Origin of the sequence: Enterobacter cloacae complex sp. SHL018 (assembly GCF_049237905.1) — a bacterium.
GTDB lineage: Bacteria > Pseudomonadota > Gammaproteobacteria > Enterobacterales > Enterobacteriaceae > Enterobacter > Enterobacter hormaechei_C.
Window position 1 is genome coordinate 1 of the sequence record NZ_JBMKJE010000009.1, and the last position, 57,671, is coordinate 57,671.

Genomic DNA, 57,671 nt, shown 5'->3' on the forward strand with positions numbered 1-57,671 from the left:
TCAGAGTCAAGCGTTTGTTTTGCTTTTCTCTGCTGACCCGGCGGCTTGCGTGCCGTTGTTCCGTGTCAGTGGAGGCGCATTATAGGGAGTTCTTCTGAAGTGACAAGCACTAAATACAAAAAAAATTTCGTTCGCTCACTTTTCAAACTCAACGCTTATTTATCCCGCGCATCGTCCGTTAAACGCGCAATTTCACGGGCAAAACTGGCGACCTGGGCCCAGTCGGTATAAACCACTTCTTTACGCGTATCCGTTTCCCCGCCCGTCATTTTCATGATCAGGCGGATCATAAAGCGGTCATACCAGCGGTAACGCGGGTAACGCAGCGCGCCAGCAAAGACAGAACAGATATCGGGCTGCCATGGCGAACTTAGCAAAAACTTGCGCGTATAGCTGTTGGTCTGCGGCGTACGCTTCTCCGCTTTACGGGCAACCAGGTTGACCGAGTAAAACGCGCCAGGCAGTTGAGCGAGCTCCGCCGTATGCTTTTTCACAAAGCGATCCAGCGCCGGATGGAAATGGCCGTAACGAATTGAAGCGCCAATGACCACGCGGTCGTAATCCTGCCAGGCAATCTGCTCTGTGCGATTCAGGTTCACCACATCAGAATAAATGCCCAGCTCTTTGAGTTCGGAAGCCAGATATGAAGCAATCTCACGCGTTTGTCCGTCACGCGTTGAGAAAAGAATTAACGTTTTCACCAATGTCTCCTTACTCACGCCAGAATGTTGGGGTAAACAGCACCAGCAGCGTAAAGACCTCAAGACGCCCAAACAGCATATTGGCGATTAAGATCCACTTCGCCACCGGGTTCATACTGGCGAAGTTATCCGCCACGACGCCCAGCCCCGGCCCCAGGTTGTTTAACGTTGCCACCACAGAGGCGAAGGCAGAGAAATCATCCACGCCCGTGGCGATAATCGCCAGCATACTGACAATAAAGACCAGCGCATAAGCGGAGAAGAATCCCCACACCGCTTCGAGGATGCGCTCCGGCAGCGCGCGGTTCCCCAGCTTAATACTGTAAACCGCATTCGGGTGGACCAGACGTTTCAGCTCACGGTTCCCCTGCTTGAACAGCAGCAGAATGCGGATCACCTTCAGACCGCCGCCCGTTGACCCGGCGCAACCGCCGATAAACGCAGAGCACAACAGCAGCACCGGCAGGAACAGTGGCCAACGCGCAATACTGTCCGTGGTGAAACCAGCGGTTGTCGCCATCGATACCACCTGGAAGAAGGCCTGGTTCAGGGTCGTGACCGCCGAGTTATAAACATCGTGGAACCACAGTACCAGGGTACAGATAACCACCAGGGTCAGCTGGACGCCAATAAACATCCGGAATTCCGGGTCGCGCCAGTACACCTTCAGGCTCCTTCCGCTAAGCAACGAGAAGTGTAGACCGTAGTTACAGCCTGAGATCAGCAAAAAGATGGCAATGATGGTATTGATTGTCGGGCTGTCGAAGTAGCCGACGCTGGCATCGTGGGTGGAGAACCCGCCGATAGCAATAGTCGCAAAGCTATGCCCAATGGCATCAAACGCAGGCATCCCGGCAAACCACAGCGCCAGCGCGCAGGCCACCGTCAGCAGGACATAGATAAGCCACAGGGTTTTCGCCGTCTCCGCAATACGCGGGCGCATCTTGTTATCTTTCAGCGGGCCGGGCATCTCCGCCCGGTAAAGCTGCATCCCCCCGACGCCCAGAATGGGCAGGATAGCTACCGCCAGGACGATGATCCCCATACCGCCGAACCACTGGAGCATCTGCCGGTAAAAGAGAATCGCATGCGGGAGCGAATCCAGCCCCACAAGCGTGGTGGCGCCGGTGGTCGTTAATCCGGAGAACGATTCAAAAAACGCATCCGTGACGGTGAGATTCGGTTGTTCGGAGAAGATAAACGGCAGCGCACCCACGCTTCCCAGTACCGTCCAGAACAGGACCACAATCAGAAACCCCTCCCGGGATTTCAGTTCACCTTTCTCACGGCGGTTTGGCCACCACAGCAGGGAGCCAATCGTCAGCGCGACAAAAAAGGTTTGCGTAAATGCACGCCCCGCGCCGTCCCGGTAGATGAGCGCCACCAGTCCGGGAATGATCATTGTCCCGGAGAAAAGTATGACCAGCAATCCAACGATTCGGGTAATGGCACGAAAATGCATCTCTGCCGCTTCCTTAGGTATTCAAAATTGTGAGGTGGGGATTATTCTTCAATCGGCAGTAATTGCAATGAACCGCGACTAAAATCAGCAAGTTTTGCTGAAAAAGCAGCCAGTTCCGCCTGAGGAAGCGCCACGCGTAATTGCACCATTGCCTGATAATCACTGTGTGCGATGACACCGTTAAACTGTTTAAGCAGTGCTTCGATACCCGATAGCTGGGCGTAATCGCATAACAAAGTATATTCCGTAAGTGGCGTTTTGCGGGTTGTTATCAGCAGATTAAGCGCCTGCTGGACACCACCTCCGTAGGCTTTAACCAGCCCTCCGGTGCCTAACAAAATGCCCCCGTAGTAGCGGACAACAACGGCGGTGATTTCACCCACGCCGCTGCCCATTAACTGGGATAGCATCGGTTTTCCGGCCGTACCCGCCGGTTCACCGTCGTCAGAAAACCCGAGCTGCTGTGAGTCGTCTGGCGGCCCTGCGACCCACGCCACACAGTGATGGCGGGCATCGGGGTGCTGCGCGCGGACGGACTCGACGAACGCCTTCGCCGCCTCCACGCCGTCGGTATGCGCCAGCAGCGTGATAAAGCGGCTTTTCTTGATTTCCTCAACAAAGGTGACCGGCTCGGCCGGTATCAGCCAGCTTTCCATCAGGCCAGCTTCAGATCTCGCGTCATGTTCTCAATGCTGTTCTCGTGAATAACCACGTTATCCTCGATACGAATGCCGCCATACGGCTTCAGCGCTTCAATTTTCTCCCAGTTGAAGTGCTTGCTGAATTGCCCTTCGCGCCACGGTGCCAGCAGGGATTCAATAAAGTAGATGCCCGGCTCGATGGTCAATACCATACGCGGCGCCAGAACGCGGGTGCAGCGCAGATAAGGATATTTAGACGGTGCCGCCAGGTGCGTACCGGTATCATCCTGCATAAAGCCCGCGACGTCATGAACCTGCAAACCCAGCGGGTGACCGATACCATGCGGCATAAATGGCCCGGTCAGATCGTTCTCAACCATCGCCTCTTCGCTCATGTCTTTGACAATCTGATGCTTACGCAGCAGTTTAGCGATGCGCTGATGGAACTGGATGTGATAATCCACGTAGCTGGTTCCGGCCTTCATGGTGCCAATCAGCGCCAGCTGTTCGTCGTTCACGTCTTTGATCAATTGCGCAAAATCGGTGTCCGCATTCGCCGCCCAGGTACGGGTCAGGTCTGCCGCATAACCATTGTACTCAGCCCCCGCGTCCAGCAGGAAGCTGCGCATCTCAGCCGGAACCTGATGATCCAGTTTGGTGTAGTGCAGGACCGAGGCATGTTCATTCAGCGCCACGATGTTGCTGTACGGCACGTCGGTATCGCGGTGGCCGGTCGCCGTCAGGTAGGCCTGATTAATATCGAACTCGCTCATACCGGACTGGAACGCTTCGTGCGCCGCACGGTGGCCATTCACCGCCGTTTTTTGCGCTTCACGCATGCAGTAAAGTTCGTAGTCGGTCTTGTAGGCGCGATAGTAGTGCAGATAATCCAGCACGCCTTTCGGGTTGAGTTTATCTGCCGGAATATCCAGACCCAGCGCACGCTCAGGAACCGGACCAATGTAGCCGATGTTGCCGCGCGCCGCTGGCAGCTGGCTGCCAATGCCGTCTGCTTTTGGCAGCGCAATCACGTCAATTTCTTCGGTCCAGAATGAGGTCGGCAGCGGCTCCACGTTGTGCCAGTAATCGACCGGCAGGTAGAACCACAGTTTCGGCTTGTTCACGCCATCCACCAGCAGCCAGCAATTTGGAACCTGCGTGACAGGCACCCAGGCTTTAAACTGCGGGTTAACCTTGAAGGGATAAGCATGGTCATCAAGAAAAGTATTCATCAGCTCGCCGGAGTGGATCAGCAGGGCATCCAGCTTGAAGCGGGCCAGTACATCGCGGGTACGTTCCTGTAGGGTAACGATATGATTTTTATAAAGCGAAGCCAGTGAGTCCATCATTCTTCCTTTCGTTTTATTGACCTCAAGTCATCGCATCTTAGCACACCTCACTGCGGCTGCGTGATTTCCACCGACCGTGATCAGCGCAGCAATTTCTTAATGACTAATTTGCATTTTATTAACATAAATTCCACACTCCGTTTCATCTGGTATGACCAGATCCAATTGCTGGATTCAGGAGACCGACATGCTCTACAAAGGCGACACCCTGTACGTAGACTGGCTGGAAGATGGCATTGCCGAACTGGTGTTCGATGCCCCCGGCTCAGTGAACAAGCTTGATACCGCGACGGTGGCCAGTCTTGGCCAGGCGCTGGATGTACTTGAAAAGCAATCAGATTTGAAAGGGCTGCTGCTGCGCTCCAACAAAGCGGCCTTTATCGTTGGCGCGGATATCACCGAATTCCTGTCGCTGTTCCTGGTGCCCGAAGAACAGCTGAGCCAGTGGCTGCACTTTGCCAACAGCGTTTTTAATCGTCTGGAAGATCTGCCTGTCCCGACCCTTTCCGCCGTTAACGGCTACGCGCTGGGCGGTGGCTGCGAGTGCGTGCTGGCGACCGACTACCGTCTGGCGACGCCGGACCTGCGCATCGGCCTGCCGGAAACCAAGCTGGGCATCATGCCGGGCTTTGGCGGTTCCGTGCGTATGCCGCGCATGCTGGGTGCCGACAGCGCGCTGGAGATCATTGCCGCGGGTAAAGATGTCGGCGCAGAACAGGCGCAGAAAATCGGCCTGGTGGACGGCGTGGTTAAGCCTGAAAAACTGATTGAGGGTGCTATCGCCATCCTCCGTCAGGCGATTAACGGCGATCTCGACTGGAAAGCCAAACGTCAGCCAAAGCTGGAGCCATTAAAGCTCAGCAAAATTGAAGCCACCATGAGCTTCACCATCGCCAAAGGCATGGTGATGCAGACGGCGGGTAAACACTACCCGGCGCCGATCACGGCGGTGAAAACCATTGAAGCGGCAGCCCGTCTGGGCCGTGATGACGCTCTGAAGCTTGAAAACCAGAGCTTTGTCCCGCTGGCGCACACCAACGAAGCCCGCGCGCTGGTTGGTATCTTCCTTAACGATCAGTTCGTGAAAGGCAAAGCCAAACAACTCACCAAAAACGTTGAAACGCCAAAACACGCGGCGGTACTCGGCGCGGGCATTATGGGGGGCGGCATCGCCTACCAGTCTGCCTGGAAAGGCGTGCCGGTGGTGATGAAGGACATCAACGAGAAATCCCTGACGCTGGGCATGACCGAAGCGGCCAAGCTGCTGAATAAACAGCTTGAGCGCGGCAAAATTGATGGTCTGAAGCTTGCAGGCGTGATCTCCACCATCCAGCCAGTGCTGGAATACAGCGGTTTCGACCGTGTGGACGTGGTGGTTGAAGCGGTCGTCGAGAACCCGAAAGTGAAAAAAGCGGTGCTGGCCGAAACCGAAGACAAGGTGCGTCCGGAAACCGTGCTGGCCTCTAACACCTCCACCATTCCTATCAGCGAACTGGCGAGCGTGCTGAAGCGTCCGGAAAACTTCTGCGGGATGCACTTCTTTAACCCGGTGCACCGCATGCCGCTGGTCGAAGTGATCCGAGGGGAAAAAACCTCCGACGAAACCATCGCCAAAGTGGTGGCGTGGGCGAGCAAGATGGGCAAAACGCCGATCGTGGTTAACGACTGCCCGGGCTTCTTCGTTAACCGCGTGCTGTTCCCGTACTTCGCCGGTTTCAGCCAGCTGCTGCGCGACGGCGCAGACTTCCGCAAAATCGACAAAGTGATGGAAAAACAGTTCGGCTGGCCGATGGGCCCGGCGTATCTGCTGGACGTTGTCGGCATCGACACTGCCCATCACGCGCAGGCGGTGATGGCGGCGGGCTTCCCGCAGCGCATGCAGAAAGATTATCGCGACGCCATTGATGCCCTGTTCGACGCCAACCGCTTCGGGCAGAAAAACGGTCTGGGCTTCTGGCGCTATAAAGAAGACAGCAAAGGCAAACCGAAGAAAGAAGAAGATCCGGCGGTGGATGGCCTGCTGGCCGACGTCAGTCAGCCAAAACGCGACTTCACCGACGATGAGATCATCGCACGGATGATGATCCCAATGGTCAACGAAGTGGTGCGCTGCCTCGAAGAAGGCATTATCGCCAGCCCGGCAGAAGCGGATATGGCGCTGGTGTACGGCCTCGGCTTCCCTCCGTTCCACGGAGGCGCGTTCCGCTGGCTGGATACGCTCGGCAGCGCCCGCTATCTCGATATGGCTCAGCAGTACCAGCACCTCGGCCCGCTTTATGAGGTGCCGGAAGGGCTGCGTAACAAAGCGCGCCATAACGAACCCTACTACCCAGCAGTTGAGCCAGCCCGTCCGGTTGGCGAACTGAAAACGGCTTAAGGAGTCACAATGGAAAAGGTTGTCATTGTTGATGCGATTCGCACCCCGATGGGCCGTTCAAAAGGCGGTGCGTTCCGTAACGTGCGCGCGGAAGATCTCTCCGCGCACCTGATGCGTAGCCTGCTGGCGCGTAACCCGGCGCTGGACCCAGCAGCGCTGGACGATATTTACTGGGGCTGCGTGCAGCAGACGCTGGAGCAGGGCTTTAACATCGCCCGTAACGCGTCCCTGCTGGCGGAGATCCCGCATTCGGTTCCGGCCGTCACCGTCAACCGTCTTTGCGGTTCGTCGATGCAGGCGCTGCACGACGCGGCACGGATGATCATGACCGGCGATGCGCAGGCCTGTCTGGTGGGCGGCGTGGAGCACATGGGCCACGTGCCGATGAGCCACGGGGTCGATTTCCATCCAGGCATGAGCCGCAACGTGGCGAAAGCCGCCGGTATGATGGGCCTGACCGCCGAGATGCTCTCCCGTCTGCACGGCATCAGCCGTGAGATGCAGGATGCGTTTGCCGCGCGCTCGCATGCCCGCGCCTGGGCCGCCACGCAGTCTGGTGCCTTTAAGAATGAGATCATCCCAACCGGCGGTCACGACGCAGACGGCGTACTGAAGCAGTTCAGCTACGACGAAGTTATCCGCCCGGAAACCACGGTCGAAGCGCTTTCTACCCTGCGTCCGGCGTTTGATCCGGTCACCGGTACGGTAACGGCGGGCACCTCGTCTGCCCTGTCCGACGGTGCCGCCGCGATGCTGGTGATGAGCGAGAGCAGCGCCCGCGAATTAGGCCTGACGCCACGCGCCCGCGTGCGTTCGATGGCAGTCGTGGGCTGCGATCCTTCCATCATGGGTTACGGTCCGGTTCCGGCGTCAAAACTGGCGCTGAAAAAAGCGGGGCTGAGCGCAAGTGATATCGACCTCTTTGAGATGAACGAAGCGTTCGCCGCGCAGATCCTGCCGTGCATTAAAGATCTGGGGCTGATGGATCAGATCGACGAGAAGATTAACCTCAACGGCGGCGCGATCGCCCTCGGTCACCCGCTGGGCTGCTCCGGGGCGCGTATCAGTACCACGCTGATTAACCTGATGGAACGCAAAGATGCCCAGTTCGGACTGGCAACGATGTGTATTGGGTTGGGTCAGGGTATCGCGACGGTGTTTGAGAGGGTGTAAATAAGGAAAAGTATCTCAAAGTAACGTAGGCCCGATAAGCATCGCGCCATCGGGCTTTTGCCGGGAGGCGCTACGCTTTCCCGGCCTACGAAGAGAAAAAGTTTAGTTGCCGTTCTTCCCGCCTGTCAGGGGCGGGTTTTTTACGTTATTGCAGCAGCGAAATATCCGCCACGCGCAGGAACAGCTCACGCAGTTTCTCAAGCATCGAGAGACGGTTAATCCGCAGCTCTTTATCTTCCACGTTCACCATCACCTTCTCGAAGAAGGCGTCGATGACGTCACGCAGCTCCGCCAGCTCCACCAGCGCTTCCTGGTAGCGACCTTCCGCGAAGTACGGCTCCAGCTTGTCGCGCAGCACCACAACCTGCATCGCCAGAGAAATCTCTTCCGGCTCTTTCAGGGTTGCAGCGTTGACGCGCTCGTTCAGCGTCTCGTCGGATTTCGCGAGGATGTTGGATACGCGCTTGTTGGCCGCGGCCAGCGCAGACGCCGCTTCCAGCGTACGGAAGTGGGATACCGCTTTCATACGCGCATCGAAATCTGCCGGACGGGTCGGACGACGCGCCAGCACCGCCTGAATGGTATCAACGGAGTAACCTTCGTCCTGATACCACGCGCGGAAACGACCGAGCATAAAGTCGATAACATCATCCACAACCTTCGCGTTGGTCAGCTTATCGCCGTACAGACGTACCGCTTCTTCGGTCAGCGTTTGCAGATCGAGGTTGAGGTTCTTCTCTACGATGATTCGCAGCACGCCCAGCGCAGCACGACGCAGCGCAAACGGGTCTTTATCGCCTTTCGGATGCTGACCGATACCGAAGATACCCGCCAGGGTGTCCATCTTATCGGCAATCGCCACAGCGCAGGCAACCGGGTTAGACGGCAGATCGTCACCGGCAAAGCGCGGCTGATACTGCTCGTTCAGGGCTACCGCCACGTCTTCCGCTTCGCCATCGTGACGCGCATAGTGCATACCCATCACGCCCTGGGTGTCGGTAAATTCGAACACCATGTTGGTCATCAGGTCGCACTTGGAGAGCAGGCCCGCACGGGTAGCGTGGTTAACGTCGGCGCCAATTTCACGGGCAATCCAGCCGGACAGCTCCGCGATACGGTCGGTCTTGTCGCGCAGCGTACCCAGCTGCTGCTGGAACAGTACGGTTTGCAGACGCGGCAGGTTATCTTCCAGACGTTTTTTACGGTCGGTATTGAAGAAGAACTCGGCATCCGCCAGACGCGGACGCACCACTTTCTCGTTACCGGAGATAATCTGGCTCGGATCTTTCGATTCAATGTTCGCCACGAAGATGAAGTTTGGCAGCAGCTTGCCGTCGTTGGCGTAAACCGGGAAGTATTTCTGGTCACCCTTCATGGTGTACACCAGCGCTTCTGCCGGCACGGCCAGGAATTTCTCTTCGAATTTCGCGGTCAGCACAACCGGCCATTCGACCAGCGAGGTCACCTCTTCGAGCAGGCTGTCGCTCAGGTCAGCGTTTCCGCCAATTTTGCGCGCCGCGTCTTCTGCGTCCGCTTTGATTTTGGCTTTACGCTGTTCGTAGTCAGCAATGACCTTGCCGCGCTCCAGCAGGATCTGCGGGTACTGGTCAGCATTGTCGATAGTGAACTCCGGCTCGCCCATAAAGCGATGGCCGCGGATCACGCGATCGGACGCCACGCCCAGAATGGTCGCCGGGATAACGGTATCGCCCAGCAGCAGGGTCACGGTGTGAACCGGACGCACAAAGTGTACGTCGGACGCGCCCCAGCGCATCAGCTTAGGAATCGGCAATTTTGCCAGCGAGGTCGCGATCATGTCAGGCAGCAGCGCTTCGGCGCTTTCGCCTTTCACATGGGCACGGTACAGCAGCCATTCACCTTTGTCGGTGGTCAGACGCTCAGCCTGATCAACGGTGATGCCGCAGCCGCGCGCCCAGCCTTCTGCCGCTTTGCTCGGCTTGCCTTCCGCGTCGAACGCCTGAGCAATGGCCGGGCCACGTTTTTCAACTTCGCGATCCGGCTGGGACGCCGCCAGGTTTGCCACTTTCAGTGCCAGACGACGCGGCGCAGCAAACCACTCAATTTTACCGTGCGCCAGGCCAGCGTTATCCAGCTCAGCAGTGACGTTCGCAGCGAAAGATTCAGCCAGGCTGCGCAGGGCTTTTGGTGGCAGCTCTTCAGTGCCGATTTCCACCAGAAAAGTTTTCTCAGACATGGCCGCCTCTTATTTGTTTCGGTTGCACATCGGGAAGCCAAGGGCTTCACGGGACGCGTAGTAAGCTTCTGCAACGGCTTTGGTCAGGGTACGAATACGCAGAATGTAGCGCTGACGTTCAGTCACGGAGATCGCTTTGCGGGCATCCAGCAGGTTGAAGCTGTGGGCAGCCTTCAGAATACGCTCGTAGGCAGGCAGCGGCAGCGGAGTCTCCAGCGCCAGCAGCTGCTGGGCTTCTTTCTCGTACTGCTCGAAGCAGGTGAACAGGAAGTCCACGTCCGCGTATTCGAAGTTATAGGTGGATTGCTCCACTTCGTTCTGATGGAACACATCGCCGTAGGTGGTTTTACCCAGCGGGCCGTCGCTCCAGACCAGGTCGTAAACGCTGTCTACGCCCTGAATGTACATGGCCAGACGTTCCAGACCATAGGTGATTTCGCCGGTAATCGGTTTACATTCCAGACCGCCAACCTGCTGGAAGTAAGTGAACTGGGTCACTTCCATGCCGTTCAGCCACACTTCCCAACCCAGACCCCAGGCACCCAGCGTTGGGTTTTCCCAGTTATCTTCCACGAAACGAATGTCGTGAATGGTTGGATCCATACCCAGCTCTTTCAGTGACCCGAGGTACAGTTCCTGAATGTTGTCGGGTGATGGCTTAATCACCACCTGGAACTGATAGTAGTGCTGCAAACGGTTCGGGTTTTCGCCGTAACGGCCATCGGTCGGACGACGGGATGGCTGCACATAGGCGGTCGCCATTGGCTCTGGCCCTAACGCGCGCAGGCTGGTCATCGGGTGTGAGGTGCCTGCGCCAACTTCCATGTCCAAAGGTTGAACAATGGTGCAGCCCTGACGAGCCCAGTAATCCTGTAAGGTCAGGATCAGGCCCTGGAAGGTCTTGGTATCAAACTTTTGCATAGTATTTCGTGCTGGATACGTGTGGTTTTAAATGGAAGGGATCAGTATACCCGCTGGCTGCAAGATATACAGTACGAAACGGGGTTGTTTAGGGAAAATTGGGGAATAAGCCCTACAGCCAGAACCTGCGAAGGCTCTGGTTGCTGCTTATACGAGCAATTTAACGCATTGAGAGATGTAAAAACTGGCCGTCTGCATCAAAAGAGCAGACAAAGCCCTCTTTACGCGCCGTATAGCCTTTCAGTTCATAGCTGCCCTGAAAGCGCTCGAAGCCGTTTATATGAATTTTCTGTGCTTCGGAATTATAGCGGTGAGCCGCCTGATCCCTGCACAGCTGTTCCATATTCAGGGAACGCTCCGGGCTCATTTTCCCCTGCTGCGCTTTTTGGACAGGTATCTCCTCAGAAGCACTGCATCCTGTTAATAAGAGCAGCAGAAAGAGTGACACCCCACGCTTCATCATCATTTTTATTACCGCCCTGGTCAGTGGCTGTTATTTTTAGTAGCAACACGTTTATAGATTAAAGTCCGTCATTCTGCGAATCTCGCCAGCTCCCTACAAGTTAGCCTGGCTAAACTCAGAATTTTCCAAGGGAAAAGTTTTACACAATCGCAGTCACACTTTTTTTATCAGGAATACAGAGGAACTGATGCAGTCAAAAATTAACTGGATTGATAACCTGCGGGGAATAGCCTGTCTGATGGTGGTGATGATCCACACAACGACCTGGTATGTCACGAACGCGCACAGTATCAGCCCCGTTAACTGGGATGTCGCCAATATTCTGAACTCGGCCTCCCGCGTGAGCGTCCCGCTGTTCTTTATGATTTCCGGTTTTCTCTTTTTTGGCGAGCGTAGCGCACAGCCGAGACATTTCATCCGTATTGTCTCCTGTCTGCTGTTTTACAGCGCCATTTCGCTGCTCTATATCGTCCTGTTCACTTCAATTAACGCTGAACGTTCCCTGCTCAACTTGTTGCAAAAACCAGTGTTCTATCATCTGTGGTTTTTCTTCGCGATAATGGTTATCTATCTGGTTTCGCCGTTAATTCAGGTAAAAAACGTCAGCGGTAAAATGCTGCTGGCCCTGATGGTAATAATCGGGATCGTGGCCAACCCGAATACCGTTTCACAGAAAATTGATGGCTTTGAATGGCTGCCCGTTAACCTTTATATCACCGGGGATACGTTTTATTACGTGTTGTACGGCATGCTGGGGCGCGCCATTGGCATGATGGAGACGCAAAAGCGAGGAATGAACTGGCTTTGCGCGGCCGCGTTTCTCGTCGGTGTGTTTATTATCTCTCGCGGGACGCTGCATGAGCTGCAATGGCGCGGCAACTTTGCCGATACCTGGTATCTCTACTGCGGGCCGATGGTCTTTATCTGCGCGATCTCTCTGCTGACGCTGGTTAAAAACACCCTGAATGCCCGCCCGCTTCCGGTGCTGGGGTTTATCTCTCGCCACTCGCTGGGCATTTACGGTTTTCACGCGCTGGTGATCCACGCCCTGCGCACCCGCGGCGTTGAGCTTAAAAGCTGGCCGGTGCTGGATATTGTCTGGATATTTACCGTTACGCTGGTTGTCAGCCTGCTGCTGTCAATGTTGCTGCAAAGAATCGATACGCGCAGGTTTGTAAGCTAACCCGGTTGAAGGCTGGTAGGCCGGGTAAGCGTTAGCGCCACCCGGCTCCTGTTTATGACATTAGCGGCAAAAGCTGCTGATAGATTTTGCGGAACACGTCTCGTCTTTCAGCATAGCGAGCATGATTTTTCGCATCAGGACGATGCTGCCGTTCAAGCGGCAGCTGGGGCAAAAGCTGGTGCAGTGGTTTATCCGGGTTCAGCGCAATTTGCGCCAGCCGTGCCGCACCGAGCGCCGGGCCGACATCGCCTCCCGTACGATAGTCCAGCTGCAACCCGCTGATATCGGAAAGCATTTGCCGCCAGTAGCTGCTTCGTGCACCGCCGCCAATTAACGTAATGCTGGATGGCGTCAGTCCACAGTCATGCACGACATCCATTCCGTCCGCCAGAGCATAGCCAACGCCTTCAAGCACCGCGCGCGCAAGCTCTGCCGGGCCGTGCTGATGGGTAAGACCGAAGAACACCCCTTTCGCTTCCGGGTTGTTATGCGGCGTCCGCTCGCCGGAAAGGTACGGTAAAAACCAGACCGCACCGGCATTATCATCTGCCTGCTGTGCCGCTGTGATAAGCGCCGGGACGTCCGCCATTCCGGTTAGCTTTGCCGCCCAGTCGAGGCAGGAAGCCGCGCTCAGCATCACCGACATCAAATGCCATTTACCCGGCAACGCGTGGCAGAAGCTGTGTACGGCGCTTCCCGGGTTGCTACGATACCCGTCACTGACGGCAAAATAGACGCCGGAAGTGCCGAGCGAGAGCATGGCCTGCCCTGCCTCGACCATCCCCACGCCGACCGCACCCGCCGCATTATCGCCGCCGCCGGCGACGACAGGTACGGCTGGCATGTTCCAGCGTTCAGCAACAGAAGGCTGCAAAGCCCCCGTGATTTCACTGCCTTCAAACAGCGCAGGCATATGGTCGCGCGTCAGCTGGCAGGCATCCAGCATCGCCTCGCTCCAGTCCCGTTTCGCCACGTCGAGCCACATCGTGCCCGCGGCGTCAGACATGTCGCTGGCAAAATCCCCCGTCATGCGAAAACGCAGGTAGTCTTTCGGCAACAGAACCTTCGCCACCTGACGAAAAATCTCAGGCTCATGACGCTGCACCCACAGGAGTTTTGGCGCGGTAAAACCGGGCATCATCAGGTTGCCCGTAATTTCGCGGGACGCAGGCACACGCTCCTCAAGGATCGCGCACTCTTCCGCACAGCGGCCATCGTTCCAGAGAATAGCCGGGCGCAGAACGCGATGCTGACTATCCAGCAACGTTGCGCCATGCATTTGCCCGGCAATGCCCAGTGCCTTCACGTCGCGCAGGCTATGCTGCTCGCCTAAGGCTTTCATCGCACGCTCTGTCGCCTGCCACCACTGCTCCGGATCTTGTTCCGACCAAAGCGGATACGGACGTGAAACCTGCAACCTTTCAGTGTGCGTGGCTAATACATCGCCCTGCTCGCTTAACAGGATGGCTTTCACCCCCGACGTGCCAAGATCGATCCCGATATACATGTGGTGGCTCCTTTGACGAAAATGCCCGGTGGCGCTGCGCTTACCGGGCCTGGATGCTGTTATTTATCGAACAGGTAGTGATTGACCAGGTTTTCCAGCAGCTCCTGATGGCCACTCTGATGCTGCGGCGCAAGCTGATGCTGTTCAGCGTACTTCGCGATCTCCGCAAGCGATAACTGACCTTTCAAAATTTGCTGGCCCAGCTCACTGTTCCAGCCGCTGTAGCGCTTCGCCACGCGCTTATCCAGCTCACCGTCTTCAATCATACGGGCCGCTACTTTCAGCGCCAGCGCCATGGTGTCCATCGCGCCAATATGCCCGTAGAACAGATCGTATTTGTCGGTGCTCTGGCGACGCACTTTGGCGTCGAAGTTCAGGCCGCCGGTGGTGAAACCGCCCGCTTTGATGATCTCGTACATCACCAGCGCATTCTCTTCCACGCTGTTCGGGAACTGGTCGGTATCCCAGCCCAGCTGTGGATCACCACGGTTAGCATCGACAGAGCCGAAGATGCCCAGCGCAATCGCAGAGGCAATTTCGTGATGGAACGAGTGGCCCGCCAGGGTAGCGTGGTTAGCCTCAATATTCACTTTGATCTCTTTTTCCAGACCAAACTGCTTCAGGAAGCCATACACGGTGGCGACATCATAATCATACTGATGTTTGGTTGGCTCCTGTGGTTTTGGCTCAATCAGCAGCGTGCCGCGGAAACCGATTTTGTGTTTGTGGTCCACAACCATCTGCATAAAGCGACCAATCTGCTCACGCTCCTGACGCAGGTCGGTATTCAGCAGCGTTTCATAGCCTTCACGACCACCCCAGAGTACATAGTTCTCACCGCCCAGCTGATGCGTGGCGTTCATCGCGGTCACGACCTGGGTTGCCGCCCAGCTGAAGACTTCCGGGTCCGGGTTGGTTGCCGCACCCGCGCCATAGCGAGGATTGGTAAAGCAGTTAGCCGTACCCCAGAGCAGCTTCACGCCGCTTTGCTGCTGTTTTTCAGCCAGTACGTCGACCATCTGCGCGAAATTGTTCAGATACTCTTTCAGCGATGCCCCTTCCGGCGACACGTCCACATCGTGGAAACAGTAGTACGGCACGTTCAGCTTATGGAAGAACTCGAACGCGACGTCGGCTTTACGCTTCGCCAGCTCAATGGCCTCGCCCGGCTGTTGCCATGGACGGTCAAAAGAGCCCACGCCGAACATATCGGCACCGTTCCAGCAGAAGGTGTGCCAGTAGCAGGCGGCAAAGCGCAAGTGATCTTCCATGCGCTTACCCAGCACCAGCTCATCCGGGTTGTAGTGACGAAATGCTAAAGGATTGGTCGTTTTCGTGCCTTCGAAACGAACGCGATCGAGTTGGTCGAAATAAGCTTGCATATTGAGCTCCATAATCAGGGTATGCGGCGTGGTCTTGCTTCTGGAGTAATAGTGAATAGACATTGGAGGTTGCTCAATTACGTTATTTCACACTGCTATTGAGAGAATGCGCAATTGTGCGCTGGCTCGCAAAATAATGCGCAGACAAACTATTTTTCGGCGCGCATTCCAGAATCAAATGTAATTAATAGGTTACGCTTTTTAAAATCCGATCGCGGTCATAAATTCAGAAATAAACCAAATATCGTAATGAGAAGATAAAAATCTGTAATTGCCAGCAGGCCTTTCCACGTTAAAAATTTGCTGCGTCTCAGCAGTGAACGTTTCTTTTATCTCAGCTACACATACCCTTACAAAAAGGCCTAATAATTATGAAGATAAAGAACCTGACCCTAACGCTCTGCACTACTCTCCTGCTTGCAAGCTTTGTCGGACACGCCAAAGAGGTCAAAATCGGCATGGCGATTGATGACTTACGCCTGGAGCGCTGGCAAAAAGATCGCGATATCTTTGTTAAAAAAGCGGAATCTCTCGGCGCGGAGGTGTTCGTTCAGTCCGCTAACGGCAACGAAGAGACGCAAATGTCGCAAATCGAGAATATGATCAACCGTGGCGTCGATGTGCTGGTCATTATCCCGTATAACGGCCAGGTATTAAGCAACGTGGTGAAAGAAGCGAAACAGGAAGGGATAAAAGTCCTGGCTTATGACCGCATGATTAATAATGCCGATATTGATTATTATATTTCGTTCGACAATGAAAAGGTGGGTGAATTACAGGCTAAAAGCCTGGTCGCAAAAGTGCCTCAGGGGAATTATTTCCTGATGGGCGGCTCGCCTGTGGATAACAACGCCAAACTGTTCCGCCAGGGACAAATGAAAGTGCTGAAGCCGTATATCGACGAGGGCAAAATTAAAGTCGTCGGCGACCAGTGGGCTGACGGTTGGTTACCGGAAAACGCGCTGAAAATTATGGAAAACGCGTTGACCGCAAATAACAACAAAATCGATGCGGTGGTGGCCTCTAACGATGCCACTGCGGGTGGCGCCATTCAGGCGCTGAGCGCGCAGGGTCTGGCCGGGAAAGTCGCTATTTCCGGCCAGGACGCCGACCTTGCGGGTGTAAAACGCATCATCGCGGGTACCCAGACCATGACGGTGTATAAGCCCATTACCGAGCTTGCCAATACGGCCGCCGAAATTGCCGTTGAGCTGGGCAATGGCCAGCAACCTAAAGCAGACGCGACGTTAAATAACGGCCTGAAAGACGTACCTGCTCGCCTGCTTACCCCTATCGAAGTCAACAAAGAGAATATTGACGCCACCGTGGTGAAAGACGGTTTCCATAAGAAGAGTGAACTGTAATCCAGCGCAGCCCCTGCCCGGCAGGGGCGCATTGACCTGCCCTATTCATCTGTTGGGCTATGCGGAGCAGTTATGTCTTATTTACTTGAAATGAAAAGCATCACCAAAGCCTTCGGAGCGGTGAAAGCAGTCGATAACGTAAGCCTGCGGCTGAATCCCGGCGAAGTGATGTCGCTGTGCGGCGAAAATGGCTCGGGAAAATCCACGCTGATGAAAGTGTTGTGCGGGATCTACCCGCACGGCAGCTACGAGGGCGAAATCGTTTTTGCCGGTGAGGTGCTCCAGGCCACGCACATTCGCGATACCGAACGTAAAGGCATCGCTATCATTCACCAGGAGCTGGCGCTGGTGAAGCACCTTACCGTGCTGGAAAATATCTTTCTCGGTGCCGAACTCTCACGCCACGGCGTACTGGATTACGACACCATGACGCTGCGCTGCGAAAAACTGCTGGCTCAGGTGAGCCTGGCTATCTCACCGGATACGCGCGTGGGCGACTTAGGTTTAGGCCAGCAGCAGCTGGTGGAGATCGCCAAGGCGCTGAACAAACAGGTGCGCCTGCTGATCCTCGACGAACCAACCGCCTCACTCACCGAACAGGAAACCGCCGTCCTGCTCAATATCATCCGCGACCTGCAAAACCACGGCATCGCCTGCATCTATATTTCGCACAAGCTCAATGAGGTGAAAGCCATTTCCGACACCATCTGCGTCATCCGCGACGGGCAGCACATCGGCACGCGTGAAGCAGAAGGCATGAGCGAGGATGACATCATCACCATGATGGTGGGTCGCGAACTCACCGCGCTGTATCCCAACGAACCGCACACCATCGGCGAAGAGCTCCTGCGCGTGGAAAACCTGACGGCGTGGCATCCCGTTAACCGCCATATCAAGCGCGTGGATAACCTCTCCTTCTCGCTGCACCGCGGCGAAATTCTCGGCATTGCGGGTTTAGTGGGTGCGGGAAGAACCGAGGCCGTGCAGTGTCTCTTTGGCGTCTGGCCGGGGCGCTGGGAAGGCAAAATTTATATCGACGGTCAGCCGGTAAAAATCGACAACTGCCAGCAGGCTATTGCTAAGGGCATTGCCATGGTGCCAGAAGACCGCAAAAAAGACGGCATCGTGCCGGTAATGGCGGTGGGAAAAAATATCACGCTGGCGGCGCTCAGCCAGTTTTCCGGCGCGCTGAGCAGCCTGGATGATGCCGCAGAACAGCAGTGTATTCTCCAGTCGCTTGCCCGGCTTAAGGTGAAAACCTCCTCGCCGGAGCTGGCGATAGGACGCCTGAGCGGCGGCAACCAGCAGAAAGCGATTCTGGCGCGCTGCCTGCTGCTTAATCCGCGCATTTTAATTCTGGACGAACCCACCCGCGGGATCGATATCGGCGCGAAGTATGAAATCTACAAGCTGATCAACCAGCTTGTGCAGCAAGGGATTGCCGTCATTGTTATCTCGTCCGAATTGCCTGAAGTGCTGGGGCTGAGCGACCGCGTGCTGGTCATGCATGAAGGGAAACTCAAAGCCAACCTGAACAACCAGAACCTGACGCAAGAGCAGGTGATGGAAGCTGCCTTAAGGAGCGAACGCCATGTCGAAAAGCAACCCGTCTGATATCAAAGTCGCTGTTCCGACGCCCGGTGCGTTCGCAGGACTTAAATCGCTGAATCTGCAAGTTTTTGTAATGATTGCCGCCATTATCGTGATCATGTTGTTCTTTACCTGGATGACCGATGGCTCCTATTTAAGCGCACGTAACGTCTCTAACCTGCTGCGTCAGACCGCCATCACCGGGATCCTGGCGGTGGGGATGGTCTTTGTGATTATCTCAGCGGAAATTGACCTGTCGGTAGGGTCGATGATGGGTCTGCTCGGCGGCGTGGCGGCAATTTTTGACGTCTGGCTAGGCTGGCCGCTGCCGCTGACGATTGCGGTCACGCTGGTGCTAGGTCTGCTGCTGGGGGCGTGGAATGGCTGGTGGGTGGCCTACCGTAAAGTCCCGTCGTTTATCGTCACCTTAGCGGGGATGCTGGCCTTCCGCGGCATTCTGATTGGGATCACCAACGGCACCACCGTCTCCCCGACCAGCGCCTCGATGTCCCAGATTGGCCAAAGCTACCTCTCTGATGGCGTCGGTTTTACGATCGGCGTGGTTGGGCTGATGGCGTTTGTCGCGTGGCAATGGCGAGGACGCATGCGTCGCCAGGCGCTGGGGCTGGCCTCGCCTGCCTCAACCTCGGTTGTCGGCCGTCAGGCGCTTACTGCGGTGATTGTGCTGGGGGCCATCTGGCTGTTAAACGATTATCGCGGCGTCCCAACGCCCGTTCTGCTGCTGGCGCTGTTGCTGTTAGGGGGAATGTTTATGGCCACACGTACCGCATTCGGTCGCCGTATTTATGCCATCGGCGGCAATCTGGAAGCCGCGCGTTTATCTGGTATCAACGTAGAACGCACCAAACTCGCCGTCTTTGCCATCAACGGCCTGATGGTGGCCATCGCGGGGCTGATCCTCAGCTCACGTCTGGGTGCGGGTTCCCCGTCTGCCGGTAATATTGCCGAGCTGGACGCCATCGCCGCCTGCGTGATTGGCGGGACCAGCCTCGCCGGGGGCATTGGCAGCGTGGCGGGTGCGGTGATGGGCGCATTTATTATGGCTTCGCTGGATAACGGGATGAGTATGATGGACGTGCCGACGTTTTGGCAGTATATCGTCAAGGGTGCCATTCTTTTGCTGGCAGTCTGGATGGACTCTGCCACCAAGCGGCGCGCCTGATAACAGTATCGTGACTAATTTGGGAAATGAGCCATGTTTGAAAAGCGTCACCGCATTACGTTGTTATTCAATGCCAACAAAGCCTATGACCGGCAGGTGGTTGAAGGGGTTGGCGAATATTTGCAGGCGTCGCAATCCGAATGGGATATTTTCATCGAAGAAGATTTCCGTACCCGTCTGGAGAATATCAAAGACTGGCTGGGAGACGGGGTCATCGCTGACTTTGACGATCCCGTGATTGAACAGTTGCTGAGTGGCGTCGACGTGCCTATCGTGGGCGTTGGCGGCTCTTACCATACACCGGAACATTACCCCCCCGTTCACTACATCGCCACGGATAACCATGCTCTGGTCGAGACCGCCTTCCTCCATTTAAAGGAGAAAGGCGTACATCGTTTTGCGTTTTACGGATTGCCCGCCACCAGCGGAAAGCGCTGGGCGATGGAGCGTGAATATGCCTTCTGCCAGCTGGTTGCCCAGGAGAAATATCGCGGCGTCGTTTATCAGGGGCTGGAAACCGCGCCAGAAAACTGGCAGCACGCACAAAATCGCCTGGCTGACTGGCTGCAAACTCTGCCACCCCAGACAGGGATTATCGCCGTGACGGACGCCCGCGCCCGCCACGTATTACAGGTGTGCGAACATTTGCATATTCCGGTGCCTGAAAAGCTGTGCGTGATTGGTATTGATAACGAAGAGCTTACGCGCTATCTGTCGCGCGTGGCGCTCTCATCCGTGGCTCAGGGTACCCGTCAGATGGGCTATCAGGCCGCAAAGCTGCTGCACAGACTGTTAGACAACGAATCCCTGCCGCTCCAGCGTCTGCTGGTTCCGCCCGTTCGCGTGGTCGAGCGTCGCTCAACTGACTACCGCTCCTTAAACGATCCGGCCGTGATTCAGGCGATGCACTACATTCGCAATCATGCCTGCAAAGGGATTAAGGTCGATCAGGTGCTCGATTCGGTCGGCATTTCACGTTCGAATCTGGAGAAGCGGTTCAAAGAGGAAGTCGGTGAGACGATTCACGCCGTGATCCATGCGGAAAAGCTGGAGAAAGCGCGCAGTCTGCTGATCTCCACCTCGCTGTCGATCAACGAGATTTCACAGATGTGCGGCTATCCGTCGCTTCAGTATTTCTATTCGGTGTTCAGAAAAGAGTATGACACCACGCCGAAGGAGTACCGGGAACGGTACAGTGAAGTCCTGCTCTAGAAAAAAGAACGCCTTCCAGTGGAAGGCGTTTTTCATTACATATGTGCGGCAATCAGACGCTGGTTATCCTGGTACATGGAGAACAGGTAATTGTTATAACGCTGTCCCTGAGTGGAATAACCTTTCAGCTTGTGGATCATCGCCGTAGCCGTTACTTCCTGATCCGCCTTACGCAGCTGAGCGCGTGACTTACGGAACGAGGAGTAGGCCGGGTGGGTGTTCAGGTTCACCACATAGGCATTCACGGAATCTTTCACCGATTCAAACTGTGAATAGCCTTTCACCTTGCCGGGTGCATTAGTACAACGACCTTTTGCGCATTTCATGCCAAACAGATTGTTGTTGTTGCGCGCCAGCTTCGAGGTGCCCCAACCGCTTTCGGCGGCGGCCATTGTCGCGACCATACTGCCTGGAATAATGTCCACACGCTCTAACAGAGTGTTCCACGGCACACGACGCGTGTTCCCGCTCCACTTCACTTTATAGCGTTTGGCGATGTCTTTCAGGCGAGTGCGCTCAGACGGCGACCAGCGGCTATCGTACTGTTTGGAGATCAGCCAGTTACGATCCGCAGTAATCGCGGCATTTTGACTTTTAATGTAAGGCATTACCGTCCGGAGAAACGCTTTTTTCCTTGGTGTCCCGGAAGGGTATTTTCGCAAATCAGGAAGTGAACTACTCTTTGCACTATTGCGAGAATACTCTTGTTTACTGCTAACCTTACTGCTTGTCGTCTTTATTACGTGGGCTTTCTTACTCGTTGTATCCGCGTGCGTCTTTGCAAGCACCTCACCTGAAAATGCCATGGTGAGTAACATGAGTATCGCGGCCCCATATCGTCGAATGGGAGTCGATATCATTAGGTCTCCTGGTCGGATATAAACATTCCAACACCTTATTTTCTTCAAAAATTTGAGAGCGGAATCTCAAATCATACCAAAAATAGTCCTCAAGAGCACGTATACAAATAGTCCAATTCCGAAACTATATCATCCGGAACATGCTCATTAAATCACCAGCACTGGAAAAATGTGCGTGATATCGCAGATAACTGCCTAATTTTGCGCGGGATCACTCATCCCTTCGCGTCCTCCTGGCAGAAAGCCTCAGAGGAGGAGTTTTTCCCCTGAGCCGAGTGGCACACTGGTCAAAAATGCCGCGACAGGAAAATGGAATGAAACGCACTGCATTAGCTGTTCTGATGTTACCCGCATTCGCGCATGCCGATTGGTCATCGCCGGGATTTAACGCGTTTAGCGCTGAAGGTACCGGCGTCTTTACCAGCCAGGCAACGCTTGCGAAGGGTACCCGCCCGCTGACGTTGAGTCTTGATAACGCGTGCTGGCAGCCGACAGGTGCCATTAAACTCAACGAGATGCTGTCGCTCAAACCCTGCGAAGGGACCCCACCGCAGTGGCGGTTATTCCGTGACGGCGTTTATCAGATGCGTATTGATACGCGCTCGGGAACGCCGACGCTGATGTTGACGGTACAAAGTGCGGCGCCACAGCCTGTCGCAAACGTTACCCGCCAGTGCCCGAAGTGGGACGGCAAACCGCTCACGATCGATGTCGTTAACACCTTTCCGGAAGGCACGGTGGTGCGTGATTTTTACAGCAAACAGACCGCGACCGTTCAAAACGGCAAAGTAATTCTTCAGCCAGCCGCCAACAGCAATGGCCTGCTGCTGCTTGAGCGCGCCGAGACGGACAAACCCGCGCCATTCAGCTGGCAAAACGCCACCGTCTATTTCGTGCTGACCGATCGCTTCGTAAATGGCGACCCCACCAACGACAACAGCTATGGCCGCCATAAAGACGGTATGCAGGAGATTGGTACTTTCCACGGCGGCGATCTGAAAGGGCTTACCAGCAAACTGGATTACCTTCAGCAACTGGGCGTGAATGCGCTCTGGATAAGCTCACCACTGGAGCAAATCCACGGCTGGGTTGGCGGCGGCACCAAAGGGGATTTCCCCCACTACGCCTATCACGGCTATTACACTCAGGACTGGACGAAACTCGACGCCAACATGGGCAGCGAAGATGATTTACGCCAGCTTGTCGACGACGCGCACAGGCGCGGTATCCGCGTCCTGTTTGACATTGTCATGAACCACGCGGGTTATGCGACGCTTGCAGATATGCAGGAGTATCAGTTTGGCGCGCTCTATTTGCAGGGCGATGAGCTGAAAAAAACCCTCGGCGAGCGCTGGACTGACTGGAAGCCAGGCGCCGGTCAAAGCTGGCACAGCTTCAACGATTACATCAACTTCAGTGACAAAGCCGCATGGGAAAAATGGTGGGGTAAAAAATGGATCCGTACCGATATCGGTGATTATGACAACCCGGGCTTTGACGATCTGACCATGTCGCTGGCCTTCCTGCCGGATCTGAAAACGGAATCTAAGATCCCGTCAGGTTTGCCGAACTTTTATCAACACAAGCCCGACACCAACGCGAAAGTGATGACGAATTTCACGCCGCGAGATTACCTGACCCACTGGCTCAGCCAGTGGGTACGTGACTACGGCATCGACGGCTTCCGGGTCGATACCGCTAAGCACGTTGAGCCTGAAGCCTGGCAGCAACTGAAAAACCAGGCCAGCCAGGCGCTGGCCGCGTGGAAAGCCGCCAACCCGGACAAAAAACTCGACAATGCGCCATTCTGGATGACCGGTGAATCCTGGGGCCACGGCGTGATGCAGAGCGATTATTACCGCCACGGCTTCGATGCGATGATCAACTTTGACTATCAGGAGCAGGCGGCGAAAGCGGTGGACTGTCTGGCCGATATGGATTTGACCTGGCAGCAAATGGCAGAAAAGCTGCAAAGTTTTAATGTGCTGAGCTATCTCTCCTCCCATGATACGCGTCTGTTCCGTGAAGGGGGCCAGCGCGCCGCTGAGTTACTGCTGCTGGCACCGGGAAGCGTCCAGATCTATTACGGCGATGAATCAGAGCGTCCATTCGGCCCGACGGGCTCCGATCCGCTACAGGGAACCCGTTCGGATATGAACTGGCAGGACGTCACGGGTAAACAGGCGTTAACTGTCGCCCACTGGCAGCTTCTGGGGCAGTTCCGCGCCCGTCATCCGGCGGTGGGTGAAGGCAAGCAAACAACGCTGTCAATGAAAGAGGGCTACGGCTTTGTGCGCGAGCACAAGGGCGATAAGGTGATGGTGGTGTGGGCGGGTAATCAATAGACCCCCTCATCCTAACCCTCTCCCCAGGGGGAGAGGGGATCGCACGGTGCGCTCTTTCTCCCTCGCCCCTTTGGGGAGAGGGCCGGGGTGAGGGGCATTCACCAGAACAATTCACCACACAAATACAAACCTACCACATAAAACAACAAATCCGACCACATCCGCCGATTTGCACCAACACGGTGCTGGCGTTATGGTTACTGCCTTTCATATTAAGCCCGACAGATCACCTGCTATGACGTTTTCACTATTCGGCGACAAATTTACCCGCCATTCAGGCATTACCCGCCTGATGGAGGATCTCAACGACGGGCTGCGCACCCCAGGCGCTATCATGCTTGGTGGCGGAAACCCGGCTCAAATTCCGGAGATGAACACCTACTTCCAGACGCTGCTGGCAGAGATGCTGGAAAACGGTAAAGCAACCGATGCGCTATGTAATTACGACGGCCCTCAGGGTAAAACAGAACTACTGACGCTTCTGGCGGCAATGCTGCGGGAAGCGCTGGGTTGGGATATCGAACCACAGAATATTGCACTGACAAACGGCAGTCAGAGCGCGTTTTTCTACTTATTCAATCTGTTCGCCGGACGCCGCGCCGACGGCACCACGAAAAAAGTGCTGTTCCCGCTGGCACCGGAGTATATCGGCTATGCCGATGCTGGCCTCGAAGAAGACCTGTTTGTTTCCGCACGTCCGAATATCGAGTTGCTGCCAGAGGGCCAGTTCAAATACCACGTCGATTTTGAACATCTGCATATCGGTGAAGAGACGGGCATGATCTGCGTATCACGTCCCACCAACCCGACGGGCAACGTGATCACCGACGACGAGCTGATGAAGCTGGATGCGCTGGCGAATCAGCACGGCATCCCGCTGGTGATCGATAACGCCTATGGCGTACCGTTCCCGGGGATCATCTTCAGCGAAGCGCGTCCGCTGTGGAACCCGAATATCATCCTCTGCATGAGCCTCTCCAAGCTGGGCCTGCCGGGCAGCCGCTGCGGCATTATCATTGCTAACGAGAAAATCATCACCGCCATTACCAACATGAACGGCATTATCAGCCTTTCCCCTGGCGGCATCGGCCCGGCGATGATGTGCGAGATGATCAGGCGTAACGACCTGCTGCGCCTGTCGAATGAGGTGATCAAGCCGTTTTACTCTCAGCGCGTTCAGGAAACCATCGCCATCCTTCGCCGCTACTTACCGGAAGAACGCTGCCTGATCCATAAACCGGAAGGGGCAATTTTTCTGTGGCTGTGGTTTAAGGATCTGCCCATTACGACAGAGCTGCTTTATCAGCGTCTGAAAAAACGTGGCGTACTGATGGTGCCAGGGGATTACTTCTTCCCGGGGCTGGATAAGCCGTGGCCGCACACGCACCAGTGCATGCGCATGAACTACGTCCCGGATCCGGAAAAAATCGAAGCGGGTGTGAAAATTCTCGCCGAAGAGATTGAGAACGCCTGGCGCGAGGCCGGTTAATAAAACCTCAGGCCAGATTACGCAGCCGTTCCGCGCGTAATCTGGCGGGGTCTATGCAGCGCAGCGCGTGGGTGGGACAGGCTTCGACGCAGGCGGGACCGCCCTCGCGATGCGCGCACAAATCACATTTCAGCGCCTGAACGCAATCTTCCACGACCCGAACCTGCATTGCCCCGAACGGGCACGCCACCATACAGCTTTTGCAGCCGATACAGCGAGCCTGCTCAACGAGCCAGGCTCCCGCAGCACGGTGAATGGCCCCCGTCGGGCAGACATTCGCGCAGGGCGCATCTTCACACTGGTGGCAGCCCACGGCCGTGGTGAAGGTACCCCCCTTAACCACGCGGATCCGTGACGTAAGCGCTTCTGGCGTGGCGCTGCTTTGATGCGACATCATGCACGCCACCTCACAGGTGCGGCACCCGATACATTTTTCTGGATCCGTCAGAATAAATCGGTTCATCAGTTACGCCTCGCGCACGTTAAACCCCAGTTCTTTCGAGATAGCTTCCGCCGTGTCACGCAGCGGTTTTAGCAAGTTTTTCTCACCCACCTGCTTCATGCGCGACGTCGACAGCGAAATGGAGATGGCATAGGGCACGCGCCCGTGAATATCAAAGACCGGCACGGCGATACATGACACACCCAGCTCGTTCTCTTCTTTATCCATCGCCATACTGTGATCGCGAATTTCCGCCAGTTCATCATACATCGCGCTCAGTTCGGTGATGGTGTTGCGGGTCAAAGGTTGGATCTGTTCCTGGTGGCTTTCCCAGTAGCTCGCCACGTAATCCTGATGGCCAAACGCCATATAGATTTTGCCCATCGCAGAACAATAGAGCGGCATGTGCTGGCCGATATATGCGCGCGTGCGCAGCATACCGGTTGTCGGCTCAAGCTTATAAATCAGGATCGCGTGGTCATCTTCACGGCTGGAGAAGTTGACCGTTTCGCCGGTGGCAATGTTCAGCGCCTCGAGGTGCGGCGCCGCCACGTGAATAATATTGAGCGATGAAAGCGCCTTTTGCCCGACGGCGATAAATTTGGTGGTCAGACGATAGCTCCCTGCCGCCGGCGCCGGCGTCACGTACCCGCACGACTGCAACCCCTGCAATAACCGGTGCACGGTGCTTTTATTCAGCCCCGCCAGTTCTGATAAATGCGCAAGCGGACACCCGTTCGGATAGTTACTGAGGATTTCAATCAGCATCAGGCCGCGAAACAAGCTCTGGCTACCTGCTGGCCTCTCTTTTTCTTGCGTCATTTCGCTCTCTTTTATGCTCATCAAATGGCTCCTGTTTATCGCGCCCTGATGGTAGCGCAAAGTGTGGTTTAGTTCACGATCTCAACAGAAAAAACACAACCATTTGATTTTAATCGATTTTGAAAAACGTGAATGTCGTTGATCTGACAAAATTTGATCGTTATATTTGAAATCAGATTTCGTATAGTGAAATTTAGCGATAAAAAAGCACTCGCACTTGCCCCTAAAAAAACAGGAGAACAGGGATGAAAGTGACCTTCGAAGAGTTGAAAGCGGCGTTCAATCGGGTTCTGCTCGATCGCGGTGTAAAAGCGGATACCGCAGACGCCTGCGCCGAGATGTTCGCCCGCACCACGGAGTCCGGCGTTTATTCACACGGCGTCAACCGCTTCCCGCGATTTATTCAGCAGCTTGACGCAGGCGACATCATCCCTGACGCCCAGCCGAAACGCGTAACGACATTAGGTGCCATCGAACAGTGGGATGCCCAGCGTTCCATCGGCAACCTGACGGCGAAGAAGATGATGGACCGTGCTACCGAGCTGGCGTCCGATCACGGGATCGGCCTGGTGGCGCTGCGTAACGCTAACCACTGGATGCGCGGCGGCAGCTACGGCTGGCAGGCGGCGGAGAAAGGCTATATCGGCATCTGCTGGACCAACTCTATTGCCGTGATGCCCGCGTGGGGATCAAAAGAATGCTGCATCGGCACAAACCCGCTGATCGTCGCTATCCCGTCGAATCCAATCACCATGGTCGATATGTCGATGTCGATGTTCTCCTACGGCATGCTGGAGGTGAATCGCCTGGCCGGACGCGAATTACCGGTCGACGGCGGCTTTGACGATGAAGGCAATCTGACCAGAGAGCCGGGCGTGATTGAGAAAAACCGTCGCATTCTGCCCATGGGCTACTGGAAAGGTTCCGGCTTGTCGATTGTGCTCGACATGATCGCCACCCTGCTCTCTGACGGCGCGTCCGTCGCGGAAGTGACCCAGGACAACAGCGACGAATACGGCGTATCGCAGATCTTTATCGCCATCGAAGTGGATCGCCTGATCGACGGTCCAACCCGCGATGCCAAACTACAGCGCATCATGGACTTCATCACCACCGCAGAACGCGCTGATGAAAATGTCGCCGTCCGTCTGCCAGGCCATGAGTTCACACGCCTGCTGGAGGAGAATCGCCGCAACGGCATCACGGTTGACGACAGCGTGTGGGCGAAAATCCAGTCTCTGTAAGGAGTGGGTCATGATATTCGGACATATTGCACAGCCAAATCCATGTCGCCTGCCGCTGGCGATAGAAAAGGCGCTTAATTTTCTGCGTACCACGGATTTCACCACCCTGGCGCCGGGCGTGATCGAAATTGAAGGCCGCAACATTTTCGCCCAGGTTCTCGACCTCACCACAAAGGAACAGCACGAGAACCGCCCTGAAGTCCATCGCCGCTATCTGGATATCCAGTTTCTGGCCTGGGGCGAAGAAAAAATCGGTATTGCTATTGATACCGGGAATAACAAAATCAGCGAATCATTGCTGGAGCAACGGGATATTATTTTTTATCACGACAGCGAACATGAGTCATTTATCGAAATGATACCAGGCAGTTACGCCATATTTTTCCCGCAGGATGTTCACCGTCCTGCCTGTATTAAAAACAAGGGATCCGCAATTCGTAAAATTGTGGTGAAAGTGGCCATCAGCGAATTAGATTAATTTTCTGATAAATACAGGAATGCGAAATGACCAACACCGGTTTTATTATTGGTGCGTACCCCTGTGCACCCTCATTTCACCAGAAAGGGGAGCAGGAAGAATACGCCTTCTGGCGGGAACTTTCCGACACGCCAAATATTCGCGGGCTGGAACAACCTTGCCTTGAAAATCTCCATCCGTTTGGTGATGAATGGCTGTTTTGTCATACGCCGGGCGACTGGCAGATCGTTGTCACAGCCGTTATGGAAACCATGCGCCGCCGCGGCAGCAACGGCGCGTTTGGCCTGGCGTCCGCGGACGAAGAACAGCGTAAAGCGTGCATTGAATATTACCGCCATCTGCATCAAAAGATTGATGCCGTTAACACCCGCTTTCCCGGGAAAGTGATCGCTCTGGAAATGCAGGCCGCACCGCAGGCGGGTAATGATTCTGTCGAGCAAGCGACAGAAGCATTCTCCCGCTCGGTACGGGAAATCGCGAGCTGGGACTGGGGCTGCGATCTGGTGCTGGAACACTGTGATGCGATGAATGGCCCGGCGCCGCGTAAAGGGTTCTTGCCCTTAGAGCAGGTGCTGGAGGTAGTGAAAGAGACCGATATCAGCGTCTGTATCAACTGGGCACGTTCGGCCATCGAAGGTCGCAACACCGCCCTTCCGCTGGAACATGTTCAGGCGGCACTCGCTGCCGGGAAGCTGGGGGCGCTGATGTTTTCGGGCACGACCCCTCACGGTGAGTATGGAGAATGGCAGGATCTGCACGCGCCGTTTTCTTCGTTCTGCGCCGACAGTCTCATGTCCACTGAACATGTAAAAACGCTGTTTACTGCGGCGAGCGCCGCAACATTGAAATTCTCCGGTATTAAATTACTGGAAATAAATGCTAATGCTGACGTCAGCCATCGCATCGCTATTTTACGCGACGGCATTAGCGCTATGAATAAAGCGTCACAATAAAAATAAAGAATACATTTTCCGGTTACCTTCAATGAGATATTAACTATGAATATTTCTTCTAATGCTCTACACGCGGACATTCCGCGCCAGCGCTGGCTAAGGATCATTCCCCCTATTCTTATCGCCTGCATTATTTCCTATATGGACCGCGTAAATATAGCTTTTGCGATGCCCGGCGGTATGGATGAAGAGCTGGGCATTTCCGCCACGATGGCGGGCCTGGCGGGGGGGATCTTTTTTATCGGCTATTTGTTCCTGCAAGTTCCCGGCGGCAAAATTGCCGTGCACGGCAGCGGTAAGAAGTTTATCGGCTGGTCGCTGGTTGCCTGGGCGGTGATCTCGGTTCTGACCGGGCTTGTGACCAACCAGTATCAGCTGCTGGTACTGCGCTTCTTACTCGGCGTGGCGGAAGGTGGGATGCTGCCCGTTGTGCTCACGATGATCAGTAACTGGTTCCCGGATGCCGAGCGCGGCCGCGCCAACGCGATTGTGATCATGTTCGTGCCCATCGCCGGGATCATCACCGCCCCGCTGTCGGGCTGGATTATTACCGCTCTCGACTGGCGCTGGCTGTTCATTATTGAAGGTCTGATGTCCGTTGTTGTGCTGGTGCTGTGGGCGTTCACCGTCTACGACCGACCGCAGGAAGCACGCTGGATCTCTGAGGCCGAGAAAAACTACCTGGTACAAACCCTGGCGGCAGAGCAGCAGGCCATTGCGGGTAAAGAGGTGAAAAACGCCTCGCTCAGCGCGGTGCTGTCTGACAAAACCATGTGGCAGCTGATCGCCCTCAACTTCTTCTACCAGACCGGCATTTACGGTTACACCCTCTGGCTGCCCACCATTCTGAAGGAGCTGACGCACACCAGCATCGGCCAGGTGGGGATGCTCGCCATTCTGCCTTACATCGGCGCCATTGCCGGCATGTTCCTGTTCTCTACGCTCTCTGACCGCACCGGCAAGCGCAAGCTGTTTGTCTCCCTGCCATTGATTGGCTTTGCGCTCTGCATGTTCCTCTCCGTGGCGCTGAAAGAGCACACCTGGCTGGCCTATGCCGCGCTGGTGGGCTGTGGCTTCTTCCTGCAATCCGCAGCGGGGGTGTTCTGGACCATACCGGCGCGTCTGTTCAGCGCTGAGATGGCGGGTGGCGCTCGCGGCGTGATTAATGCCCTGGGCAACCTCGGCGGGTTCTGCGGTCCTTATGCGGTAGGCGTACTGATCACCCTGTACAGCAAAGACGCAGGCGTTTACTGCCTGGCAGTTTCGCTGGCGCTGGCATCGCTGCTGGCCCTGCTGTTACCGGCGAAATGCGATGCCGGAGCAGAGCCCAACCCCACGGTGACTCCACATAAACGTGCGGCCTGAGGCCCTCACCTGACCCACTAAACCAAACCGTAGGCCGGGTAAGCGAAGCGCCACCCGGCAATTAAGCGAGAAGAAGATGAGTGAAAAAGAGCCCTTCTGGCTGGGTATCGATTGTGGCGGTACTTATCTGAAAGCCGGTTTATACAACAGCCAGGGCAAAGAAGTCTGTATTGAACGCCGCTCAGTGGCCACGCTCAGCCCCCGCGCCGGCTACGCCGAGCGGGATATGCACCAGCTCTGGCAGCACTGCCACAAAACTGTCGCCCTGCTGCTCAAAAATTCAGGCGCTGACGGCGGTCAGATCAAAGGCGTTGGCATTTCAGCCCAGGGCAAGGGGCTGTTTCTGCTCGATAAACAGGATCGCCCCTTGGGTAACGCCATTCTCTCCTCCGATCGCCGTGCGCTGGAGATCGTGCAACGCTGGCAGCAGGACGGTATACCCGAAAAGCTCTATCCGCATACTCGCCAGACGCTGTGGACGGGGCATCCGGCCTCACTCCTGCGCTGGGTTAAAGAGAACGAGTCGCAGCGGTATCAGCAAATTGGCAGCGTGATGATGGCGCACGATTACCTGCGCTGGTGTCTGACCGGGGTCAAAGGCTGCGAAGAGAGCAACATCTCGGAATCCAATCTCTACAACATGAATACCGGGCAGTACGATCCGCAGCTCACGCGCTGGCTCGGCATCAGCGACATTGACGGTGCCCTGCCGCCTATTATCGGTTCAGCAGAAATTTGCGGGGAAATCACCGCTCAGGCAGCCGCACTGACCGGTCTCACGGCGGGTACTCCCGTCGTTGGTGGACTGTTTGATGTGGTTTCCACCGCGATCTGCGCCGGGCTGCATGACGAACATACGCTGAATGCCGTAATGGGGACCTGGGCCGTAACCAGTGGGATTGCCCACGGCATCAGCGACAACGAGCCTTTCCCCTACGTCTATGGCCGCTACGTCCATCCGCAGCAGTTCATCGTTCATGAAGCCAGCCCCACGTCGTCCGGCAACCTGGAATGGCTGACGGCCCAATGGGGCGATATGTCATTCGATGAGATTAACCACGCCGTGGCCAGCCTGCCAAAAGCTGAAAGCGATGTGTTCTTCCTGCCTTTCCTCTACGGCAGCAACGCCGGGCTGGAGATGACCAGCGGCTTCTATGGCTTGCAGGCGCTGCATACCCGCGCGCACCTCCTCCAGGCGGTTTATGAAGGGGTGGTATTCAGCCACATGACCCACCTCAACCGTATGCTCGAACGCTTTCCCCACGTGCAGGCCCTGCGCGTGACGGGCGGCCCAACCCATTCGGACGTGTGGATGCAGATGCTCGCGGACGTCAGCGGCCTGGCGATTGAACTCCCGCAGGTGGAAGAGACCGGCTGTTCCGGTGCGGCGCTGGCCGCGCTCGTCGGTACAGGCCTTTATCCCGATTTTTACGCCGCTCAGCGCGCCCTCAGGCATGACATCCGGATGATTGAACCTGACATGCGTGCCCATGCCGCCTACCAGCGCAAATATCACCGTTACCAGCTACTGATTTCAGCATTACAGGGCTATCACGCCCGTGTTAAGGAGTACGACCTATGAGCCGACCATTATTGCAGCTGGCGCTCGACCACACCTCGCTTCAGGCCGCGCAGCGCGATGTCGCGACGCTTTCCGATCACGTCGACATCGTCGAAGCCGGCACCATCCTGTGCCTGACCGAAGGGCTAAACGCCATTCGCGCCCTGCGTGCGCAGTGTCCGGATAAAATTATCGTGGCGGACTGGAAAGTCGCCGATGCCGGAGAAACGCTGGCTGATCAGGCGTTTGGCGCAGGCGCAAACTGGATGACCATCATCTGTGCCGCCCCGCTGGCCACCGTTGAACGTGGCCACGAGGTCGCACTGCGCGGCGGCGGCGAGATCCAGATGGAGCTGTTTGGCAACTGGACGCTGGACGACGCGCGCGCGTGGCATCGCATCGGGGTGAAGCAGGCGATTTACCACCGCGGGCGCGACGCACAGGCCAGCGGCCAGCAGTGGGGTGAGGCGGATCTCAGCAAAATGAAGGCGCTGTCCGATATCGGTTTGCAGCTTTCTATAACTGGCGGTATCACCCCCGCTGACCTGTCGCTGTTTAAGCAGATCAACGTCAAAGCCTTCATTGCCGGGCGCGCGCTGGCAGGCGCCGATAATCCGCCGCAGGTGGCACAGGCATTCCATTCGCAAATCCGCGACATCTGGGGAGAGTAACCATGCGTCAGCATCCGTTAGGCATTTACGAAAAAGCGCTGCCAAAAGATCTCTCCTGGCCGGAGCGCCTGGTTCTGGCAAAAAGCTGCGGCTTCGATTTTGTGGAGATGTCGGTGGATGAGACCGACGAGCGTTTATCGCGCCTTGAATGGAGTACCACGCAGCGCGCCTCTCTTGTGGAAGCGATGCTGGAGACCGGCGTGGCCATCCCGTCGATGTGCTTGTCTGCCCATCGTCGCTTCCCGTTTGGCAGCCGCGATGAAATCGTGCGCGAACGCGCCCGCGAGATCATGACCAAAGCCATCCGGCTGGCCCGTGATTTGGGTATTCGCACCATCCAGCTTGCGGGTTATGACGTGTACTACGAGGAACACGATGAGGGCACGCAACAGCGCTTTGCCGAAGGGCTGGCGTGGGCCGTAGAGCAGGCTGCCGCCGCGCAGGTAATGCTGGCGGTAGAGATCATGGACACTGCGTTTATGAACTCCATCAGCAAGTGGAAAAAGTGGGACGACATGCTCGCCTCGCCGTGGTTCAGCGTTTACCCGGACGTCGGCAACCTGAGCGCGTGGGGCAACGACGTCACCGCCGAGCTGACGCTGGGCATTGACCGCATCGCCGCTATCCACCTGAAAGATACCCGGCCCGTTACCGAGCAAAGCCCCGGACAGTTCCGCGACGTGCCGTTTGGCGAGGGCTGCGTCGATTTCGTTGGCGTGTTTAACACGCTGAATCAACTTAATTATCGCGGCGCATTTCTGATTGAAATGTGGACCGAGAAAGCCAAAGAGCCGGTGCTGGAGATCATCCAGGCGCGCCGCTGGATTGAAGCCCGAATGCAGGAAGGAGGCATGACATGTTAGAACAACTCAAAGCCGAGGTGCTGGCGGCAAATCTCGCCCTGCCCGCCCACCAGCTGGTGACGTTCACCTGGGGCAACGTCAGCGCGGTTGACCGTGCCAGCGGCATGATGGTGATCAAACCATCCGGCGTGGAGTACGACGTGATGACCGCAGAAGATATGGTGGTGGTAAATATCGCCACGGGTAAAGTGGTCGAGGGGAGTAAAAAGCCCTCCTCCGACACCCCGACCCATCTCGCGCTGTATCGTCGTTACCCGGAAATTGGCGGCATCGTGCATACCCATTCCCGCCACGCCACCATCTGGTCGCAGGCGGGGCAGGATTTACCCGCGTGGGGCACGACGCACGCGGACTATTTCTACGGTGCGATCCCCTGCACGCGGCTGATGACCTCGGCTGAAATCGCGGGTGAATATGAATACCAGACGGGGGAAGTCATTATCAAAACCTTCGAGGAGCGCGACATAAGCCCGATGCAGGTCCCGGCGGTGCTGGTTCATTCTCACGGCCCGTTTGCCTGGGGCAAAGACGCTGCCGATGCGGTACACAATGCCGTGGTGCTGGAAGAGTGCGCCTATATGGGGCTTTTCTCGCGCCAGCTTGCACCTCAGCTTCCGGTTATGCAGCAGGAATTGCTGGAGAAGCATTACCTGCGCAAGCATGGCGCAAATGCCTATTACGGCCAGTGATCATCCGGAATTAATATGCTCTTTACAGTACCGCCGTTTCCAGACGGCGGGCGTTAACCCGGTATGTTTTGAGAATATTTGCCGGAAATAACCCACGTCATTAAAACCGCACCGGGCGGCCACTTCAGTTAATGAGGCCGCATCGTTCAGCAGCAGTTTTTCAGCGGCCCTGACGCGCTGGCGGTGAATTGCCTCCGTCAGGGTTAAATGAAACGTCCGGCGAAATACTCGCCCCAGATAATCTGCGTTGCAGTGCAGCTCTTTTGCCAGCTGCGAAGTGGACAGGGGCAAATGAAAGTGCGTGCGGATAAGCTGCTTGGCCTTCCACGCCATTGCCGCGCCCGCATCATCCGCTTTATCTTCATATCCCGGCGAGAGCGATATCTGCTGCAAAATTAACAGCAAAATTATCTCCAGCGCCTGGCTACGCTGTAATTTTTCCTGCTCGCTTAAAAACTGACGGAATAATGCAATAACATATTGCGGATCCCGCACGCTACAGTGTTGCTCAATCGACAGCGGCGTCGCGCCTGGCAACACCGGCAAGCGTTCATCCACCTCAAAATGCAGCCAATAAAATTTGAGATCGCCCGGAAAATCTTCCACGCCGACATGCCGTCGCTTCGGCCAAAGTAATAAACTCTCGCCAGCGTTTACCTCAAACAGCGTATTTTCCTCCTGGATCGTTAATGTCCCTTTTTCGACAAAAATTATCTCCCACGAAGATAATTTTCGTGCGGGATGACGGCCCACGCCCCGGGAGATAAATAACCCGCCATTTTGAACTCTAATCGGAAGTGCTATGGATAATTCAAGCATGGATATTCATTTTTCCGCTTTTTTGGTGGCTAATATTTTCTTTATCCCTTGATTATTAATAAATATCAGCAGAACGGCTCGATCAAACTCACAGTTTCACCATCAGGTCGGAATCGTCACCTTTTTATACTTTTCCCTTCCCTTGTTGGTCTGCCCGTTGAATGCAGAATAAATGGGGTACCTTGCACAAATACGATAAAAAATCGTTTATCGAGGAGTTTCCCCATGACTTCCACACCGATTACAGACGCAGAAGTTGCAAAACAGGCAGCCGATGACCGGCTGTCAGTCCGCGAGAAAATTGGCTACGGCCTGGGCGACGCGGGCGGCACGGTAATTACCTGCCTGATCATGAACTTTCTGACCTTTTTCTATACCGATGTATTTGGCCTGACGCCCGCGCTGGTGGGCACGCTGTTTATTGCCCTTCGGGTATTTGACGCGATTTCCGATCCGGTGATGGGCGTGATTGCCGACCGCACGCAGAGCCGCTGGGGGCGTTTTCGTCCGTGGCAGCTGTGGGTCGCGCTTCCCATCGGGATCGTCGGCGTGCTGACCTTCACCGTTCCGGACGCCAGCATGGGCGTGAAAATCGCCTGGGCGTTCGGCACCTATCTGTTGCTTTCAGTGGGCTATACCGCCATCAACGTGCCATATTGCGCGCTGATCAACACCATGACCACCCGCCACAACGAGGTTATATCCTGCCAGTCCTGGCGCTTCGTACTGTGCGGCGTGGCGGGCTTTCTGGTCTCTGTTGGCCTGCCGTGGCTGGTGTCAGAGCTGGGACAGGGCAATGCCGCCCGGGGTTATCAGCTGGGCGTCGGCGTGCTGTGCGCCATCGCCGTGGTGATGTTCCTGTGCTGCTTCTTCTGGGTGCGCGAGCGCGTCCCGCTTGCGCTGATGGGTAAATTCACCCTGCGCGAGCACCTGGCGGGCCTGCGGAAAAACGATCAGCTGCTGCTGATGCTGGTGATGTCGTTTCTGCTGATCAACGTCTTCAACATTCGCGGCGGCGGATACATGTACTTCATCACCTACGTGCTCCAGGGCAGCACGGCGTACACCTCGCTGTTTTTCACCATGGTGACCTTTGCCGCCATTCTGGGCGCGGTGATCGTCAGCCCGCTGTCGCGGCGGATCGATACCGTCAAACTCTACTACTACACCAACCTGATACTCGCTGCGCTTGCGGTGGGAATGTGGTTCCTGCCGGGTGGCCCGGCGCACCAGACGCTCTGGCTGATCGTGATTTTAAGTAACGGCGTGATCCTGGGCTTCACCCTGCCGCTGCACTTCTCGCTGATGGCCTTTGCCGATGACTACGGCGAATGGAAAACCGGCGTGCGCTCATCGGGGATGAACTTCGCCTTCAATCTGTTTTTCATCAAGCTCGCGTGGGCATCCAGCGCCGGGATCATCAGCCTGGTGTTTATTGCCGTGGCCTATCAGCCAGGCGCGGGTAACCAGACGCCCGCCTCATTGCAGGGCATCACCGCCATGGAGACGCTGCTCCCTGCCCTTTTCCACCTGCTGCTGGCGGTCGCTATCCGCTGGTGCAGGCTTAACAATCCCGTGATGTCGCGCATTGCCACCGATTTGCGCCAGCGTCATGTACAGTCCTGAGGAGAACGATATGACCATAATGGAAGCCGACCTGCATCAGCTGAAAATCAACGACCCGTTTCTTGGTCAGTACCAACGGCTGGTCCGCGATGTGGTGATCCCCTACCAGTGGGATGCGCTTAACGATCGCGTGGCGGAGGCCGAACCCAGCCACGCCATCGCCAACTTCCGCATTGCGGCCGGTCTGGAACAGGGGGAGTTCTACGGGATGGTCTTTCAGGACAGCGACGTGGCGAAATGGCTCGAAGCCGTGGCGTGGTCGCTGTGCCAGAAGCCGGATGCTGAACTGGAAAAAACCGCCGACGAGGTGATCGAGCTGGTCGCAGCGGCGCAGTGCGAAGATGGCTATCTCAATACCTATTTCACGGTGAAAGCCCCGGCCGAGCGCTGGACCAATCTGGCCGAATGCCACGAACTGTACTGCGCCGGACATATGATTGAAGCGGGCGTGGCGTATTTCCAGGGAACCGGAAAGCGCCGCCTGCTGGACGTGGTGTGCAGGCTGGCGGATCATATCGACAGCGTGTTTGGCCCGGGCGAAAACCAGCTGCACGGTTACCCTGGCCACCCGGAAATCGAGCTGGCGCTGATGCGGCTGTACGACGTCACGCAGGAGCAACGCTATCTCAATCTGGTGAAATACTTTATTGAGGAACGCGGCGCGCAGCCTCACTTCTACGATATCGAATACGAGAAGCGCGGCAGAACGTCATACTGGAACACCTATGGCCCGGCGTGGATGGTCAAGGACAAAGCTTACAGCCAGGCGCATCTGCCCCTTGCGGAACAACAAACGGCCATCGGCCACGCCGTGCGTTTTGTCTATCTGATGGCGGGCATGGCACATCTGGCGCGCCTGAGCAGCGACGAGGGGAAACGTCAGGATTGCCTGCGGCTGTGGAACAACATGGCACAGCGCCAGCTGTACATCACCGGCGGGATTGGCTCCCAAAGCAGCGGCGAGGCGTTCAGCAGCGATTACGATCTGCCCAACGATACGGTCTACGCCGAAAGCTGCGCCTCCATCGGCCTGATGATGTTTGCCCGCCGGATGCTGGAAATGGAGGCGGACGGCCACTACGCCGACGTGATGGAGCGCGCGCTGTACAACACGGTGCTGGGCGGCATGGCGCTGGACGGTAAGCATTTCTTTTATGTGAATCCGCTGGAAGTGCACCCGAAAACCCTGGCCTTTAACCATATCTATGACCACGTCAAACCGGTGCGCCAGCGCTGGTTCGGCTGCGCCTGTTGCCCGCCGAATATTGCGCGCGTGCTGACCTCGCTGGGGCACTACATTTATACCGTTCGCCCGGACGCGCTGTTGATCAACCTGTACGTGGGGAACGACGTCGCCATTCCGGTTGGGGATAACATCCTCCAGCTGCGGATTAGCGGGAACTATCCGTGGCATGAGCAGGTGAAAATCGAGATTACCTCACCAGTTCCGGTGACTCACACGCTGGCCCTGAGGCTGCCGGACTGGTGTGCGGAACCGGCTGTTTCGCTCAATGGTCAGGCCATTACAGGCGAGGTCTCCCGTGGATACTTATACCTCAACCGAAGCTGGCAGGAAGGCGACACGCTGACGCTGACGTTACCGATGCCGGTCCGCCGCGTGTACGGCAACCCGCAGGTGCGCCAGCAGGCGGGGAAAGTCGCATTGCAGCGTGGACCGCTGGTTTACTGCCTGGAAGAAGCCGATAACGGCGCAAATCTGCATAACCTTTCTTTGCCCCAGGACAGCGCGTTTCGGGTATTTGAAGGCAAAGGCATTTTCGCGCACAAGATGTTGATACAGGCGGAAGGGATCGGGTGTCAGGCGAAGGACACTGATGCCCTGTGGCAGTACGACCACTCGCCGGTAGAACGTCAGCCCCGGACGCTGACCTTTATTCCGTGGTTCAGCTGGGCAAACCGGGGAGAAGGGGAAATGCGGATATGGGTGGATGAAAGCTGAATAACTGCGGCCTGTTGCCCTCACCCCAGCCCTCTCCCACGGGAGAGGGAGTAAAAAGTAGGCCGGGTAAGGCGAAGCCGCCACCCGGCTTTAACCCGGCTCAGGTCACCCCACCCGGGACGGCCTGAGCCCGGAGATTAAAACAGCCCCAGCGGTTTATCGGAGTAGCTGACCAACAGACATTTCGTTTGCTGGTAGTGCTCCAGCATCATCTTATGGGTTTCACGCCCGATGCCCGACTGTTTGTAGCCGCCAAACGCCGCATGAGCCGGATAGGCGTGATAGCAGTTTGTCCATACGCGTCCGGCCTGAATGCCGCGGCCCATTTTATAGGCCAGATTACCGTTACGACTCCAGACGCCCGCCCCCAGGCCATACTGCGTGTCGTTAGCGAGCTCCAGCGCCTCGTCCATGGTTTTAAACGTGGTGACGGCAAGCACCGGTCCAAAAATTTCCTCCTGGAAAACGCGCATGTTGTTCTTACCGAACAGGATGGTCGGCTCAAGGTAGTAACCCTCCTGCAAATCGCCGCCCAGCACCTTACGACGACCGCCGGTCAACACATCGGCCCCCTCTTTTTTGCCGATATCAATATAGTTGAGGATGGTTTCCAGCTGGCCATGCGATACCTGCGCTCCCATCTGGGTGACGTTATCCAGCGGATTACCGCTGCGAATCGACTCCACGCGCCGGATCGCCCGCTCCATAAAGCGCTCATAAATGGATTCCTGCACCAGCGCGCGGCTCGGACAGGTGCAAACTTCACCCTGGTTGAACGCGAACAGCGCAAACCCTTCCAGCGCTTTGTCGAAGAAGGCGTCCTCTTCATCCATCACGTCGGCAAAGAAGATGTTCGGCGATTTCCCGCCCAGCTCCAGGGTCACCGGAATGATGTTCTGGGTCGCGTACTGCATGATCTGCTGACCCACTTCCGTTGAGCCGGTAAACGCCACTTTAGCAATACGCTTTGAAGTAGCCAGATATTCGCCGATCTCTCCCCCGGCCCCGTTGACCACGTTAATGACCCCCGGCGGCAACAGGTCGCCAATCACCTCCATCAGCAGCAGTACCGAAAGCGGCGTTAAGCGTGCAGGTTTCAGCACCACGCAGTTACCCGCCGCCAGCGCGGGCGCCATTTTCCAGCTCGCCATCAGCAGCGGGAAGTTCCACGGAATAATTTGCCCCACCACGCCGAGCGGCTCGTGGAAGTGATACGCCACGGTATCTTTGTCAACTTCACTTATTCCCCCCTCCTGGGCACGAATGCAGGACGCAAAATAGCGGAAATGGTCAATCGCCAGCGGCACGTCCGCCGCCATGGTTTCCCGGATCGGCTTGCCGTTGTCCCACGTTTCCGCGGTCGCCAGCAGCTCCAGATTCTGCTCCATCCGATCGGCGATTTTGAACAAAATGGCCGCTCTGTCCTGAACGGACGTTTGTCCCCACTTATCTTTCGCCTTATGCGCCGCATCCAGCGCTAAATCGATATCCCGCTTGCCCGAACTGGCAATTTCACACAGCGGCTGGCCGGTAACGGGCGTCAGGTTGGAATAGTACTCACCGTCGACGGGCGCCACCCAGTCGCCGCCGATAAAGTTGTCATAGCGGGGCTTCAGCTTAAGAGGAAAACCATACTCGCCTGGCTGGATACGCAATGAGGGAGGATTGTTTGTCATGACCGTCTCCTTGCAGTAGGTGTACAACAAGGGTAGTTCCGGCTGGTGATTTTCTCGCCAGTCGGTAACGGGTTTACGAGCCGTATCACGGATTACCGTACTTTACGTTTCGTTTCTGCCGCCGGAGCCATACTTAATAGCTCAGGGGCTCATGAGGAACAATGCAATGCAGCTATTTATCGGCTTTGACGTGGGCGGAACCCACATCAAACACGGCGTGATCAACGAAAACGGCGAAGAACTGACATCCGATGAATATGATACGCCTGACGATGAAAGCACCTTCAAACAGAAGTGGAAAGCGGTGGTGGATAAGTACCGCCAAGAGCATGAGATCGTCGGCATCGGCGTGAGTTTTCCGGGCCACATCAATCACCATACCGGCGAAGCGGCCAAGGCCGGGGCGCTGGATTACCTTGACGGTGAAAACCTGTGCGAGCTTTTCGCACAGCTGACCGATCTCCCCGTAACAACCGAAAATGACGCCAACTGCGCGGCGCTGGGCGAACGCTGGCAGGGCGCCGGTAAGGACTATGAGCATTTTGTCTGCATCACCATCGGCACCGGCATCGGCGGCGGTATCGTCATGGAGGGCGATCTCTACCGTGGGTCGCACTACCGGGCGGGTGAGTTTGGCGTGCTGCCCGTTGGCAACAACGGCGAGCCGATGCACGAAGTGGCGTCCGCCAGCGGCCTGATGAAAGCCTGCCGCCGCGCGCTGGCCGTGTCGGAAGATGAGATGCCTGACGGTGAGGAGCTGTTTAGACGCATGGACAGCGACGTGCATCTGCGTGAGGCCATAGAAGAGTGGGCGCATTTCCTCTCGCGGGGCATCTACAGCGTGATCTCCATGTTTGATCCGCAGGCGGTGCTGATTGGCGGCGGCATTAGCGAGCAGGAGAAAATCTATCTCCTGCTGGATAAATACCTACAGCGATTCGAGGAGTGGGAAGCGCTCCGGGTGCCCATCCTTCCCTGCGAGCTGGGTAACCAGGCGGGAAGGCTGGGCGCGGTCTGGCTGGCTAAGCAGAAGCAGGCGCGCAGCGCTTAACGCTTAGGGAAATAACTGCGCGTCGCGTAGCACATGGTCATTGCCACGACGACGCGTAAACCCGATGCGGTTGAAATACTCCAGGATCTGAATCGCCAGTTTGCGTCCCACGTTCAGCCGATCGCGGAAGTCTGCGGCGCAGGTTGATCCGCGCGCCTGATCCAGCTCCCGGATCAGGTTCGCAAACGCCACGATCCGATCGTTGCGGTAATAACGATCTTTCACGATCGCCACAATCATCCCCTGCTGCGCCGCATGGCGCAGTACCTGACGCATCAGCTGCTCATCGGTATTGGTTTCACGCGCCAGATCGCGCACCCACCACGGTTCATCGCCAAACAGCGCCGCCACTTTTTGCCAGACCGCGTCCTGCTCAGCGGTAAAACCGGCCTTGTGTTCCGGCAGGTGCAGCCAGCCGTGATGACTTGCAATCACGCCGCTTTCACGCATGTTTTCAATCAGCAACAGCACCAGCGCGTCGTCTTCCATGGGCAACGCCATGCGCCGCAGACGTTCACGACCCGGACCGGGCTCATCCTGATGCTGTTCATGGTAGGTCGCCAGCGTGCTCAGCACTTTGCGCTGCCAGCGCGCCGCCACCGGCGCGTTCAGCAGGCTGTTGCCGGCCTGAATAAAACCTGGCTCCTGCGTCAGAAGACGCAATCCTTCGCCGCTGAGCTGGCGCGCCCAGGCGAACGCCGCCAGATCCACCGCACCACGCTCAAGGTGGATATCTAACGCAGACTTATCATCGCGGGCCTGGGCCAGTGCGGCCAGCCACTGTAAATACTCGGGCTTACGCTTGCCGCGACGGGGCGGATCCAGCATGACCACGCGCGCGCCCGCCAGCGTTTCCCGCGCCGAAATATCGCGCAGAACCAGGCGGTCGTTATCCGCCAGCCAGAGCGGGGAGTCGAACACCAGTTCGGCGAGATCGTTTTCCAGCAGCGACACGCGTCCGGTGATGTGGCTGGCCGCGTGGTGGATATGCAGCGGCTGCCACTGGGTCAGCGGGGTATGGGTCTGGAGAGAAACGATGATCCGTTCAGAAGGCTCCGGCGGCGCGTCGGCCAGCAGCCAGTCGCCGCGGTTAAGCTGGTCTTTTTCGGCATCACCGGCAATATTCAGCGCGATACGCTGCCCGGCGTGGGCCTGTTCCACCGGCTGGTTTTGCGCGTGAAGCCCGCGTACGCGCATCGGTTTGTTCACGCCCGTCAGCCACAGGGTATCGCCCACGTTCACTTCGCCGCTCAGCGCGGTGCCGGTCACCACCAGCCCAGCCCCTTTCACGGTAAATGCCCTGTCGATCGCCAGACGGAAGCGGTGATGGCTGGCATGTTCACGAGACGGGATCTGCTGCAAATGGTCGCGAAGAGCGTCGATACCGCGGCCTTCTGTCGCCACGGTGACAAACAGTGCGGCATCCCTAAAACCGTACTCACTCAGCGCCGCCAGCACCTCTTCACGCACCTCGTCGATACGCGCCTCATCCACACGGTCCGCTTTGGTGAGGGCGACGGTCAACTGCGGGTTTCCCGTCAGCTGGAGGATCGCCAGATGCTCGCGCGTTTGCGCCATCACCCCGTCATCGCACGCGACCACCAGCAGGGCGTGATCGATCCCGCCCACGCCCGCGAGCATATTGGAAAGAAACTTCTCGTGGCCGGGCACGTCGATAAAGCCCAGCACGCGACCGTCGGGCTGCGGCCAGTAGGCGTAACCCAGGTCAATGGTCATGCCGCGCTTTTTCTCTTCCGGCAGGCGATCGGCATTCACGCCCGTAATGGCCTGCAATAACGTGGTTTTGCCGTGGTCAACATGACCGGCGGTGGCAATAATCATTTCAACATCATCTCCAGAAACCGCACTTCATCTTCCAGACAGCGTAAATCCAGCCACATGCGCCCGTCACCGATCCGGCCAATCACCGGCGTCGGTAATGCGCGCCAGCGCGCCGACAGCGCCTCAAGCTGGCTTCCGCGTCCGTCGCGCGGGGTGAACGTCAGCGCTTCGCTCGGTAACCTGTCCACCGGCAGCGAGCCGCTGCCAATTTGCGACAGGCAAGGCTCGATACGAACGTCAAACTCAGGGTAATGAGGAGCAACCTGCGGCAGTAGCGCTTCCGCCTGCGCGCGAATGGAGGCCGCATCACGGCTCAGCAAACGCAACGTGGGCAGGCGGTCAGCCAGTTTCTCCGGGTGGAGATAGAGCCGCAGCGTGGCTTCCAGCGCGGCCAGCGTCATTTTATCGGCACGCAGGGCGCGCTTCAGCGGGTGCTGCTGTAGCTGCGCAATCAGCTCGCGCCTGCCGACGATAATCCCCGCCTGCGGCCCGCCCAGCAATTTATCACCGGAGAAACTGACCAGGCTTACGCCCGCGGCAACCATTTCCTGCACCATGGGCTCTTTCGGCAGACCGTACTGGCGCATATCCACCAGCGACCCGCTGCCGAGATCGGCAATCACCGGCACGTTTAGCTCGCGCCCGATGGCGGCCAGTTCGGCCTCTTCCACCGTTTTGGTGAACCCCTCAATATGGTAATTGCTGGTATGCACTTTCATCAGCAGGGCGGTGTTTTCATTCACCGCCGCGCGATAATCTTTTGCATGGGTACGGTTGGTTGTGCCCACTTCATGCAGCGTGCAGCCCGCCTGGCGCATGACGTCCGGAATACGAAACGCCCCGCCGATCTCCACCAGCTCGCCGCGAGAGACGACAACCTCTTTTCCGCTCGCGGTGGCCGCCAGCATTAACAGCACCGCCGCCGCGTTGTTATTCACAATGCAGGCATCTTCCGCGCCGGTGATCTGGCAGAGAAGATCCGCCAGTGCGCGATCGCGATGCCCACGCCCGGCGCCGTCCAGATCGTACTCCAGCGTCACCGGCGAGCGCATGGCACGGGTGACGGCCTCTGTTGCCTCTTCGGCCTGCTGTGCCCGGCCCAGATTGGTGTGCAGAACCGTGCCTGTCAGGTTAATAACCGGGCGCAACGCGCTTTGCCCGTGCTTGCTCAGCCTGCGTTCAACTTCCTGCTCCCACGCCACGCACCAGCCGGGTAGCGCGTTCTCAGCCTGAATATGGCGACGCGCATCGTCCTGAAGCTGGCGTAGCATGTCGACCGTTGCAGTATGGCCAAACTGCTCCAGCACCGCAGTGATGCGCGGGTCACGAAGCAGACGATCGGTAGCGGGGATCTGGCTGTAGAGGGAATGATGAGTAGTCATGAATGCGCCTGGCGAGTAAATATCTTCCCCCCTCCCGACGGGAGAGGGAGTTAACATGTGGGGGGATTGTACCGCCTCCCGCCAGGAAGTGTTATAACCCGCATCAAGCCTTTGGCGGTTCAGTCCGGGCAAAACTTTCGCGCTGGAAGAGCGTCTCCGCCAGTTTGACCAGCAGCGGACGATCCACGCACCAGCCCGGCGAGACGCGGCGGAAATTGAGGTAACCAATGGCGCAGGCGATGGCGATCGTCGCCAGATTCAGGCTATCGCTCTGAATTTTCCCGTCGCGGATCAGCTGTTCGCACATATCCAGGCTGCGGCTGATTTTTTCGCGCTGGCGTAGCAGCTCATTTTCTGACTGCTGGGCGGCGGGCCTTGCCTGCTCGCGTACGGACGTCAATGCCGCATCCATAATGCCATCCGCCAGGGCTTCAATTTGCTTCATCGCCAGCGCTGCTTTTGGATCCGCCGGCAGCATGGCTGGCGCAACGCCAAGCAGTTCGATGTACTCCGCAATGATCGGGGAATCAAACCAGTAGTCGCCCTCGTCCGTTACCAGCGCCGGGACTTTCCCGAGCGGATTGTACTGCGCAACGCCGTTCTCTGCGTTGTAGGGCTGTTCATTCACGAATTCAAATTCAATCCCTTTCTCCAGCAGGAGAATCGAAATCTTACGCACGAAAGGACTGGTATAACTGCCGATGAGTTTCATTGCTTATCCTTAATGCCCATAAAGAGGTCAGTATGGATCAAGCCGTGGAAAAAGGCAGGTATGCGTATCGCATTCCTGCCATGAGGGAATACGGGAGAAATCTGCATAAAAATATTTTGTGAATCAAATCACAATCTGGAAACAAACAGCCAACTTAACATTGTGATATAAATCACAAAACACCGTCCATTTTGGCGTAATTCTGAGCGATGTATTTTTTTTACACACTCATTATGTGATAGCGATCACTTCATTAATGTCCTCACCCCCCACATTCATGTGATTCAGATCACACAAAATTTCGCTGTCTGGACAGTTGAACGATTCAGTGCCAGATTTCACAGCATCAGAACAGGGCCCGGCTACCTCTGCCGCCGCACATTAACGATAAACCTCGGGCCACAAGCCTAAGCGTAAACATAAGAAGGGGTGTTTTATGTCATCCGATTTCAAGATCAAAGTGCAAAGCTTTGGTCGTTTCCTCAGCAACATGGTGATGCCAAATATCGGCGCGTTTATCGCGTGGGGTATTATCACCGCATTATTTATTCCGACAGGGTGGTTGCCTAACGAAACGCTGGCAAAACTTGTTGGCCCAATGATTACCTATCTCCTGCCACTGCTCATCGGTTATACCGGTGGTCGTCTGGTGGGCGGTGACCGCGGTGGCGTCGTGGGTGCCATCACAACCATGGGGGTGATCGTCGGTGCGGATATGCCGATGTTCCTCGGTGCGATGATTGCCGGTCCTCTGGGCGGCTGGGCGATCAAGAAATTTGACGTCTGGGTTGATGGCAAGATCAAATCCGGCTTCGAAATGCTGGTGAACAACTTCTCTGCGGGCATCATCGGGATGATCCTCGCGATTCTGGCGTTCCTCGGCATTGGCCCGGCGGTTGAAGTGCTGTCCAAGCTGCTGGCGGCGGGCGTTAACTTCATGGTGGCGCACGACATGCTGCCACTGGCGTCTATCTTCGTTGAACCAGCGAAAATCCTGTTCCTGAACAACGCCATCAACCACGGTATCTTCTCACCGCTGGGTATTCAGCAGTCACACGATCTCGGCAAGTCCATCTTCTTCCTGATTGAAGCGAACCCGGGTCCGGGTATGGGCGTTCTGCTGGCATACATGTTCTTTGGTCGCGGCAGCGCGAAACAGTCTGCTGGCGGCGCGGCGATCATTCACTTCCTGGGCGGTATTCACGAAATTTACTTCCCGTATGTGCTGATGAACCCACGTCTGATCCTGGCCGTTATCCTTGGCGGTATGACCGGCGTGTTCACCCTGAGCGTACTGGGCGGTGGTCTGGTGTCTCCGGCTTCTCCAGGCTCTATCCTGGCGGTGCTGGCGATGACCCCGAAAGGCGCCTACTTCGCGAACATCGCGGCGATCTGTGCGGCCATGGCGGTCTCCTTCGTGGCCTCCGCTATCCTGCTGAAAACCAGCAAGGTGAAAGAAGACGACGATATCGAAGCGGCAACCCGTCGTATGCATGACATGAAAGCCGAATCCAAAGGCGCAACGCCGCTGGCGGCGGGAGATGTCTCTAACGACCTGAGCCACGTGCGTAAAATCATCGTGGCTTGTGATGCCGGTATGGGCTCCAGCGCAATGGGTGCGGGCGTACTGCGGAAGAAAGTGCAGGATGCGGGTCTGACCAACATCTCCGTCACCAACAGCGCGATTAACAGCCTGCCGCCGGACGTTGACCTGGTGATCACGCACCGCGATCTGACCGAACGCGCTATGCGTCAGGTACCGCAGGCACAGCACATTTCCCTGACCAACTTCCTCGACAGCGGCCTGTACGCCAGCCTGACCGAACGCCTGGTGGCGGCGCAGCGCCATGAAGATAACGAAGTGAAAGTGCGTACCAGCCTGCAAGACAGCTTCGACGAGAGCAACGCGCATCTGTTCAAACTGGGCGCTGAAAACATCTTCCTTGGCCGCACGGCGACCAATAAAGAAGAGGCCATTCGCTTCGCCGGTGAGCAGCTGGTGAAAGGCGGCTACGTTCAGCCTGAGTACGTTGAGGCGATGCTGGAACGCGAAAAGCTGACCCCAACCTACCTGGGTGAATCCATCGCGGTGCCACACGGTACGGTGGAAGCCAAAGACCGCGTGCTGAAAACCGGCGTGGTGTTCTGTCAGTATCCTGATGGCGTGCGCTTCGGTGAAGAAGAGGACGACATCGCCCGTCTGGTGATTGGTATCGCCGCTCGCAACAACGAGCATATCCAGGTGATTACCAGCCTGACCAACGCGCTGGATGACGAAACGGTTATTGAGCGTCTGGCCAACACCACCAGCGTTGAAGAAGTTCTGGCCCTGCTGAACAAATAACAGCGCCTCTTCCCTCTCCCCCCGGGGAGAGGGCTAGGGTGAGGGGAAAACGTTCCTCACCCCAGCCCTCTCGGGTAAAAACATTGATAAAGGTTAACACTATGAAAGCATTACATTTTGGCGCAGGTAATATCGGTCGTGGCTTTATCGGTAAACTGCTGGCAGACGCGGGCATTACCCTGACATTCGCCGATGTGAATCAGGTGGTTCTGGATGCCCTGAATGCCCGTCATAGCTATCAGGTTCACGTGGTGGGTGAAAACGAACAGGTTGAAACGGTCTCTGGCGTCAACGCGGTAAGTAGCATTGGCGACGACGTGATTGACCTCATCGCGAGCGTTGATCTGGTCACCACCGCCGTGGGTCCGGTGGTGCTTGAGCGTATCGCCCCGGCGGTTGCGAAAGGCCTGGCGAAGCGTAAAGCACAGGGCGTTGAAACACCGCTGAACATCATCGCCTGTGAAAACATGGTGCGCGGCACCACGCAGCTGAAAGGCCACGTTCTTGCGGCCGTCGCCGACGAAGATAAAGCCTGGGTTGAAGCGCACGTGGGTTTTGTGGATTCCGCCGTGGATCGCATCGTTCCGCCGTCAGCATCCGCCACCAACGACCCGCTGGAAGTGACCGTGGAAACCTTCAGCGAGTGGATCGTTGATAAAACCCAGTTTAAGGGCGCGCTGCCGACCATTCCGGGAATGGAATTAACCGATAACCTGATGGCATTTGTCGAACGTAAACTCTTCACGCTGAACACCGGGCATGCTATAACCGCGTACCTCGGAAAATTGGCCGGTCATCAGACGATTCGTGACGCGATCCTCGATGAGAACATCCGTGCGGTGGTCAAAGGGGCAATGGAAGAGAGCGGCGCGGTGCTGATCAAACGCTACGGTTTTGATGCTGATAAACACGCGGCATACATCCAGAAAATCCTCGGTCGTTTTGAAAACCCGTATCTGAAAGATGACGTTGAGCGCGTGGGTCGTCAGCCGCTGCGTAAACTAAGCGCGGGCGACCGCCTGATTAAACCGCTGCTGGGCACGCTGGAATACGGCCTGCCGCACGCTAACCTGGTGAAGGGCATCGCTGCCGCCATGCACTACCGCAGCGAGCAGGACCCGCAGGCGATTGAGCTGGCTCAGCTGATTGATGACAAAGGCGCGCAGGCTGCGCTGGCGCAGATCTCCGGTCTGGATGCCAACAGTGACGTATTTGCGGAGGCGGTCAGCGCATACAACGCAACCAAATGATGCAGAGTCCGGCGCAGGTTAGCCTGCGCCCGAATAACAGATTGTCAGATATGCAGGCAATAATGGAACAAACCCAGGCCTTTGAAAATCGTGTGCTTGAGCGTCTGAATGCTGGCAAAACCGTACGAAGTTTCCTGATTGCCGCCGTCGAGCTGTTAACCGAGGCGGTGAACATTCTGGTGCTTCAGGTGTTTCGCAAAGACGACTACGCGGTAAAGTATGCTGTAGAACCGTTACTGGACGGAGACGGACCGCTGGGCGATTTATCGGTACGGCTGAAGCTGATTTACGGTCTTGGCGTGCTGAACCGCCAGGAGTATGAAGACGCCGAGCTGTTAATGGCGCTGCGCGAAGAGCTCAATCATGACGGTAATGAGTACACCTTTACCGATGATGAGATACTGGGGCCCTTCGGCGAACTGCACTGCGTATCCGCGCTCCCTCCCACACCTCAGTTTGATAACAGCGACCCTGATCTGTACGCGATGCAAAAGCTGCGTTATCAACAGGTTGTGCGCTCCACCATGGTGCTTTCCCTGACTGAGCTGATTTCTAAAATCAGCTTAAAAAAAGCGTTTCAGAAGTAAGCCCGCACACATTGGTGTATCCTTCCCTGTAAATTCCCCGTTTTCAGAGTTATTTGTCATGAAAGAAGTCGAAAAGAACGAAATTAAACGCCTGAGCGACCGTCTGGATCTGATCCGCCATCAGATGGCTGGCCTCTCCCTGGTCGATTCTGCCGAGAAATATGCCGAGCTGGAAAAAGAGTCCGTGAAGCTGGAGGCGGAAATTGAACGCCTGCGCGAAGTGAAAGGCCAGAAGCTGAGTAAAGAAGCGCAGAAGCTGATGAACATGCCGCATCGCCGCGCGATCACCAAAAAAGAGCAGGCCGACATGGGCAAGCTGAAGAAAAGCGTCCGTGGCCTGGTGGTGGTGCACCCGATGACTGAGCTTGGTCGCGAAATGGGCCTGAAAGAGATGACGGGTTTTTGTAAGACCGCGTTCTGATCGTCCTCCCCTGCCGCTGCGGCAGGGGAAACTCAGTTGTAAATCAGGTTAAACGTCGCCATCGCATCCGCTTTTCCCGCCGTCACGTTCTCTTCCGTCTGAAGGTAATGCGCATCAAACCAGAAGGTTTGCGTCTGGTTATCCCCCACTTGCCCAAATGCTGACACCTGTGGGGTGTTCCACGGTACCACCTGCCCCTGAACCGAACCGGTATTGTCACCGTAAAGCAGTTCGATCCCGACACCGCTGGCGCTATCCTCCTGCTTCGTCAACGCCAGCGCCCGATCGTTGCCCGGCGTGGTATCGCCAAAGAAACCCATCTTCACCGCCGTGTTATTTTCGCAGGTCACCGGAATGCTGAAGCGTCCGCCTCCGGCGCGGGAGCCTATGCCATGAAATTCACGCTGGCTCACGCTCCCCATGGGAACAAGAATGCTGCGAGAGCCCACTGAACAGCTGGTACGCCTGACGGTGAAGCTGGCGAGATGGATCTGTACCGGTGTCGCCACGTTGGTGGCGCTGGCTTGATTTTCTCCCGCCTGCAATATCAGCGATCCTACATTTTGCTCCTGGGAATTGGCGTTATCGTCAGGCATGGCGCTGGTCGTTGGAATTTTGTAAAACACCACCCAGAACTGCATTTTATACATTGAGGCGCTGGCAAAGGCGGGGTTTTGCGATGCGTCGCAAATGCGCCTGGACTCATTGCCATTCACCTGACTTGTGCCGTCAATATAGCGTACCGCATCGGCGCCGCAGTACTGCTGTTCCCGGAACCCCAGCGCATAGCCGATGCCGTCGATCTGAGTTTTATAGACGTGACGTGACGCTCCGTCTTCACCAACCACGGTGCCGACGGGGTTATCCACGTCGACAAAGCCGATACTACGCCAGGCATCATTCCCGCCATCACAGCTGTAGAAATCCGCCCCGGTAGACTGTATCGGCGCAGATATCGGCGTCCAGTCCGCCGTGCCGGGCGCATACCCTATGGCGTAGGGCACCTGAACGACCCACTGATCGCGCGTGGTGCGGCAAGATGAGGTCTGAGCATGGGCATGAAAACTCAGCATGCCAAAAAGCGAAAGAAGGCTCAGGTAGAAAAACCAGTGAATAAAACGACGCATGATATTCCTCTAATGGCACTCAACGGATAGCGTGGCGATACCGGGGGCCATATGAGCTTTCCCCAGTCTGAAAGGTGTCTGGCATTGCTGCTGCTCCCCGTCCTGATACCAGCTGACGCGCAGGGTGCCGCGCTCTGGTACCCCGCTCAGGTAGGCCTGACCGCCGTCAGCGACCATGCTTCGGTTTGCAGAATGGCGGTTCTGCTCCACCACTTCAGCCTGCGCGCCAAACGGCAACGGTTCGCCGTGGTAGCGCAGGGAAAACAGAACGCGATAACCAATGTGGGTTTTGTAATTGGCCAGCACCACCGCGCCGCTGGTGGGAATGAGCGTCAGACCGCTCTGCTCAACGTCGACGTTCTCACCCAGCGTCGCCGTATCAAGGCTGACGGTATTTTTGCGATACGCCGAGAGCGTTGGCATGACCGCATAGCCGCGGCTGTCGGTATGGATCCCGTTGTAGCCCTCCGGCTCAACGTTCGCCGCGCCGGGCACGCGTAGCAGGGCGACGGTATCGCCCAGCGGCTGGCTAAGCGTGACGCCATACTGCGTGGCGATAACGCCTCCGGCGAGTCCGAGGCTCGCGTTGCTACCGCTTCGGCTGTGGTCATAACCGAGGCTGACGTTGCCGTAGCCACCGTTGTATTGCAGCGCCAGGCTGGTACTGTCGGCTTGTCCCTCGCTGGCCTTACTCTGCTGAACGCTGTAATTAAGGTTGCGATTCGCCAGCGCACTGCCGTTGAGTGACACCTGCTGAGTGGTCATCCCACGATTGTTGTGGTTGATGAAGTAACTGACCGAGCTGTCCGGTAACCAGTGACCAAGCGGAACATTGACGTTAAACGACACGGTACGATCGGGATGCTGCTCAAGCGCTGAGTCGGTGTAGTCATACCCCGCGCCCCAGGTAATGCCTCGCCAGCTGGTGTACCAGCCAATGTGGATGGTTTTATCCTGCCCGGACGTATGCCAGTAATCCTGCATCCATGCCGAGACGCTGAGGCTGCCGAACTGACCCAGCGTCTGTGAGAAGGTGACCTGCGAGCGGCTACGGCGATTATTGAGTTGCAGCTGTTGGCTGTCAGACTGATTCAGTTCACTGAATTCATAGTAATTGCGCGAGGCATAGCGATAACTCGCCAGGTTGAAGGCGGTGCCGGTAGCGCTGAAATCTTTCTGATACTGAATGCGCCACGCCTGCCCCATCGCGCTTTTGCCATTGGGTAAACGGCTTTTTGCCAGCGTATCGTCAATGCCCAGCGAGCCAAATGCGCCAAACCCTCTGCCTACGCCAATTGCACCGGCCTGATAGTTGCTCGCCGTACGAAAACCGCCATACACCGTCATCCTGGAGAGCAGACCGTAGAAGAAAGCGCCTTCAACAAACTCAGGTGAACGCGCATCGCCGGAGCCGGAGTGAAATCGTCCGGCGTTGAGGCTGTATTTCAGGCTGCCCAGGCGTCGCATAAACGGCACCGCAGAATAGGGTTGGGTAAAGACGCGCGTTGAGCCGTCACTTTCCGTGACCGTCACCTGTAGATCGCCACTTTGTGCGCCGGGGAACAGATCGTTAATGATAAATGGCCCGGCGGCCACCCAGGTTTCATAGATCACATAGCCATTTTGCGAAACGGAGACTTTAGCGAAGCTGTGTGCGACGCCGCGGATGGTTGGTGCGAAGCCGCGCTGGCTGTCGGGCAACATGCTTTCGCTTGATGTGAGCTGTACCCCGCGAAACGCCACGCTATCGAAGACGTCGCCTGCGGTCCAGGCATCGCCGATCCGTAGCTGGCTGTTAAGACGGCGAATATCCCGGGTCAGCCAGCTACTTTGCGACTGAAAATGGTCGCCGCCCGCGTCGCTGTGGCTCCAGGCGGAGGTGTTGCGCAACCGCCACGCCCCCAGATTGATACCGTTACGCAGGCTCAGATAGCTGGATGTCGTGACGCCACGCTGATGATGTGCCTGGCCGCCCGACAGACTGTAATCAGTAAATGCCGCCGGGATACCATCGTCCCACTGCGACTGCGGCACGTAGCCACGGCTGCGGTGTTTCATCGCCGCCTGCGGCAGGCTGAGAAAGAGACGCTGCTGGTTGAAATCATAGGAGGTTCGCGCTGCCGGAATGAAATCCGCGAGGTGCGTGAACGTTTCTCCCTCCCGCAACCGTGAGAATGCAGGAATGGCCCTGACATTCACCCCAAGCGCTTCCAGCAGCGATACGCTAAAAACGGGTTGCAGGCTGCCTTTCTCATTGACGAAGGTGATCTCCTGATGCCGCTCCTCGCGTCCGTTAATCTCCAGCGTCACGAGCCAGGTGCCTGGCATCTGCCCGCCCTTTTCAGAGAAATAGTGCAGATCCGCCGTTTTCTGTTCGGTAGAGGAAAGCTCCAGCGCGGCGGGATCAAAGTAATCCTCGGCCATCCCCGCGCGGCTGAAGCTAAGCAGCAACACCGAAAGCGGCGCGTAACGAAACAGGCGAAAAGACATGGTCTTAAAGAGGCTGGGTGTGGGTGGCGGTGATGGCACCAAAATCATTAATAGCCGACCAGCTTACGCCCCCGGAGGCGGACACAGGCCATTCGCGGATTTCCCCTGGACCGATCATGCCCGGCTGCTCAATTTTATGCCCGCCAACGGACAGTCGATAAAAAGAGACGTAGTATGGCGTCGGGTTGGCGGCCTTAAGCCCTTTTCCCGTCCGCGAAAACGTTATTTTCTGCCAGGCAGTGGCAGCGTCCCCTTTAAGGTTGTCCGGGCGGTAGAAAATTTTAAATTTCGATTTAACGTTAACTTGTAATTCGTTGCTGCTCTCTTTTGGCTTTGGCGCAATCGCTTTAATATCGAGCCAGAATACAGATTCACGATCTGTGGGCAGCGGAGCGCCGGTATATTGAATACGCAGCGTGTTGGTCTGCTCCGGATCAAGTCTGAACAGAGGTGGTGTAACAATAAATGGCGCAGCGTTATTTTTATCCTGCCCATCACCTTCAACCCACGACTGAATAAGATAGGGAACCGCACTTTCCATATTAGAAACAGAAAATGCCACCTCCTTGCTGTGTTGTGGGTATACGATCCGTGTTCCCCCCATTACAACGCCAGCGGAAACTGACGCAGAACTAACCATTAATGCAGTGAGCATAATATACGATAAACGTTTCATCATTATTATCTCTGGAGGTGGCTGAGAGTGAAATCAGTTATAAACCATCAGGAAGTTGGAAACGGCATTGACGTCGCCCGCGTTAATTTCCGACCCGTCTTTGTCGAGAGAGGCATAAAACGTTAATTCAGCATTGCCTTCAGCATCCGGTGCGGTTGTTTCAGATACCGTACCCGGTTTAATCGCGGTGCTGCGATCGCTGTTATAAAGCTTCACGCCGACGCCCGTCGCCATACCTTCGCCTGGCGTAACCTGTAGCAGTGTGTCATTCACCGTATCTTTGGTTCCGTCAAACAGTACCGCAACCGATTCAACCGTCTCCGGGCAGTTCTCTACGTTGATTTTGAACTCACGCGGCGTCGTTTCGCTGTGATCGTCGAAGTAGCTTTTCGCCCACGCGCCGAGGTCTACCGTTTTGCTTTTTGACGCAGGGGTAATATCACAGGAAATAAGGGTGATTTTCCCGGTAAAGTTGATCACGCCGCCTGTGCTCTGCGAGCCAGCGCCTGTATCCAGGGAAGCATTAACGCCAGAATCACTGCTTGCCAGTACTGATTGAGAAGATAACAGCAGCCCCGCCGCGGCAATCGCCAGCGCCACATTTTTGATTTTCATTTGGAACACTTTCCCCTCTGTAAATTAAACAGATATAGACTTGTTGTACCAGGTACAATAACCGCTATAAGGATTTAAAAACGCCACCAAAAGGGTTTTAGCAGAATGGGTGACGCGACCTTATAGAATAAAGCAGGGTCCATCCCATGGTGATAATCCGTATATTTTCAGAAGGCCATACACAGATATCCTGCAACTGAGGAAATGACTTCTGGCCGAAAATAACACTGAATACGTTGTGGTTAGTAATAAATTTAATATCTTCTGTAACGTTGCTTCTGAATAAATAGTAAATCATATGCCTTTTAGCGTCTACGTATTGAAAAGCAGTACGCCGCGTCTGTAAACACTCTGGAATTAACACTCAGCTAACAAATTTAACCCCTTTCGATTGCCCTGATAATTATTAATTTGCTTTTAATACCGTAACTAAATTACAAGAGAGCCAACTGATCATTGTTTGATCAATTTATTTCAGAATATTATTAGCCAAAAAATGTCACTTCAGCAAAAAATTCTTTCCCTTTATCCTGAAAAATCACGGTTAAACAGGATATTTCTTTATCGATCAGCAATTGATCGTTTGTAATACACTGTTAAAATCTATATGTGAAATTTACCCTAATTAAAATTTTTTGCTACAGCTTAGATTTCGCATTTTTAACCAAAAAAAATTTTATTTATAGGAAATAAATCACTCTGCTCACATATATACAGCTTTTCAAAAACACAAATAAAGCAAATAAACCTCATTCAATTCACGTAATATTATCACCTCCCCATTTTATTCAACATCTTTTACGCGCCGTATCTGCTCAAAAGGCGAAAGTAATGCCCTCCACCTGACTACCGCTCCCAACGCACACGGTGAGTTGATTTTGCGATTTTGGTCCTACCAATCATGCGCAAAGCTATCCATCGTTCACAGTTTTGATGCTCCACTTCACAAAACCATTGCCGAATAGCAACACTTGGTTAACCATTTATTGCCATTAACCCTACATCACAATATTGGATGGACCACTTTTACACTAAGTGTGACGCTGAGATGAGCAGAGACTCACCCGACGAACACCTGTGTGGTCCTCAGGAGACCTGCATGAGCCTCTGGCAACAAAACTACGATCCGGCCGGGAATATCTGGCTGTCGAGCCTGATCGCATCGCTACCGATCCTGTTCTTCTTCTTTGCGCTAATTAAGCTCAAGCTGAAGGGCTACCTTGCCGCAACGTACACCGTTGCCATCGCCCTGCTGGTGGCGCTGTTCTTCTATAAAATGCCGGTCGATCGCGCGCTGGCCTCCGTGGTGTATGGTTTCTTCTACGGCCTGTGGCCGATTGCGTGGATCATCATCGCCGCCGTCTTTGTCTACAAAATCTCGGTCAAAACCGGGCAGTTCGATATTATTCGCTCGTCGATTCTCTCTATTACACCGGACCAGCGTTTACAGATGCTGATTGTCGGTTTCTCCTTCGGGGCGTTCCTTGAAGGGGCGGCAGGATTTGGCGCGCCGGTGGCGATCACCGCCGCTCTGCTGGTCGGGCTGGGCTTTAACCCGCTGTATGCCGCTGGCCTGTGCCTGATTGTGAACACCGCCCCGGTAGCGTTTGGCGCGATGGGCATTCCGATTCTGGTGGCGGGCCAGGTGACCGGGCTGGACAGCTTCGAGATCGGCCAGATGGTGGGTCGCCAGCTGCCGTTCCTGACCATTATCGTGCTGTTCTGGATCATGGCGATTATGGACGGCTGGCGCGGCGTGAAGGAGACCTGGCCTGCGGTGATGGTAGCGGGCGGTTCGTTCGCCATTGCCCAGTATCTCAGCTCCAACTTCCTCGGCCCGGAACTGCCGGACATCATCTCTTCCCTGGTGTCGCTGGTCTGCCTGACGCTGTTCCTGAAACGCTGGCAGCCGGTGCGCATCTTCCGCTTTGCCGATATGGGTGCCTCACATGTGGATCAGACGCTGGCGCGCACCGGCTATACCGCCGGACAGATTGTGCGCGCATGGTCACCGTTCCTGTTCCTGACCGCCACCGTGACGCTGTGGAGCATTCCGCCTTTTAAAGCCCTGTTCGCCCCGGGCGGCGCGCTGTACGACATGGTGATTAATATCTCCGTGCCGTTCCTCGACAAAATGGTCGCCCGTATGCCGCCGGTGGTGCACGACGCCACGCCATATGCGGCAGTGTTTAAGTTCGACTGGTTCTCAGCCACCGGCACGGCCATCCTGTTTGCCGCTATCCTTTCCGTAGTGTGGCTGCGCATGAAGCCTGCCGCCGCGGTGCAGACCTTTGCGGCGACGATTAAAGAGCTGATGTTGCCGATTTACTCCATCGGCATGGTGCTGGCGTTCGCGTTTATTTCGAACTACTCCGGCCTGTCGTCGACGCTGGCGTTAGCGCTGGCGCATACCGGCCACGCGTTTACCTTCTTCTCGCCGTTCCTCGGCTGGCTGGGGGTGTTCCTGACTGGTTCAGATACGTCATCTAACGCCCTGTTTGCCGCCCTACAGGCCACGGCCGCGCAGCAGATTGGCGTCTCGGACGTGCTGCTGGTCGCCGCGAACACCACCGGCGGCGTGACCGGGA

46 protein-coding genes (1 of these 46 running past the window's edge) are annotated in these 57,671 nt (G+C 56.2%); 25 read left to right on the top strand and 21 right to left on the bottom strand.

The window, feature by feature from the left end; all coding sequences use genetic code 11:
* Positions 1–155 precede the first annotated feature (155 nt).
* From hemG to pepQ, 4 genes are read right to left on the bottom strand one after another with little or no spacing between them, the layout of a single operon-like run.
* Positions 156–701: a menaquinone-dependent protoporphyrinogen IX dehydrogenase gene (gene hemG, locus ACOTY5_RS21530; protein ID WP_017382603.1), complete on the bottom strand. Its 546-nt coding sequence runs from the start codon at positions 699–701 to the stop codon at positions 156–158.
* 10 nt (positions 702–711) lie between these two features.
* On the bottom strand, positions 712–2,163 hold the full coding sequence (trkH, locus tag ACOTY5_RS21535; protein WP_006808591.1) for a Trk system potassium transporter TrkH: 1,452 nt from the start codon (positions 2,161–2,163) through the stop codon (positions 712–714).
* Positions 2,164–2,204: 41 nt separating this feature from the next.
* Positions 2,205–2,819: an IMPACT family protein gene (locus tag ACOTY5_RS21540; protein WP_015572737.1), complete on the bottom strand. Its 615-nt coding sequence runs from the start codon at positions 2,817–2,819 to the stop codon at positions 2,205–2,207.
* Positions 2,819–4,150, bottom strand: coding sequence for a Xaa-Pro dipeptidase (pepQ, locus tag ACOTY5_RS21545; RefSeq protein ID WP_017382602.1), 1,332 nt, complete (start codon positions 4,148–4,150; stop codon positions 2,819–2,821). Before pepQ ends, ACOTY5_RS21540 begins: the two co-directional genes overlap by 1 nt.
* A 190-nt stretch (positions 4,151–4,340) precedes the next feature.
* Here pepQ and fadB point away from each other — a divergent pair, with 190 nt between their 5' ends.
* Together fadB and fadA are read left to right on the top strand one after the other, a co-directional pair.
* The gene (fadB, locus tag ACOTY5_RS21550; RefSeq protein ID WP_023295588.1) at positions 4,341–6,530 is read left to right on the top strand and encodes a fatty acid oxidation complex subunit alpha FadB; all 2,190 of its coding nucleotides are present in this window, start codon (positions 4,341–4,343) and stop codon (positions 6,528–6,530) included.
* 9 nt (positions 6,531–6,539) lie between these two features.
* On the top strand, positions 6,540–7,703 hold the full coding sequence (gene fadA / locus ACOTY5_RS21555; protein ID WP_045142698.1) for an acetyl-CoA C-acyltransferase FadA: 1,164 nt from the start codon (positions 6,540–6,542) through the stop codon (positions 7,701–7,703).
* A 145-nt stretch (positions 7,704–7,848) separates the two neighbouring features.
* Here fadA and glyS read toward each other — a convergent pair whose 3' ends face one another.
* From glyS to ACOTY5_RS21570, 3 genes are all read right to left on the bottom strand, one after another.
* Positions 7,849–9,918, bottom strand: a complete 2,070-nt coding sequence (gene glyS, locus ACOTY5_RS21560) for a glycine--tRNA ligase subunit beta (protein ID WP_006808596.1) — start codon at positions 9,916–9,918, stop codon at positions 7,849–7,851.
* Positions 9,919–9,927: 9 nt separating this feature from the next.
* Positions 9,928–10,839 (bottom strand): glycine--tRNA ligase subunit alpha, encoded by a 912-nt coding sequence (gene glyQ / locus ACOTY5_RS21565; protein WP_003860141.1) that lies wholly within the window; start codon positions 10,837–10,839, stop codon positions 9,928–9,930.
* Between the two features lie 160 nt (positions 10,840–10,999).
* A complete protein-coding gene (locus ACOTY5_RS21570) occupies positions 11,000–11,305 on the bottom strand; it encodes a YsaB family lipoprotein (protein WP_017693801.1) in 306 nt (101 codons plus the stop codon).
* Positions 11,306–11,489: 184 nt separating this feature from the next.
* On the opposite strand from ACOTY5_RS21570, the gene ACOTY5_RS21575 reads away from it, so the two are divergent.
* Positions 11,490–12,485 carry an acyltransferase gene (locus ACOTY5_RS21575; RefSeq protein WP_023295591.1) on the top strand — a complete coding sequence of 332 codons (996 nt, stop codon included), beginning with the start codon at positions 11,490–11,492 and terminating at the stop codon, positions 12,483–12,485.
* Between the two features lie 52 nt (positions 12,486–12,537).
* On the opposite strand, the gene xylB is transcribed toward ACOTY5_RS21575, so the two are convergent.
* Together xylB and xylA are read right to left on the bottom strand one after the other, a co-directional pair.
* On the bottom strand, positions 12,538–13,992 hold the full coding sequence (gene xylB, locus ACOTY5_RS21580) for a xylulokinase (protein WP_045142697.1): 1,455 nt from the start codon (positions 13,990–13,992) through the stop codon (positions 12,538–12,540).
* Positions 13,993–14,051: 59 nt separating this feature from the next.
* Positions 14,052–15,374: a xylose isomerase gene (gene xylA, locus ACOTY5_RS21585; RefSeq protein WP_026080557.1), complete on the bottom strand. Its 1,323-nt coding sequence runs from the start codon at positions 15,372–15,374 to the stop codon at positions 14,052–14,054.
* A gap of 371 nt (positions 15,375–15,745) precedes the next feature.
* Here xylA and xylF point away from each other — a divergent pair, with 371 nt between their 5' ends.
* The 4 genes from xylF (at position 15,746) to xylR (ending at position 20,723) form a co-directional block, all read left to right on the top strand.
* On the top strand, positions 15,746–16,738 hold the full coding sequence (gene xylF / locus ACOTY5_RS21590) for a D-xylose ABC transporter substrate-binding protein (protein WP_023304608.1): 993 nt from the start codon (positions 15,746–15,748) through the stop codon (positions 16,736–16,738).
* 72 nt (positions 16,739–16,810) lie between these two features.
* The gene (locus tag ACOTY5_RS21595) at positions 16,811–18,352 is read left to right on the top strand and encodes a xylose ABC transporter ATP-binding protein (RefSeq protein ID WP_015572746.1); all 1,542 of its coding nucleotides are present in this window, start codon (positions 16,811–16,813) and stop codon (positions 18,350–18,352) included.
* A complete protein-coding gene (gene xylH, locus ACOTY5_RS21600; RefSeq protein WP_003860151.1) occupies positions 18,330–19,511 on the top strand; it encodes a xylose ABC transporter permease XylH in 1,182 nt (393 codons plus the stop codon). The genes ACOTY5_RS21595 and xylH overlap by 23 nt, the downstream gene beginning before the upstream one ends.
* Positions 19,512–19,544: 33 nt before the next feature.
* Positions 19,545–20,723: a D-xylose utilization transcriptional activator XylR gene (gene xylR / locus ACOTY5_RS21605; RefSeq protein ID WP_003860152.1), complete on the top strand. Its 1,179-nt coding sequence runs from the start codon at positions 19,545–19,547 to the stop codon at positions 20,721–20,723.
* 35 nt (positions 20,724–20,758) lie between these two features.
* On the opposite strand, the gene ACOTY5_RS21610 is transcribed toward xylR, so the two are convergent.
* On the bottom strand, positions 20,759–21,583 hold the full coding sequence (locus ACOTY5_RS21610; protein WP_023295596.1) for a protein bax: 825 nt from the start codon (positions 21,581–21,583) through the stop codon (positions 20,759–20,761).
* 314 nt (positions 21,584–21,897) lie between these two features.
* Here ACOTY5_RS21610 and ACOTY5_RS21615 point away from each other — a divergent pair, with 314 nt between their 5' ends.
* Together ACOTY5_RS21615 and avtA are read left to right on the top strand one after the other, a co-directional pair.
* A complete protein-coding gene (locus ACOTY5_RS21615) occupies positions 21,898–23,928 on the top strand; it encodes an alpha-amylase (RefSeq protein WP_015572748.1) in 2,031 nt (676 codons plus the stop codon).
* A 235-nt stretch (positions 23,929–24,163) separates the two neighbouring features.
* Positions 24,164–25,417 (top strand): valine--pyruvate transaminase, encoded by a 1,254-nt coding sequence (gene avtA / locus ACOTY5_RS21620; RefSeq protein ID WP_015572749.1) that lies wholly within the window; start codon positions 24,164–24,166, stop codon positions 25,415–25,417.
* Positions 25,418–25,424: 7 nt separating this feature from the next.
* On the opposite strand, the gene ACOTY5_RS21625 is transcribed toward avtA, so the two are convergent.
* Both ACOTY5_RS21625 and yiaJ read right to left on the bottom strand, forming a co-directional pair.
* The gene (locus ACOTY5_RS21625) at positions 25,425–25,880 is read right to left on the bottom strand and encodes a 4Fe-4S dicluster domain-containing protein (RefSeq protein ID WP_032669001.1); all 456 of its coding nucleotides are present in this window, start codon (positions 25,878–25,880) and stop codon (positions 25,425–25,427) included.
* Positions 25,881–25,883: 3 nt separating this feature from the next.
* Positions 25,884–26,702 carry an IclR family transcriptional regulator YiaJ gene (gene yiaJ / locus ACOTY5_RS21630; RefSeq protein WP_015572751.1) on the bottom strand — a complete coding sequence of 273 codons (819 nt, stop codon included), beginning with the start codon at positions 26,700–26,702 and terminating at the stop codon, positions 25,884–25,886.
* Positions 26,703–26,926: 224 nt separating this feature from the next.
* On the opposite strand from yiaJ, the gene yiaK reads away from it, so the two are divergent.
* From yiaK to araD, 8 genes are all read left to right on the top strand, one after another.
* Positions 26,927–27,925: a 3-dehydro-L-gulonate 2-dehydrogenase gene (gene yiaK, locus ACOTY5_RS21635; RefSeq protein WP_015572752.1), complete on the top strand. Its 999-nt coding sequence runs from the start codon at positions 26,927–26,929 to the stop codon at positions 27,923–27,925.
* Positions 27,926–27,935: 10 nt separating this feature from the next.
* Positions 27,936–28,403: a YhcH/YjgK/YiaL family protein gene (locus ACOTY5_RS21640; protein WP_015572753.1), complete on the top strand. Its 468-nt coding sequence runs from the start codon at positions 27,936–27,938 to the stop codon at positions 28,401–28,403.
* A 26-nt stretch (positions 28,404–28,429) separates the two neighbouring features.
* Complete coding sequence (locus ACOTY5_RS21645; RefSeq protein WP_045339158.1) at positions 28,430–29,356, top strand: DUF4862 family protein; 927 nt, start codon at positions 28,430–28,432, stop codon at positions 29,354–29,356.
* A gap of 45 nt (positions 29,357–29,401) precedes the next feature.
* Positions 29,402–30,721: an MFS transporter gene (locus ACOTY5_RS21650; RefSeq protein WP_017693796.1), complete on the top strand. Its 1,320-nt coding sequence runs from the start codon at positions 29,402–29,404 to the stop codon at positions 30,719–30,721.
* A gap of 76 nt (positions 30,722–30,797) precedes the next feature.
* Positions 30,798–32,303: an FGGY-family carbohydrate kinase gene (locus ACOTY5_RS21655; RefSeq protein ID WP_045142695.1), complete on the top strand. Its 1,506-nt coding sequence runs from the start codon at positions 30,798–30,800 to the stop codon at positions 32,301–32,303.
* Entirely contained in the window at positions 32,300–32,953 is a 654-nt protein-coding gene (gene ulaD / locus ACOTY5_RS21660; RefSeq protein ID WP_045142694.1) for a 3-keto-L-gulonate-6-phosphate decarboxylase UlaD, read from the top strand. Before ACOTY5_RS21655 ends, ulaD begins: the two co-directional genes overlap by 4 nt.
* Before the next feature lie 2 nt (positions 32,954–32,955).
* On the top strand, positions 32,956–33,816 hold the full coding sequence (locus ACOTY5_RS21665; RefSeq protein WP_017693794.1) for an L-ribulose-5-phosphate 3-epimerase: 861 nt from the start codon (positions 32,956–32,958) through the stop codon (positions 33,814–33,816).
* The gene (araD, locus tag ACOTY5_RS21670) at positions 33,810–34,505 is read left to right on the top strand and encodes an L-ribulose-5-phosphate 4-epimerase (RefSeq protein WP_045142693.1); all 696 of its coding nucleotides are present in this window, start codon (positions 33,810–33,812) and stop codon (positions 34,503–34,505) included. Before ACOTY5_RS21665 ends, araD begins: the two co-directional genes overlap by 7 nt.
* On the opposite strand, the gene ACOTY5_RS21675 is transcribed toward araD, so the two are convergent.
* Positions 34,506–35,324, bottom strand: a complete 819-nt coding sequence (locus ACOTY5_RS21675; protein WP_032649828.1) for an AraC family transcriptional regulator — start codon at positions 35,322–35,324, stop codon at positions 34,506–34,508.
* A gap of 225 nt (positions 35,325–35,549) precedes the next feature.
* On the opposite strand from ACOTY5_RS21675, the gene ACOTY5_RS21680 reads away from it, so the two are divergent.
* Both ACOTY5_RS21680 and ACOTY5_RS21685 read left to right on the top strand, forming a co-directional pair.
* The gene (locus tag ACOTY5_RS21680; RefSeq protein WP_045142691.1) at positions 35,550–36,950 is read left to right on the top strand and encodes an MFS transporter; all 1,401 of its coding nucleotides are present in this window, start codon (positions 35,550–35,552) and stop codon (positions 36,948–36,950) included.
* A 10-nt stretch (positions 36,951–36,960) separates the two neighbouring features.
* A complete protein-coding gene (locus ACOTY5_RS21685) occupies positions 36,961–38,910 on the top strand; it encodes a glycoside hydrolase family 127 protein (protein WP_045142690.1) in 1,950 nt (649 codons plus the stop codon).
* A 137-nt stretch (positions 38,911–39,047) separates the two neighbouring features.
* On the opposite strand, the gene aldB is transcribed toward ACOTY5_RS21685, so the two are convergent.
* On the bottom strand, positions 39,048–40,586 hold the full coding sequence (gene aldB, locus ACOTY5_RS21690; protein ID WP_045142689.1) for an aldehyde dehydrogenase AldB: 1,539 nt from the start codon (positions 40,584–40,586) through the stop codon (positions 39,048–39,050).
* A 166-nt stretch (positions 40,587–40,752) separates the two neighbouring features.
* On the opposite strand from aldB, the gene ACOTY5_RS21695 reads away from it, so the two are divergent.
* A complete protein-coding gene (locus ACOTY5_RS21695; RefSeq protein WP_015572761.1) occupies positions 40,753–41,637 on the top strand; it encodes an ROK family protein in 885 nt (294 codons plus the stop codon).
* A 3-nt stretch (positions 41,638–41,640) separates the two neighbouring features.
* Here the strand turns inward: ACOTY5_RS21695 and selB are convergent, their stop codons facing one another.
* The 3 genes from selB to ACOTY5_RS21710 all read right to left on the bottom strand — a co-directional run bounded on the left by selB (position 41,641) and on the right by ACOTY5_RS21710 (position 45,573).
* Positions 41,641–43,479, bottom strand: coding sequence for a selenocysteine-specific translation elongation factor (gene selB, locus ACOTY5_RS21700; protein ID WP_017693788.1), 1,839 nt, complete (start codon positions 43,477–43,479; stop codon positions 41,641–41,643).
* Complete coding sequence (gene selA / locus ACOTY5_RS21705) at positions 43,476–44,861, bottom strand: L-seryl-tRNA(Sec) selenium transferase (RefSeq protein ID WP_023304616.1); 1,386 nt, start codon at positions 44,859–44,861, stop codon at positions 43,476–43,478. The genes selB and selA overlap by 4 nt, the downstream gene beginning before the upstream one ends.
* Positions 44,862–44,964: 103 nt before the next feature.
* Positions 44,965–45,573, bottom strand: coding sequence for a glutathione S-transferase (locus ACOTY5_RS21710; protein WP_015572763.1), 609 nt, complete (start codon positions 45,571–45,573; stop codon positions 44,965–44,967).
* Between the two features lie 436 nt (positions 45,574–46,009).
* Between ACOTY5_RS21710 and ACOTY5_RS21715 the strand changes: the two genes are divergently transcribed.
* From ACOTY5_RS21715 to ACOTY5_RS21730, 4 genes are all read left to right on the top strand, one after another.
* Positions 46,010–47,917 (top strand): PTS mannitol transporter subunit IICBA, encoded by a 1,908-nt coding sequence (locus ACOTY5_RS21715; RefSeq protein ID WP_015572764.1) that lies wholly within the window; start codon positions 46,010–46,012, stop codon positions 47,915–47,917.
* Between the two features lie 101 nt (positions 47,918–48,018).
* On the top strand, positions 48,019–49,167 hold the full coding sequence (gene mtlD / locus ACOTY5_RS21720; RefSeq protein ID WP_045142688.1) for a mannitol-1-phosphate 5-dehydrogenase: 1,149 nt from the start codon (positions 48,019–48,021) through the stop codon (positions 49,165–49,167).
* Positions 49,164–49,754, top strand: coding sequence for a mannitol operon repressor MtlR (gene mtlR, locus ACOTY5_RS21725; protein ID WP_017382580.1), 591 nt, complete (start codon positions 49,164–49,166; stop codon positions 49,752–49,754). The genes mtlD and mtlR overlap by 4 nt, the downstream gene beginning before the upstream one ends.
* A gap of 58 nt (positions 49,755–49,812) precedes the next feature.
* Positions 49,813–50,175: a YibL family ribosome-associated protein gene (locus ACOTY5_RS21730; protein WP_015572767.1), complete on the top strand. Its 363-nt coding sequence runs from the start codon at positions 49,813–49,815 to the stop codon at positions 50,173–50,175.
* 32 nt (positions 50,176–50,207) lie between these two features.
* Here the strand turns inward: ACOTY5_RS21730 and ACOTY5_RS21735 are convergent, their stop codons facing one another.
* The 4 genes from ACOTY5_RS21735 to ACOTY5_RS21750 are packed head-to-tail and all read right to left on the bottom strand — an operon-like array spanning position 50,208 to position 55,083.
* The gene (locus tag ACOTY5_RS21735) at positions 50,208–51,302 is read right to left on the bottom strand and encodes a fimbrial protein (RefSeq protein WP_015572768.1); all 1,095 of its coding nucleotides are present in this window, start codon (positions 51,300–51,302) and stop codon (positions 50,208–50,210) included.
* 9 nt (positions 51,303–51,311) lie between these two features.
* The gene (locus tag ACOTY5_RS21740) at positions 51,312–53,792 is read right to left on the bottom strand and encodes a fimbria/pilus outer membrane usher protein (RefSeq protein ID WP_032651950.1); all 2,481 of its coding nucleotides are present in this window, start codon (positions 53,790–53,792) and stop codon (positions 51,312–51,314) included.
* Positions 53,793–53,796: 4 nt separating this feature from the next.
* Complete coding sequence (locus tag ACOTY5_RS21745) at positions 53,797–54,471, bottom strand: fimbrial biogenesis chaperone (protein WP_023295610.1); 675 nt, start codon at positions 54,469–54,471, stop codon at positions 53,797–53,799.
* Between the two features lie 30 nt (positions 54,472–54,501).
* The gene (locus ACOTY5_RS21750; RefSeq protein WP_015572771.1) at positions 54,502–55,083 is read right to left on the bottom strand and encodes a fimbrial protein; all 582 of its coding nucleotides are present in this window, start codon (positions 55,081–55,083) and stop codon (positions 54,502–54,504) included.
* A 1,099-nt stretch (positions 55,084–56,182) separates the two neighbouring features.
* On the opposite strand from ACOTY5_RS21750, the gene lldP reads away from it, so the two are divergent.
* Positions 56,183–57,671, top strand: the 5' portion of a protein-coding gene (lldP, locus tag ACOTY5_RS21755; RefSeq protein WP_003860175.1) for an L-lactate permease. 167 nt of this gene lie beyond the right edge of the window; only the first 1,489 of its 1,656 coding nucleotides appear in the window; it begins with the start codon at positions 56,183–56,185; the stop codon falls past the right edge of the window.

Excerpts from the sequence above, each read along its gene's own strand:
- mtlR (WP_017382580.1), top strand. The coding sequence starts at position 49,164 with ATGATGCAGAGTCCGGCGCAGGTTAGCCTGCGCCCGAATAACAGATTG.
- ACOTY5_RS21685 (WP_045142690.1), top strand. The coding sequence starts at position 36,961 with ATGACCATAATGGAAGCCGACCTGCATCAGCTGAAAATCAACGACCCG.
- trkH (WP_006808591.1), bottom strand. The coding sequence starts at position 2,163 with ATGCATTTTCGTGCCATTACCCGAATCGTTGGATTGCTGGTCATACTT.
- ACOTY5_RS21695 (WP_015572761.1), top strand. The coding sequence starts at position 40,753 with ATGCAGCTATTTATCGGCTTTGACGTGGGCGGAACCCACATCAAACAC.
- mtlD (WP_045142688.1), top strand. The coding sequence starts at position 48,019 with ATGAAAGCATTACATTTTGGCGCAGGTAATATCGGTCGTGGCTTTATC.
- ACOTY5_RS21655 (WP_045142695.1), top strand. The coding sequence starts at position 30,798 with ATGAGTGAAAAAGAGCCCTTCTGGCTGGGTATCGATTGTGGCGGTACT.
- ACOTY5_RS21730 (WP_015572767.1), top strand. The coding sequence starts at position 49,813 with ATGAAAGAAGTCGAAAAGAACGAAATTAAACGCCTGAGCGACCGTCTG.
- selA (WP_023304616.1), bottom strand. The coding sequence starts at position 44,861 with ATGACTACTCATCATTCCCTCTACAGCCAGATCCCCGCTACCGATCGT.
- ACOTY5_RS21650 (WP_017693796.1), top strand. The coding sequence starts at position 29,402 with ATGAATATTTCTTCTAATGCTCTACACGCGGACATTCCGCGCCAGCGC.
- ACOTY5_RS21595 (WP_015572746.1), top strand. The coding sequence starts at position 16,811 with ATGTCTTATTTACTTGAAATGAAAAGCATCACCAAAGCCTTCGGAGCG.
- xylR (WP_003860152.1), top strand. The coding sequence starts at position 19,545 with ATGTTTGAAAAGCGTCACCGCATTACGTTGTTATTCAATGCCAACAAA.
- ACOTY5_RS21735 (WP_015572768.1), bottom strand. The coding sequence starts at position 51,302 with ATGCGTCGTTTTATTCACTGGTTTTTCTACCTGAGCCTTCTTTCGCTT.
- fadA (WP_045142698.1), top strand. The coding sequence starts at position 6,540 with ATGGAAAAGGTTGTCATTGTTGATGCGATTCGCACCCCGATGGGCCGT.
- ACOTY5_RS21625 (WP_032669001.1), bottom strand. The coding sequence starts at position 25,880 with ATGAACCGATTTATTCTGACGGATCCAGAAAAATGTATCGGGTGCCGC.
- aldB (WP_045142689.1), bottom strand. The coding sequence starts at position 40,586 with ATGACAAACAATCCTCCCTCATTGCGTATCCAGCCAGGCGAGTATGGT.
- avtA (WP_015572749.1), top strand. The coding sequence starts at position 24,164 with ATGACGTTTTCACTATTCGGCGACAAATTTACCCGCCATTCAGGCATT.
- ulaD (WP_045142694.1), top strand. The coding sequence starts at position 32,300 with ATGAGCCGACCATTATTGCAGCTGGCGCTCGACCACACCTCGCTTCAG.
- ACOTY5_RS21645 (WP_045339158.1), top strand. The coding sequence starts at position 28,430 with ATGACCAACACCGGTTTTATTATTGGTGCGTACCCCTGTGCACCCTCA.
- ACOTY5_RS21750 (WP_015572771.1), bottom strand. The coding sequence starts at position 55,083 with ATGAAAATCAAAAATGTGGCGCTGGCGATTGCCGCGGCGGGGCTGCTG.
- fadB (WP_023295588.1), top strand. The coding sequence starts at position 4,341 with ATGCTCTACAAAGGCGACACCCTGTACGTAGACTGGCTGGAAGATGGC.
- glyS (WP_006808596.1), bottom strand. The coding sequence starts at position 9,918 with ATGTCTGAGAAAACTTTTCTGGTGGAAATCGGCACTGAAGAGCTGCCA.
- ACOTY5_RS21740 (WP_032651950.1), bottom strand. The coding sequence starts at position 53,792 with ATGTCTTTTCGCCTGTTTCGTTACGCGCCGCTTTCGGTGTTGCTGCTT.
- pepQ (WP_017382602.1), bottom strand. The coding sequence starts at position 4,150 with ATGGACTCACTGGCTTCGCTTTATAAAAATCATATCGTTACCCTACAG.
- yiaJ (WP_015572751.1), bottom strand. The coding sequence starts at position 26,702 with ATGAGCATAAAAGAGAGCGAAATGACGCAAGAAAAAGAGAGGCCAGCA.
- ACOTY5_RS21710 (WP_015572763.1), bottom strand. The coding sequence starts at position 45,573 with ATGAAACTCATCGGCAGTTATACCAGTCCTTTCGTGCGTAAGATTTCG.
- xylA (WP_026080557.1), bottom strand. The coding sequence starts at position 15,374 with ATGCAAGCTTATTTCGACCAACTCGATCGCGTTCGTTTCGAAGGCACG.
- ACOTY5_RS21675 (WP_032649828.1), bottom strand. The coding sequence starts at position 35,324 with ATGCTTGAATTATCCATAGCACTTCCGATTAGAGTTCAAAATGGCGGG.
- ACOTY5_RS21540 (WP_015572737.1), bottom strand. The coding sequence starts at position 2,819 with ATGGAAAGCTGGCTGATACCGGCCGAGCCGGTCACCTTTGTTGAGGAA.
- ACOTY5_RS21610 (WP_023295596.1), bottom strand. The coding sequence starts at position 21,583 with ATGATATCGACTCCCATTCGACGATATGGGGCCGCGATACTCATGTTA.
- ACOTY5_RS21575 (WP_023295591.1), top strand. The coding sequence starts at position 11,490 with ATGCAGTCAAAAATTAACTGGATTGATAACCTGCGGGGAATAGCCTGT.
- ACOTY5_RS21615 (WP_015572748.1), top strand. The coding sequence starts at position 21,898 with ATGAAACGCACTGCATTAGCTGTTCTGATGTTACCCGCATTCGCGCAT.
- selB (WP_017693788.1), bottom strand. The coding sequence starts at position 43,479 with ATGATTATTGCCACCGCCGGTCATGTTGACCACGGCAAAACCACGTTA.
- araD (WP_045142693.1), top strand. The coding sequence starts at position 33,810 with ATGTTAGAACAACTCAAAGCCGAGGTGCTGGCGGCAAATCTCGCCCTG.
- ACOTY5_RS21680 (WP_045142691.1), top strand. The coding sequence starts at position 35,550 with ATGACTTCCACACCGATTACAGACGCAGAAGTTGCAAAACAGGCAGCC.
- xylF (WP_023304608.1), top strand. The coding sequence starts at position 15,746 with ATGAAGATAAAGAACCTGACCCTAACGCTCTGCACTACTCTCCTGCTT.
- yiaK (WP_015572752.1), top strand. The coding sequence starts at position 26,927 with ATGAAAGTGACCTTCGAAGAGTTGAAAGCGGCGTTCAATCGGGTTCTG.
- ACOTY5_RS21640 (WP_015572753.1), top strand. The coding sequence starts at position 27,936 with ATGATATTCGGACATATTGCACAGCCAAATCCATGTCGCCTGCCGCTG.
- glyQ (WP_003860141.1), bottom strand. The coding sequence starts at position 10,839 with ATGCAAAAGTTTGATACCAAGACCTTCCAGGGCCTGATCCTGACCTTA.
- xylB (WP_045142697.1), bottom strand. The coding sequence starts at position 13,992 with ATGTATATCGGGATCGATCTTGGCACGTCGGGGGTGAAAGCCATCCTG.
- ACOTY5_RS21570 (WP_017693801.1), bottom strand. The coding sequence starts at position 11,305 with ATGATGATGAAGCGTGGGGTGTCACTCTTTCTGCTGCTCTTATTAACA.
- xylH (WP_003860151.1), top strand. The coding sequence starts at position 18,330 with ATGTCGAAAAGCAACCCGTCTGATATCAAAGTCGCTGTTCCGACGCCC.
- ACOTY5_RS21745 (WP_023295610.1), bottom strand. The coding sequence starts at position 54,471 with ATGATGAAACGTTTATCGTATATTATGCTCACTGCATTAATGGTTAGT.
- ACOTY5_RS21665 (WP_017693794.1), top strand. The coding sequence starts at position 32,956 with ATGCGTCAGCATCCGTTAGGCATTTACGAAAAAGCGCTGCCAAAAGAT.
- ACOTY5_RS21715 (WP_015572764.1), top strand. The coding sequence starts at position 46,010 with ATGTCATCCGATTTCAAGATCAAAGTGCAAAGCTTTGGTCGTTTCCTC.